Source organism: Dyella sp. 05T440 (assembly GCF_056395965.1).
Window position 1 is genome coordinate 1 of the sequence record NZ_JBFTKN010000006.1, and the last position, 56,942, is coordinate 56,942.

A 56,942-nucleotide genomic window follows, 5' to 3' on the forward strand; every position below is an offset into this window, starting at 1 on the left:
CCCCCCTGTGGGAGCGCACCCTGTGCGCGACTGGGGCTAGGCTCAGTCGCGCACAGGGTGCGCTCCCACAGGTGTTTTTCCCCGCGAGATCAGGCGTAACGCACGCCCGTGATCTCGTAGTGCTTCACACCATTGGGCGCCGTGAACTCGAAGCTGTCACCTTCGCTCTTGCCGATCAGCGCGCGCGCGATCGGTGAGGAGACGGCGATCAGGCGCTGCTTGATGTCGGCTTCCAGGTCGCCAACGATCTGATAGGTCACCGCTTCACCGCTGTCCTCGTCTTCCAGATCCACGGTGGCGCCGAACACCACGCGCGAACCGGCCGCAAGACGGCTGACGTCGATGACTTCGGCCGTCGACAGCAGCGCTTCCAAGGCCGCGATGCGGCCTTCGATGAAGCTCTGCTGCTCGCGTGCCGCGTGGTACTCCGCGTTCTCTTTCAGGTCGCCATGCGCGCGCGCCTCAGCGATGGCCGCGATGATATGCGGCCGATCGGTGGACTTCAGCTTTTCCAGCTCGCTACGAAGGCGCTCGGAGCCTGCCTTGGTAATGGGCGCACGACTCATGCTTTCAGTTCCTTGTGCAGTTCCTGCAGGCTGTGCACCGAGCCGTCGCCGTGATAATCCAGCGAATGCACCAGCGCGCGGGCGCCCGCGACCGTGGTGGAGTACGTGACGCGCTGCTGCAGGGCTTCACGTCGGATCGAGAACGAGTCGGCAATCGCCGCCTTGCCCTCGGTGGTGTTGACGATATAGACGATCTCGCCGTTCTTGATCAGGTCGACGATGTGCGGACGGCCTTCGATCACCTTGTTGATGCGCTCGCAGGCCACGCCATGCTCGGCCAGGTACTTGGCCGTGCCGTCGGTGGCGACCAGGCTGAAGCCGCGCTCCAGCACTTCGCGGGCGACCGGCAGCAGGCGATCCTTGTCGGCATCACGCACCGACACGAACACCTTGCCCTTCGGCGGCGTCTTGATGCCGGCCGCATCGTGACCGCGCGCAAAGGCGGCGCCGAAGCTGCGGCCCACGCCCATCACCTCACCGGTGGAGCGCATTTCAGGACCGAGGATCGGATCCACGTTCTGGAACTTCAGGAACGGGAAGATCGCTTCCTTCACCGAGTAGTAGCTCGGGATCACTTCGCGCGTGGTGCCCTGCTCGATCAGCGAGCGGCCGGCCATGGCGCGCGCGGCGATCTTGGCTAGCGGCACACCGGTGGCCTTGGACACGAATGGCACGGTGCGCGAGGCGCGCGGGTTCACTTCCAGGATGAACACCGTATCGCCCTGGATGGCGAACTGCGTATTCATCAGGCCGATGACCTTCAGCTCCTTCGCCATCGCGGTGACCTGGCGGCGCATTTCATCCTGCACCTCCTGGGTCAGCGAGTACGGCGGCAGCGAGCAAGAGGAGTCGCCCGAATGGACGCCGGCCTCTTCGATATGCTCCATGATGCCGCCGACCAGCACGTTGCCTTCCGCGTCGGCAATGATGTCCACGTCCACTTCGACCGCGTGATCGAGGAAGCGATCCAGCAGCACCGGCGAATCGTTGGAGACTTGCACGGCATCGCGGATGTAACGCGAAAGATCGGCATCGCTGTAGACGATTTCCATCGCGCGGCCGCCCAGCACGTAGCTCGGACGCACCACCAGCGGATAGCCGATCTCGCGTGCCGAGGCCAAGGCCTCTTCCGGCGTGCGCGCGGTGCGATTCGGCGGCTGCTTCAGGCCGATCTTCTCGATCATCTGCTGGAAGCGCTCGCGGTCTTCGGCCAAGTCGATGCTGTCCGGCGAAGTGCCGATCACCGGTACGCCAGCTGCTTCCAGCGCACGTGCAAGCTTCAGTGGCGTCTGGCCACCGTACTGCACGATCACGCCCTTGGGCTTCTCCAGATCGACGATTTCCAGCACGTCCTCGAGCGTGAGCGGCTCGAAGTACAGACGGTCGGAGGTGTCGTAGTCGGTCGAGACTGTTTCCGGGTTGCAGTTGACCATGATGGTTTCGAAACCATCCTCGCGCAGGGCGAGCGCTGCGTGCACGCAGCAGTAGTCGAACTCGATACCCTGGCCGATGCGGTTCGGGCCGCCACCAAGCACGACGATCTTGTCGCGATTGGTCGGGTTGGCTTCGCACTCTTCCTCGTAGGTCGAGTACATATAGGCCGTGGTGGTGGCGAACTCGGCGGCGCAGGAGTCCACGCGCTTGTACACCGGGCGCACGCCCAGCGTACGACGCAGATGGCGCATGGCCGCTTCATTGGTGTCGAGCAGTTCGGCCAGGCGCGCGTCGGAGAAGCCCATGCGCTTCAACTCGCGCATGCGCGCGGCGTCGAGCACGGTGATGCCCTGCGTCTGGACGTCCTTCTCGGTGAGCACGATGTCTTCGAACGCCGCCAGGAACCAGGGATCGACGCGGCTCAAACCGTACACGTCTTCCAGGGACAAGCCGGCGCGGAACGCATCGGCCAGATGGAACACGCGATCCGGACGCGGCTCGCGCAGTTCGCGCTTGAGTGCGTTGACGCCCTCTTCGGTGGTCAGGTCCAGGCCGGTCGGGTTGAGGCCGGTCTTGCCGATTTCCAGGCCACGCAGCGCCTTCTGCAGCGATTCGTGGAAGGTGCGGCCCATCGCCATCACTTCGCCGACGGACTTCATCTGCGTGGTGAGGCGCGCGTCGGCCGAGGGGAACTTCTCGAACGCGAAGCGCGGAATCTTGGTGACGACGTAATCGATGCTCGGCTCGAACGACGCCGGCGTCAGGCCGCCGGTGATGTCGTTCTTGAGTTCGTCGAGCGTGTAACCCACCGCCAGCTTCGCCGCGATCTTGGCGATCGGGAAACCGGTGGCCTTGGAAGCGAGCGCCGACGAACGCGACACGCGCGGATTCATCTCGATCACCACCACGCGGCCGTTCTCGGCATTGATGCCGAACTGCACGTTGGAGCCGCCGGTATCCACGCCGATCTTGCGCAGCACCGCGATGGAGGCATCGCGCAGGCGCTGGTATTCCTTGTCGGTGAGCGTCTGCGCCGGCGCGACCGTAATCGAGTCGCCGGTGTGCACGCCCATCGGATCGAGGTTTTCGATCGAGCACACGATGATGCAGTTGTCCGCCTTGTCGCGGACCACTTCCATCTCGAATTCTTTCCAGCCGAGCACGGATTCCTCGACCAGCACTTCGCCCACCGGCGAAAGCTCGAGGCCGCGCTTGACGATCTCTTCGAATTCTTCGCGGTTGTACGCGATACCGCCACCGGAGCCGCCCAGCGTGAAGCTGGGGCGGATGATGGTGGGATAGCCCACCTTCGTCTGCGTGATCAGCGCCTGCTCGAAGGTACGAACCACTTCGGCCTTCGGGCACTCCAGGCCGATCTCGGCCATGGCGACGCGGAACAGCTCGCGGTCTTCGGCCATGCGGATGGCTTCGCGCGACGCGCCGATCAGTTCGACGTTGTACTTCTCGAGCACGCCGTGGTCGGCCAGATCCAGTGCGCAATTGAGGCCGGTCTGGCCACCCATCGTCGGCAGCACCGCATCGGGGCGCTCCTTGGCGATGATGCGCTCCACCGTCTGCCAGTTGATCGGCTCGATGTAGACGGCGTCGGCCGTCTCCGGGTCGGTCATGATGGTGGCGGGATTGGAGTTCACCAGGATGACGCGGTAACCCTCTTCCTTCAGCGCCTTGCAGGCCTGTGCGCCGGAGTAGTCAAACTCGCAGGCCTGGCCGATGACGATCGGACCGGCGCCGATGATGAGGATGCTCTTGATATCGGTGCGCTTAGCCATTCTTGCGGGCCTCCTGCATCAGGGCGGCAAAACGATCAAACAGGTAGCTCATCTCGTGCGGGCCGGGGCTCGCTTCCGGGTGACCCTGGAAACAGAACGCCGGACGGTCGGTGAGCGTGAAGCCCTGCAGCGAACCATCGAACAGCGAGGTGTGGGTGACGCGCACGTTTGCCGGCAGCGTGGCCGGATCGACCGCGAAACCGTGGTTCTGCGAGGTGATCAGCACGCGGCCATCGTCCAGATCCTTCACCGGATGGTTCGCGCCGTGGTGGCCGAACTTCATCTTCAGCGTCTTGGCGCCCAGCGCCAGGCCCATGATCTGGTGACCCAGGCAGATGCCGAACAGCGGGATCTTCGCCTCGAGGAACTGCTTGGTGGCTTCCACGGCGTAGTCGCAGGCCGCCGGATCGCCGGGGCCGTTGGACAGGAACACGCCATCGGGCTTCATCGCCAGCACGTCGCCAGCCGGCGTCTGCGCAGGCACCACGGTGATGTCGCAACCCTGCTCGGCCAGCAGGCGCAGGATGTTGTACTTCACGCCGTAGTCGTAGGCCACGACCTTGAAGCGTTTGGACGGCTGATTGAAGGCGGTGCGATCGAGGTCGTAGACGCCCTCGTTCCACTGGTAGGACTCGCCCACGCTGACCACCTTGGCCAGGTCCATGCCGTTGAGGCCGGGGAAGGCGCGCGCCTTGGCGAGTGCGTCTTCGACGTCGATCTGCTCGCCGGCGACGATGCAGCCGTTCAAAGCGCCCTTGTCGCGCAGGATGCGGGTCAGGCGGCGCGTGTCGATGCCGGCCAGGGCCACGATGCCGTGGCGCTTGAGGTAATCGGTCAGGCTTTCAGTGCTGCGCCAGTTGCTGGCACGACGCGGCACGTCGCGCACGATCAGGCCGGCGGCGTGGACCGAAGCGGACTCTTCGTCCTCGACGTTCACGCCGGTGTTGCCGATGTGCGGATAAGTCAGGGTGACAAGCTGTTTGGCGTACGAGGGATCGGTGAGGATCTCCTGGTAGCCGGTCATGGCGGTGTTGAAAACCACCTCGCCGACAGTTTCGCCAGTCGCGCCAACGGCGTAGCCGTGGAACACGCTGCCGTCTTCGAGGGCAAGCAGAGCGGGAATAGGCATCGGAGGACCGCCTTTTAGGTGCAGCAAGGTCCGCAAGCCGCACCAAAGCAGGCTTGAGGACCTTAGTCGAGGAATGTTGCAGGGCGGGTCGCAATGATAGGTGCAAGCCCCCTTGGTGTCCACCAAAAACAGCTGAACGCCACCGGGAGAAAAGCCCTGCGGGCCCCTGTCCGGGCAGTACACTAGCGCGGTCTCACCCATGCTCGGACATCCATGAACTCAGTCGCGCTGCTCGATCCCGCCCGTCTTGACCGACCGGACACCGACATCAGGGCGGAGCCGTTCCCGTTCCTGATCGCGCACGGTCAGTTGCCGGACGAGGCGCGCGGCGACCTGGAGCGCGATTTTCCGCGCTATGCGAGCGCCGGTTTCTTCCCGTATGACGCCAGCGACTGCGGCCCCTCGATCAATGCACTGGTGAACCGCCTGAGCTCGGCCGAGTTCGCCCGCGCCATCGGCGAGCGCCTGGGGATCGAGAACCTGGGCCAGTACCCCACCCTCATCACGCTGTGCCGGTCGCTCAACAAGCGCCACGGGACCATCCATACGGACAGCAAGTCCAAGGTGGCCACGGCTCTGCTCTACCTCAACAACCTCTGGCCGGACACCAGCGACGGCTGTCTGCGCTTTCTGGGCAGTATCGACAGCATCGACAGCATGATCGCGCCGGAGCTCAAGCCGCTCTACGGCGAATTTGCGGTGTTCAAGCGCTGTGAGAATTCCTTCCACGGCCACCTGCCCTACGAGGGCGAGCGCCGCGTGATCCAGGTGGCCTGGCTCACCAGCGAAGAAGAAAAGCTGCGCAAGACCAAGCGCGGCAAATTTGCGCGCGCGTTCAAGAAGATCTTCGGCTCGCTTGATCGCAAGCTGGGCGCCGACCGCGATCGCAACGCCGCGCATCGCGACTGATCAGCGAGGGCGCACTCAGCGGTGCGCCCTGCCCCGGGTGCTTACAGCTGCGTCCCGTAGTGCCACGCGATATAGGCAGCAAACACGCCGTAGAGCAGCCCCACCGGCACCAGAGAGCGGGCATCCACGCGTCCGCGACGGAACAACTGCCACAGGTAGATGATGGCCACGCCGGTGAGCACGCCCGCCACCATCAGCGGCGCATCGAACAGCCACGGCGTGGCAAATAGCGCCAGCGAGCTGGGGATGGTCGCCTGGATCATCATGGCGCCGGAGATATTGGCCAGCGCCAGGCGCTCCTTGCCCTGACGCACCCAGATCAGCGCATTCATCGTCTCAGGCAGCTCGGTGGCCACCGGGCTCAGCACCAGCGCCACCAGATGTGGCGAGAGATTGAGCGCAATGCCGATCGCTTCGATCTGTTTGACGAAGGTATGCGACGCGAAGGCGATCACGATCAGCGCCAGCGTGGTCTGCGCGACCACCCACCAGATCGACGGATCGATCGCCTTGGGCTGGAATTTCAGCGGCTCGAGCTCTTCTTCCTCCGGTGCGGTGTCGGAAGACTTCAGCTCGCGCCACACGTACAAGCCATAGGCGGCCAGGAACAGCACACCGAGCCACGGCTTGAACGCGAATGCGACCAGGCCAAGCGTGCACTTCACCACGAAGATCGCCAGGAACCACGACTGATCGCGCGCCAGGCGTCCGTGCGCCACACGCACTTGATGGTCGGCACGCTGTAGCTTGTGGCGATTCATCCACAGCGCCACGCCGACCACCGCGTACGCGATCGTCGCCAGCACCAAGGGGCCGCCGAGCGCGGCGCCCACGCCAATGTCTTTTTGCTCGGGCGTCTTACCGAGGATCACGGCGACAAAGGTCACCGCACTCTCCGGCAACGCCGTGCCGAAGGCCGCCAGCACGGTGCCTGTAGCCGTAGCGCCCAGGTTGAGCTTCTGGCCGAACCATTCCACGCCGTTGACGAAGTACTCGCAGGCGAGATAGATCGCGCCGGCCGAGAGCAGGAACAACAGGGCAATGAACATGCTTTTTCCAGGGCCGGGCGAGCGGAAAACCATTGGCGCAGCGACGCGAGCTCGCCCGGCAGGGTGAGCGCGTCGCGGCCAAAGGTCTCGCCGGGCTGCCGGAACCAGAAGGAACCGGTGACCATCCACGCCATGAAGCCGAAGCTTCAAGTCTGTTGACGCGGATTCCTCTAGAAGCAACCGGAGGCCGGTTGCGTGGGGTGAGGATGGCTACTCCCCAATGACAACACACGGGATTTTAGAGGCCCCGCCGCCCCCAGGCAAGCGAGCGCCAGGAACGCGACGCGTTTTCGCGCCGCATCGGCTCAGCGCGAGGCCCGATCCGCCAGCATCGCATCGAGATCGTAATCGCCCGCTTCGCGACCGCTGAGCCAATGTGCAGCCTCAAGTGCGCCGCGGGCAAAGATCGAACGATCGGTGGCGCGATGGACCAGCTCCACACGTTCACCCTGTCCCATCAGCAACACTTCGTGCTCGCCGACGATATCGCCGCCGCGCACCACCGCGAAGCCGATGGTGCCCTGCTGACGCGGACCCACCCGCCCTTCGCGCGCGTACACCGCGCTCTCGCGCAGCGACGTGCCGCGTGCGGACGCTGCCGCCTCGCCCAGCGCGAGCGCCGTACCCGATGGCGCATCTTCCTTGCGGTTGTGGTGCGCCTCGATGATGTCCAGATCCCAATCCGGCAAGGCTGCAGCAGCCTGGCGCAGCAGTCGCGTAAGCACCGCCACGCCCAGGCTGAAGTTCGCCGAGCGCAGCAAGGCGATGCGGGCCGCCGAGGCGTTGAGGCGTTGCGCAAAGGTCGCGTCCAGGCCGGTGGTGCCGGTGACCAGCGCCACGCCATGCGATTCGCAATAGGTCAGCGCTTCGGCCAGACCCGCCGGGCCGCTGAAATCCACCACCACGTCCAGCGCATCGGCCGCCGGCCATTCATGCGTATAGGCCAGCGAGCCCTCGCATGCATCGACGGGCTGACCCAGCCTGGACGATTCGGGCGAGGCGATTGCAGCGACCAGCGCGAAGCGGGCATCGTCCTTCACCAAGGTCAGCAAGGCCTGTCCCATGCGGCCAGTGGCGCCATTGATGGCAAGGCGGACGGGCTGGGTCATAGATGGCTTCCTTTCTCGGGCACGACGGACATGAGAGGCGATGCTACCGCCTGCGGGCGCCCGCGTGCGTAGCCGCCGTCAACGGGGTCCCACAAAAAGCAAAGCCCCGGCGGGAGCCAGGGCTTTGTGGGCCGGCGGATCGCGTGAACTTACGAGGTGACGCGCGACCAGAACTGCTTGACGCCATCGACCCAGGTCTTGGCGCGCGGCGTGTGCTTGTCGGCCTCGCCATCGGCAAAGGTTGCCTCAAGCTGCTCGAACAGGTCGCGCTGCTGCTTGGTGAGACGCACCGGCGTTTCCACTACCACGCGGCAAATGAGATCACCGTTGCGAGTGCTGCGCACCGACTTCACGCCGCGGCCGCGCAGACGGAACATCTGGCCCGTCTGCGTTTCCGGCGGAATATTGATCGGCACTTCGCCTTCCAACGTGGGCACCAGCAACTCCGCACCCAGCGCCGCCTGCGCAAAACGGATCGGCAGCTCGCAATGCAGGTCATTGCCGTCACGCTGGAAGATGGCGTGATCGCGCACGCGCACTTCAACGTAAAGGTCACCGGCTTCGCCACCGGTCGGACCGGCTTCGCCCTGCCCGGTCAGGCGGATCCGATCGCCGTTGTCGACGCCGGCAGGAATGTTCACCGACAGCTGGCGAGTTTCTTCCAGACGGCCTTCGCCATCGCACTGCTTGCAGGGCTTCTCGATCGCCTGGCCGCTGCCGCCGCAATGCGGGCAGGCCTGCTGGATGGAGAAAATGCCGTTCTGCATGCGCACGCGGCCATGACCTGCGCAGGTCTTGCAGGTCACCGTCTTGCCGTCGGCCGAACCGCTGCCGTTGCAGTGATGGCAATTGACCTGGGTGGGAATCTCGATCTTCTTCTCGACGCCGAAGACGGCTTCTTCCAGATCGAGCTCCATGATGTAGCGCAGGTCGGAGCCGCGACGCGAACGTCCGCGTCCACCACCGCCGCCCATGCCGAAAATGTCGCCAAAGATATCGCCGAAGATGTCGCCCATGTCGCCAAAGCCACCGGCGCCGCCGCGACCGCCCATGCCGTGCTCGAACGCGGCATGGCCGTGCTGGTCATACATCGCGCGCTTCTGCGCGTCGGCCAGCACTTCGTAGGCCTCCTTGGCCTCCTTGAATTTCTCTTGCGCATGCGGATCGTCCGGACAACGGTCCGGGTGGTACTTCATCGCCAGTCGACGGAACGACTTCTTCAGTTCGACCTCGGTGACGGTACGTTCTACACCCAGGACTTCGTAGTAATCACGCTTGCTCATCGTTGCATCCGGCATGGACTGCTCTCTTACTCATGAATCGTAGGACCCATGTCTTCTCAACAAACAGCCCGCGCCTAGGTGAACTCCCGGGCGCGGGCTGCGTCAGATCGGCAGCGCCGACCGGCCAATATTACTTTTTCTCGTCCTTGACTTCAGTGAACTCGGCATCGACCACGTCGTCGTGGCCGGCCGGGCCGCCCTGCTGCTGACCGCCCGCGTGTGCGCCGGCATCCGCCTGGGCACCGCCCTGGGCCGCGGCGTACAGCGCCTGGGCGACCTGCTCGAGCTTCTCGATCTTCGAATCGATGGCCGACTTGTCGTCGCTGTCCTTGACCTTTTCCAGATCCGACAGCGCGCCTTCGATCGTGCTCAGCTGATCGGCCGGCACCTTGCCGCCGTGCTCTTTGAGCGCGCTGCGGGTGGCGTGGACCAGCTGGTCGGCCTTGTTGCGCGTGCCGACGAGTTCGTGGAACTTCTTGTCTTCTTCCTTGTTGGCCTCGGCGTCGGCCACCATGCGGTTGATCTCTTCCTCGGACAGGCCCGAACCGGCCTTGATCTCGATCTTCTGTTCCTTGCCGGTCTTCTTGTCCTTGGCCGAGACGTGCAGGATGCCGTTGGCGTCGATGTCGAAGGTGACCTCGATCTGCGGCATGCCGCGCGGTGCAGCGTCGATACCCTGCAGGTCGAACTTGCCCAGCGACTTGTTGGCGCTGGCGCGCTCGCGCTCACCCTGAAGCACGTGCACGGTCACCGCGGTCTGGTTGTCGTCGGCGGTGGAGAACACCTGCGAAGCCTTGGTCGGCACGGTGGTGTTCTTCTCGATCAGCTTGGTCATCACGCCGCCCATCGTCTCGATGCCGAGCGACAGCGGGGTGACGTCCAGCAGCAGCACGTCCTTGACGGTACCGCCGAGCACGCCGCCCTGGATCGCGGCGCCGACAGCGACGGCCTCGTCCGGGTTGACGTCCTTGCGCGGCTCCTTGCCGAAGAAGTCTTTCACCGACTCCTGCACCTTGGGCATGCGGGTCTGGCCACCGACGAGGATCACCTCGTTGATGTCGGACACGCGCAGGCCGGCGTCATTCAACGCGGTGCGGCACGGCTCGATGGTGCGCTTGACCAGGTCTTCCACCAGCGCTTCGAGCTTGGCGCGGGTCAGCTTGATGTTCAGATGCTTCGGACCGGAGGCGTCGGCCGTGATGTACGGCAGGTTCACTTCGGTCTGGTGGCTGGAAGACAGCTCGATCTTGGCGCGCTCGGCGGCGTCCTTCAGGCGCTGCAGTGCGAGCGGATCCTTGCGCAGGTCCATGCCCTGGTCTTTCTTGAATTCTTCGACGAGGTAGTCGATGACGCGCATGTCGAAGTCTTCGCCACCCAGGAAGGTGTCGCCATTGGTGGCCAGCACTTCGAACTGCTTCTCGCCGTCGACTTCGGCGATCTCGATGATGGACACGTCGAAGGTGCCGCCGCCGAGGTCGTACACGGCGATCTTGCGGTCGCCGCCCTTCTTGTCCAGACCGTAGGCCAGTGCGGCGGCGGTCGGCTCGTTGATGATGCGCTTGACGTCCAGGCCCGCAATGCGGCCGGCGTCCTTGGTGGCCTGGCGCTGGCTGTCGTTGAAGTAGGCCGGCACCGTGATCACGGCTTCGGTCACCGGCTCGCCGAGATAGTCTTCGGCGGTCTTCTTCATCTTCATGAGGACCTTGGCCGAGATCTCCTGCGGAGCCATCTTGCGGCCATCAGCCGTTTCGACCCAGGCGTCGCCGTTTTCGTGCGCCACGATGCCGTAGGGCACGATGTGCAGGTCTTTCTGCACTTCCGCGTCGGTGAACTTGCGGCCGATCAGGCGCTTCACCGCGTAGAAGGTGTTCTTGGGGTTGGTCACGCTCTGGCGCTTGGCCGGCGCGCCCACCATGACTTCGTTGTCCTTGGTGAAAGCGACGATGGACGGCGTGGTGCGATCGCCTTCCGAGTTCTCGATGACCTTGGCGGTGGTGCCGTCCATCACGGCAACGCACGAGTTGGTCGTGCCCAGGTCGATACCGATGATTTTACCCATGTTGTTTACTCCCGAATTCTTTAAGCGACCCCTCGGCCGCAACTGTTTTGTCAGATGGGGTTTGCCGCGTGGCATCTCAATGCCGACAAGACCCCGGATGCCTTGCCACCGTTGCCGACAGGGGACGCCATTCAGGCGTCCTCGACCGCCGGCGCGGGCGTCATTCCTTGGCGACCGCCACCAACGCCGGGCGCAGCAGCCTGTCGTTCAACACGTAGCCCTTCTGCAGCACGTTGACGACCGTGTTGGGGGCCGCGCCCGGGGCCTCCACCATGCTCACCGCGTGATGCCGCTCCGGATCGAGCGGCTGACCCAGCGGATCGACCTGCACCAGGCCGTTGTTCTCGGCGATCTTCAGCAGCGACTTGAGCGTGAGTGCAATGCCCTCGCGCACGCTGGCGATATCACCGCCTTCCACCTGCAGACCGCGCTCCAGGCCGTCATAGACCGGCAGCAGCTCGTTGAGCAGCTTCTCGTTGGCGAAGCGGCGAGCCTGCTCCACGTCGCGATGCAGTCGGCGACGCTGGTTCTCGATTTCCGCCTTTTCGCGCAGCACGGTGTCGCGCAGCTCCACGTTGCTGGTTTCCAGTTCGGCGATACGCGACTTCAGCGCTTCCAGTTCGGCGCTGCCCGTCTCACCCTGCTGGCCTGGCGTCTCGTTGGACACCGTTGGGTCGTTGCTTTGCATGAATCACTCCAAGCCTTATCCGTGGCCGGTGCATCGCGCACCAACCGTCAAACACTTGCGGGTAAAACCCCGCCTCCCGAGCGGGTTATAAGGTCGTAGCGACGCGATTCAAGGCGTCGCTAAGCAATCCGGCCGTGGCTTGTACCACGGGAATCACCCGTTCATAGGCCATGCGGGTGGGTCCGATGACCCCCACCGCGCCCAGCACGCGACCCTGCGCACCATAGCTGGCCGTGACCACACTGCAACCATCCAATGCGGCAAAACCCGATTCTTCGCCGATAAACAGCCTCACGCCGGGGGCCTTGGCACACACTTCCATCAGCTGCAGCAGCTCGTTTTTCTGCTGGAAGGCCTCGAACAGCTCGCGCAGGCGCTCTAAGTTCGCTAGTTCCGAATAACCCATCAAGTTGGTCTGGCCGCTGACCAGCACGTCGTCGCTTTCGGTCTGGGGCGCGAACGAGGCCGCGGCCAGTTCCACCGCGCTGGACATCAGGCGGTTGAGTTCGCCGCTGGTCTCGCGCAACTCGCGCAGCAGATGGGCGCGGATATCGTCCAGGCGCAGGCCGGCGAACTGGGTATTGAGGTAGTTGGCGGCGTGCTCCAGCTCGCGCGCGTCCAGCGGCTTGGCCAGCTGCACAATGCGGTTCTGTACCTGGTTGTCCGAGAACACCAGGATCACCAGCACGCGGGCGTCCGGCAGGGCCACGAAATCGATGTGGCGCAACGGGAAATCCGCCTGGCGCGGCACGGTGACCACGCCGGCGAACTGCGTCATGGCCGAAAGAAGCGTCGACACATTGCCCAGCAGGTCGCGGGTGGTGGTGGGGCCCGGCGGCAGCTCGCGGCGCAGGCGGGCCATCTCGTCCTGAGGCAGCGGCTGCAGTTCGATCAGGCTGTCCACGAACAGGCGCAGGCCGCGCGGCGTCGGCACGCGGCCGGCCGAGGTATGCGGCGAGGCGACCAGGCCCGCCTCTTCCAGGTCGGCCATGATGTTGCGGATGGTGGCCGGGCTGACGTCCAGGCCGGACGAACGCGAAAGCGTGCGCGAGCCGACAGGCTCGCCATCGGCGAGGTACTGGGCGATCAATGTGCGCAAGAGGCGTCGTGCGCGGGCATCGAGAGGGGCGGCTGGCATGCTGTATCGCTTCGTGAGACACACAAGAAATAAGGTCTTGCGGGAAAGTTTGCAAGAAACGGGGATGAGGGATCGGTCGCGAGGGTGCAAAAACGGATGCCGGTGATCTGCCGGACGCCGAAGTGCGCGCCCCCACTACCCGCTCCCCGGCCCCATCCCCTTACAATCCCCCGACTTCACCAAGCCGCCACCCATGCTCACCTCGCTCTACGTTCGTCATTTTGCCGTCGTCGAAGAAGCCGAGATCGCCTTCGGCCCCGGCCTTACCGTGGTCAGCGGCGAGACGGGCGCCGGCAAATCCCTGCTGGTGGACGCGCTGATGCTGCTGGCCGGCGCGCGCGCCGACAGCGGCATGGTCCGTGCCGGCAGCGACCGCGCCGAACTCACCGCCGAGTTCGACCTGACGAACCTGCCCGAAGCCCGCGCCTGGCTGAGCCGGGAGGAACTGGACGACGAAGACAGCTGCCAGCTGCGCCGCGTGATCCGCGCCGAGGGCAGCTCGCGCGCCTGGATCAACGGCCGTCCGGCCAATGCCAGCCAGCTCGGCGAGCTGGCCACGCTGCTGGTGGAAATCCACGGCCAGCACGAGCACCAGGCCCTGCTCTCGCGCGCCCATCAGATGGAGCTGCTCGACGCTTATGCGGGCAATGAAGCCCTGGTGGCGCAGGTACGTGAGCTGGCGCAGCAATGGCGCGAGCTCGGCAACCGCATCCGCAAGCTCAGTGGCGGCGACGACCGCGAGCAACGCATCGAACTGCTCAGCCACGAACTGGGCGAACTGGAAAAGTGGGCGCTGCCGCCGGACGATCTGGCCGAGCTGGAAGCCAGCCACAAACGCCTGGCCAATGCCGGCCGCCTGGCCGAAGGCGCCGGCGGCGTGGTGGAACTGCTCGATGGCGAGAGCGAATTCGCACTGCGTCGTGCGCTCGGCCGCGCCCAGCTGGAAATGAGCAAGCTCGCCGCGCTGGACGATCGCCTGGCCCCGCTGCTGGAGCTGCTGGACAACGCCTCCATCCAGCTCAGCGAAGCGGCCGATGGCCTGGGCCGTTATGCGCTCGACGTCGATCTCGATCCCAACCGCTATGCGGAAGTGGATACGCATCTCACGCGTCTGCACGAACTGTCGCGCCGCCATCGCGTAACGGTGGCCGAGTTGCACGACAAGGCCGGCACGCTGCGCATCGAATTGAGCGAACTGGAAGGCGCCGGCGACGCGTTGGAAAAACTGGCCAAGCAGCGCACGCGCCTGCAGCAGCAATACGACGAACAAGCCGGCCAGCTCAGCCAGGCACGCCAGCAGGCTGCGGAACGCCTTGGCGGCGAAGTCAGCATCCTGATGGGCGAGCTGGGCATGAGCGGTGGTCGCCTGGTGGTGGAGCTGGAAGCGACCAACGAAGGTGATCCCGATGTGCAGGGCCACGAACGTTGCGAACTGCTGGTCAGCGCCAACCCCGGCCAGCCGCCGCGCGCGCTGCGCAAGGTGGCCTCGGGCGGCGAGCTGGCGCGCATCAGCCTCGCCATCGAAGTGGCCACACTGGGCAAGGACACCGTCGGCACCATGGTGTTCGACGAAGTGGATACCGGCATCGGCGGCGCCGTCGCTGAAGTGGTGGGACAGAAGCTGCGCGCACTCGGCGCGCAACGCCAGGTGCTGTGCGTGACCCATCTGCCGCAGGTCGCTGCGCAAGGCCACGCGCATCTGCGCGTGAGCAAGGACAGCGATGGCGAGTCGACGCGTACGCGTATCGAGAAGCTCGATGCCAATGGTCGCCGCGATGAGCTGGCGCGCATGCTGGGCGGTGTGGAGATCACTCGCGAAACGCGGGCGCATGCGAAGCAGATGCTGGAGCGGGCGCAGGTTTAATCAGGTTGCGCGTACACCTGTGGGAGCGCACCCTGTGCGCGACTGCGGCACCGGGTCGTTAGCGCTCCGTAGGTTTGTCGCGCACAGGGCGCGCTCCCACAAAATCAACATGGGGCGCAGGTGCTGGAAACCCTTGTAGGAGCGCACTTGTGCGCGACCGCAGCGTCGCGTCGTTGTCGCTCCGTAGGTGGTCGCGCACAAGTGCGCTCCTACAACGAGCAAAGGCGTCGCGTCGTTGTCGCTCCGTAGGTGGTCGCGCACAAGTGCGCTCCTACAACGAGCAAAAGCGCGATGGTTTGGCGGATCAGTTCTTGCGCGGCAACAACCCGCGTTCGGCGGCCATGCGATAGAGATCCAATTCCGAACCGGCGCCGAGCTTGCCCATCAAACTGGCGCGGTGGATGTAGACGGTCTTCTGGCCGATGCCCAACTCACCGGCCACCTGCTTGGGTGCGCGACCTGCGGCCAGCAACAGGAAGACTTCACGCTCGCGTGCCGTCAATCGATGGATGGGATCGCGCGATTCGCTCGGCCGCTCGGCGCGACGCTTGCGCAGGTCGGAGCTGAGAAAACACTCTCCCTGCATCACCGCACGCAGGCCGGCGACCAGTTCTTCGGGGGCCACGCCCTTGGTGACGTAGCCGCTCGCGCCGCGGCGCAGGGCTTCGGATACGTACGGCTCGCCGTCGTGCATGCTCAGCACCACGATGCGCGTGTCCACGGCGACGCTGCGCAGATGCTCGATCAACGGCAGCCCGCTGCCATCGGGCAGCGAGAGATCGAGTGCCACGAGATGGGGACGACAGGTGCCGACCGCTTCGACCGCATCGTCGGCGCAGCGGCATTCCGCCACGACCTCCAGATCCGGTTCCAATTCGATCAGCCGCTTGAACCCCTCGCGGACAATGGCATGGTCATCGACCAGGACAATGCTGTACATGAACGCATGTATAGCAGCCTGCGGGGCGGTTGACGATCACCCTGCGCATGCGACCGGCCAAAAGCACGCCGGTGGCCGCCTGGACGCCCTCCCGACGCCATGTAACATCGACCGCATGCGACCTAAACACCCCGTGCTGCCCGGTTCCAGCCTCTTGCTCGGCATCGGCTATCTGCTGCTCTGGCTGCTGCTGTGGCCCACCGAGCAACCCTATTGGATGCTTCCCTACGGCCTGCGTTTCGGCGCACTGCTGCTGGCGCCCATGCGCATGTGGCCGTGGCTGCTCGGCGCGGAGTTTGCCGCCAGCGGGCTGATTTCCTATGTCCACCCGCAGCCGATGGGTTGGCATGGTTTCCTGCTCGGTGAATTGCCCGAGCCCCTCGTCGTCGCCATCTGCCTGTGGCTGATGCGACGCGCGAACCTGCACGCCAGCCTGCGCGATCCCGAAGACGTGGCCCGCCTGCTGCTGTCAGCGGCCTTCACCGTGGCAGCCACCACGGCGACGGATGCGGTGCTGATGGCCTTGGTCCATGCCAGCCCCACCACCGAGCTGATGATGCAGGCGCTGGGCCAAGACCTGCTGGGCAACTACGTCGGCGTGCTGCTGGTGGTGCCGCTGCTGGTGATGCTGCTGCGGGCTCGGCTCGACAAGCGCGGCCTGGGGCGCCTGTTGATGGACGGCCTGCTGGTGCTGCTGCCCTCGCTGGCCATCCTGCTGGTGCTGTCCTCGCACGCGGCACCGCAGCCGCAGTTCGCCCGCGTGCTGTCGCTGGCGCCGGTGCTGTTCTTTGCGTTCCGTCATGGCTGGCGCGGCGCCAGCCTGGCCATGCTGATTTCGAGCCTGGGCATGACGCTGGTCGATCACCTCTCCGGTCATGGCTCGCCCGGCGCACCCGGCGAACTATTCCTGGCGGTGGCCGGCACCGGCGCGCTGATGCTCGGCTCGGCGACCGATGCGCTACGCCGCAGCAGCGAGCGGGTGGCGGAGCAGAACGTCTATCTCGCCGCCGTGAACCGCCGCCTGGATCACCTCGCACGGCAGCTGCGCGACGCCGCCCGCGGCAACCTGCGTACCGAAGAAAACCAGCGCCGCCACATGGCCGCCGAGCTGCACGACGAGCTGGGCCAGAACCTCACGGCCATCCAGACGCACCTCAAGCTGGCGCAATCGCGGCTGGCGCAAGCGGGCATGGACGATATCGGCGTGTCGATCAACGCCATCCTCGGCCATATGCGTCGCGCCCTGCACCGTCTGCTGGACGATCTGCGCCCTGCCGTGCTCGACGAATTCGGCCTGTTGCGAGCGCTGGACGAAGGCCCGATCCGCGACCTGCTCAACGCCGCTGGCGTGGCCTATCGCACCGAACTGCACGGCGACCCGCGCCTGCTCGACGACGACACCCGCACCGTGGTCTATCGCCTGGTGCAGGAAAGCGCCACCAATGCCGTGAAGCACGCCCATGCCGACACCTTCCAGCTGCGCCTGCGCATCGGTGAACGCCAGGGCGTGGCGCTCGCCCTGCTGGACATCCGGGACAACGGGATTGGCCTGCCGGCCCGGATGCCCCGGGGCGGCCGTGGCATGCAGGGCATGCGCGACCGGGTGACTTCACTGGGTGGGCTGTTCCGGGTCCGGCCTGAGGCCCAGGGCGTTCATCTTCGAATATTGTTGCGCAGCAACACACAAACTGGTGACGTAGCTCGCACTTAGGATCGTTACATAGGAAATTTTCCGATACCCGAGGTGTGAAGGGTTCGTTACGCTGGATTCATCGATGTGGGGGAGCCACCATCGCAAGATGGTGAGCCATGCCAACCGTGGGGACGGTGGGCATGAAGAACGGCAGGATGCCGTTCCGCCGAAATCGGTGGCAAAACCGGGACGCGCGAGCAACTCGCCCTCCTAGGAGCCATCCGGTATCGGATAAGCCGCCGGGCGGACAGGAGTCCTCCCGCGGCTTTTTTTATGGGCGAAGCTTTTGTATCCCGCCCGCCGGAGCACGAAAAAGGCCGGCAACGCCTCCGTCACCGGCCTTCCGGACACCGCAAGCCTTGGCTTACTTGCTGCCCTTCTTGGGGCGCACGTACAGCACCAAGCTGTGATCCTCGATCACGTAGCCGTGGCGGGCGGCGATCTCGGCCTGCAGGCGCTCGATCTCCTCGCTCACGAACTCGATGACCTTTCCGCTGTCCACATCGATCATGTGGTCATGATGCTTGCCGCGGTCCAGCTCGTAGACGGCCTGCCCGCCCTCGAAGTTGTGCTTGACGACGATGCCGGCCGCCTCGAACTGGGTCAGCACCCGGTAGACGGTGGCCAGGCCGATGTCTTCCTGGTGGGCCAGCAGGCGTTTGTAGATGTCTTCGGCGGTGAGATGGTGAGCTTCCTCATCCTCGAAGATCTGCAGAATACGCATGCGGGGGTGGGTCACCTTCAGCCCGGCTTTGCGCAGTTCTTTCGTTTCCTGTTCCATAGCAAACTCCACGCACACGGCGCTACGAGGCCGTTAGTGTATCATCCGACACCTTTACGATCCGGACGCAACACGCATGCATAAGCTGATTCGCACGCTGGGTTTTGCCATGCTGGCCCTTTCGCTGGCCAGCTGCCGTCTTATCTATACCCCCGACGTGCAACAGGGCAACCTGCTCGACAAGAAAACCGTGGATCAGCTGCAGCCCGGCATGACCAAGCGCCAGGTGCTGGTGCTGATGGGTTCGCCCTCGGTCAACTCGCCCTTCAGCCAGAACGAATGGAATTACGTCTCCACCCAGCAGCACCGCGGTGGCGACATCAAGGTGCGCTCGCTCAAGCTCACCTTCAATAACGACGTGCTGGTGCGCACCGAGGGCGACTTCTTCGCCGAAGACGCGCAGAAGCTGGTCAACGACACCAAGAAGTACCACGCCAGCTACCCAGTGGACGAAACCAAGGGCGACAAGTCGACCGGCGGTGGCGACAAGGGCGGCGACGGCGGCGGCAACAACGGCGGCAACGACGGTCACTAAGACCCGCCGGCCGGCGTCAGCCCTCGTGGGCGCGGCGCCGGCGTGCTTCTTTCGGATCGATGGTGAGCGGCCGGTAGATTTCCACCCGGTCGCCCTCGCCCACCACGTGCTCCGGTCCCACCTTGCGGGAAAAAATGCCCAGTCGGGCCGGATCCACGACCAGTCCCGGAATGTCCTGGACGATGCCCGAAGCTTCGATGGCCTGCGCCACGGTACTGCCTGAGGGCAATCTCACCTTGCGCAGCCAGCGGCGCGAGGGTTCGGCAAAGACCACCTCGACGGTGACCTGCTCAGCCATAAGTGCGCTCCGCCTCGCGGCAGAAGTCGTCCACCATGCGGCTGGCCAGCCCCTGAAATCCAAGCTTGATGGCCGCACCACCAAGCTTGCCTGCGTAGTCGAAATCCAGCGCGAACGAAATCTTGCAGCCGGCATCGCCCAGCGCGATGAACTCCCATAGCCCATCCAGGCTGCGGAACGGTCCATCGACCAGGCTCATATGCAGACGGCTGGGTCGCACCGTGGTATTGCGCGTGGTAAAGCTCTGGCGAAACCCCATGTACTTGAGATCCAGGCGCGCCACCAGCACATCCTCGCCACGCTCCAGCACCTGAGCGTCGACACACCAGGGGAAGCGCTTTGGGTATGCTTCAACGTCATTGACCAGATTGAACATCTGGTCCGGCGAATATCGCACCAGGGCGCTGCGGCGGATTTCGATCACTTCAGCCTCTTCTTGAGCATCATCTTCAGTCCCTCCACGGACGGGACCATCATCAGGGCAATGAGCCCGAAGTTTAACGGACATGGCCAAGCCTAAGGACAAAGACAAAAGCTCGGGCGGCACGATTGCGCTGAACAAACGCGCACGCCACGAGTACCACATCGACCAACGCTTCGAGGCGGGACTCGAGCTGCAAGGCTGGGAAGTCAAATCGCTGCGCGCCGGCCGCATCAACTTCGGCGACAGCTATGCGGTGGTGTTGCGCAGCGAGATTTTCCTGGTCGGCTGCTCGATTCCGCCGCTGATCAGCGCATCCACGCACGTGGTGGCGAACGATCGCCGCACGCGCAAAGTGCTGCTTCATCGCGAGGAAATCGACACGCTGATCGGCGCGGTCGAGCGCAAGGGTTACACCCTCATCCCCATGGCCCTGTATTGGAAGGGCAACAAGGTCAAGGTGGAAATCGGCCTGGCCAAGGGCAAGCAGGCGCACGACAAGCGCGATGCGGAAAAGGAACGCGACTGGCAGCGCGAAAAGCAGCGCACCATGCGTTCGCACAACAAGCTAGCCTGACATTCGCCGCCACGAGCCCGGCTCGCCTTCGGAAAGTCCCACCACGTCTTTGCGCAGCGACATGTTCATGGCATCCACCGAGGTGCCAAAGCCAAAGCGCTCATAGATGCAGTGCGCGGCGCCGGTTGAGTGCAGGTTGAGCGAGTCGATGTCCTGCTCTCTTGCCGTCGCACCCACTGCGGCGAGCAAGGCAGTAGCCAGGCCCTGGCGACGATGGGTGTGCTTGACGAACATGTTCAGCACATACCAGCCCACGCCCTGGCGGAAATACGCCGATGGCAGATGCGTATACGGGTGCACCATCACGCACCCGGCCACCCGCCCTTCCACCTCGGCCAGCCAGGCCAGCAGCCTGCCCTCGGGCATGGCTTCTTCGATCCACCCGCGCAAGTGATCGGCAAAGCCCTCCGGCAGCTGCTGCTTGAGCTCTTCCTCCAGAAAGGCGCAACGCAAATCCGTCAACATACCTGCATCGTGCAGCACCGCCTGACGTATCCGGACCATGGCCGTTCCTTTGGGTGGTGAGGGGCAAACCATAGCGGCGTCGTGCCAGCTTGTAGAAATGCCTTCTGCCTACATATACTGGCTGACCAGTTACTGTTTCAGTTTCCCCGGGGGTGTCATGGCTTCGACGGGGGTAGTGAGATAGCTTGGTGCATGCCGAGGGGGCAGCTTTCCTCGTTAATCCAGCCGCAAACTTATAGTTGCCAACGACGACAACTACGCTCTGGCCGCTTAAGGCCTAGCCCCGAACCCACTTGTGCTCGTGCTCGTGGATGTAGGGTCATTATCACGAGATCGCCCGAAGCTGCCGCCTGTCGGTAAGGGCTAAATCAAGCAGGCTGGTCCTTCGATGCGCTTCGCACGCTGTGCTGTCGCGGGATGAGATCTAACGGCGAGCTAAGCATGTAGTACCGGGCGTCAAACGCCTTCGGACGCGGGTTCGACTCCCGCCACCTCCACCAATACGGAAAGGCCCGGCGAGTGATCGCCGGGCTTTTTTGTTGGCGGGCGACGTATATTCATGCCGTCCCAACCCAACGAGTCGAGGTGCATCCATGACGATGGCCACTGACCTGCGCGTGCGTACCTTGGGAAAGGTGGTCGTTTCCGCCGTCATGTTCTGCACCGCCACCCTCACCCTGATCGCGGTCACCCAGGATGGGCACCTGCCCCGACTCCTGCTATCGAACATCGGATCGATCGGCCTCTACGTCCTGCTGATGGTCTTCTGCGGCTACCTGGTCAGGACCTGCTGGAAGAGAGAAGAGGCCGTGGGCGCGGCAGACGCTTCACTGTGGCGGGTCGTTGCCACGTTCTTCAGCGCCTTGGCCTTGCTGATGTTTCTGGTGGCGCTTGCCTACTATGCGTGGGCTGGGCGGTAGGAGTTGGCGCGACTGGCACAAGGCGCCTAGTAAGAAAGGCGCCCTGCGCCCAACTCACCATGAGGAAAAGCCCAGCGAGTGATCGCCGGGCTTTTTCTTTGCGAAGAAATCATTCGATCGACGTGGACCCGCATCGCTCTTTCTTGCGCCTCTTCTTCTGACGCGGATCAGAGGGAACCCTGATTGAAAGTACCTGTCTAATCAGCCTTGTCACAACACGCGCTGACGGCATGCGCCTGTTTCGTTCCGTCATTGGCGTGGTAGGGGTGTAATGAAGCGTTCCGGGCAAGTGCGACATCGACAGCAGGGAGATAGTGCGCGCGGCCTGGCATTACTCGACAGCGAAACACGTGAAAGCCTGGGGCGCAGACGCTGGCGACAGCCGCCTCTGACGCGCCCAACCCTGGTGTTGGCGCTGACCTTGGTGTGCGTACTGCACGCCTTGTTTGCACTGGCACTGTGGTTTGAGATGCAGCCCAAGGCGCAGCACGCGGAGCGGGTGAATGTCGATAACGAGAAGGCGCTGATCGTGCGTCTGATCGATCGTCCCAAAGCGCCGCGCCCCGCGCAGCCACCGGAGCCGCCCGCGCTGCCGCAAAACCTGGCGCCGCCGCAGCCGGTGTTGGCTGCACGCGTTCCTCCGGTCACTCACGAAAAGCCTCGTCGTGACGCCATGGTGGTGCAGGATCATTCGCCTGCTCCTGCGCCGACGACTTCCGTCGCCACGCCGTCCGCCACAAGCTTGTTCGCGAAGGATGGCTCCGTGCATCTGCCATCCACAACCGATGCTGCTTCGACAACCGCAACCGCCCCCGAGCCGTCCAAGCCTGCCGACGATCGCCAGATCATGCAGCACGACACCAACCACATGCACTACAAGGCCACGCGTTTCGAAAAATACTTCCCGCCGCCGAACGAGACCGCCGGTGGTGCAGTCGGCCGTCATATCGGCGATGTGATCAAGGAAGTTGCCAAGAGCGTCTGCGATCCCACCAAGAGCAGCACCGCTACCAACCTGCTCTGCGGCTCACCTCCTCCGCCCGCTTCGTCCATGAATCGCGACGAGCGCCTGAACCTGCCGCCAGCGCCATTGGCCGACAATCCGAATCCCCCCAAGACGCCGCCTCTCTCCAGCTGTATCGACGAATACAAAGCAGGCGAACCGCTGTCGAGCGGCTGCCCCATCAACACGCCTGACCTGGCCTTCAAGGCGGAGATGCGTGAATGCATTGATTTGTATCGTGCTGGCAAGCGGCTCAAGACCTGGTGTCCGCTCGATACGCCTCAGCGCGCGGCGGCTGAGTCGTCGATGTCGACGGATTCCAATGGTTCGGTTGCACACTGACCCCCTTCTTCGAAAAATCCCGGCGAGTGATCGCCGGGATTTTTTGTTCGGGAAGAAGCAAGCTACTGAGAACAGCCCGTCCAGAAATGAATCCGACGTAATTCTCGTTTTACTGACTTTGCCACGCTGACACCGCGTCCACATCGAGGTAGGAGGGCGCCGTTGGTGCAGGCTGACCGTTAATGGTGATACTTACATAGGCCGTGTTCGGTTGAAGCGAAACGTTCCAGGAACACAGATCCTGCGCGACAGCCGCACCGCTGCAGTTGGAGCTGATCTGCTGCAGGTAGTTAACGAAGCTCCATGTTGACGGGTTGTAAGTGGGGCCCATGTCGTCTTTGATGCTGTTTCGGTTCGCATCGAATTCAGCAACTCCCAGCCCAACGTTGCGCATGCCGGACCGTATATAAGCGTTCACGAAGAGTTGGCGCCCGCCCTTGACCGGAAATTGGTTCGACACAAGCCAGACACCACCGGACGTTTGGTTCGTTGAGACGCGGGCATAGTTGTAGTTTGTCGCGGCGTTACCAGCGCCATATCCCGATTGCGTCGAGAGGGTGGCGGACACAGTTCCTCCCACGGACCACCCAACAGGGGCTCCGTTGCTCACGATTTCCATATCGGGGTTGTAGAGAAGCCCTAGAGCCGCGGCGACGCCACCCAGAACATCCCTTGGGGCATTCGGGTTGGCGCCAAAAGCAGGCGTCCGCTGTGACTGCGCGATCGCATCCCAGATCAACCAATTGAGGTAATAGGACGCCCCCGCTTCTTTTGCGTCGTTGATCATACTGAGTGTCGCCTGCTCCTGTTGGAGCGTGTCTGACGATCCGTTCGGGCTCGTGTCGCCGGTTTGGTAGCCAATTTCGCCCATCACCAACGTGGCATCCGGGAAGATGCTTCTTAGTGTTGAAGCAGCTTCTGACGGGGTATTGGACTCGTACCCTGGATACGTCTGCGGCGTCATGTAGCTATGAAAATCTATATAGTCCAGACGACGATTGCCCAGCTTAGGCCCCGCCGAAGTATTGAGTGCAGTTGCGAGGTCGGGCCCATCTGTCGCGGCGTTTAGCACCGACTCGCCCCGCTTGCCGTCGGGAACACTTGACCAGTCGTAAAGGAATGATATGTACCACCGTGCATTTGTTATCTGCGCGTCGTACTCATTCTGCAGATCGTAAAAAATGACGGAGTTCGCGTAAGGAGACGACTCGATCGCATTGACGATGGTATTCATCCAAGTGCCAGTGTCGTTGAGAAACCTGGCAAACCCGTCATTGGAATTTCCATAGGCAACCGCCCACCAAGGCATACCACTAACCGGGTCATTCGAGTCGTAGTAATTGTTCCCGAATGCGACGATGACGCTTATGTTTCTGTCAGCACAAAGTTTCAGGAAAGAAGGGAGATTTGCTGTGACTTCTGAAAGTTGGCTATTGAATTGGCCGCCTTGGCCAGCTCCTGATAACTTTAAACCGCTTACCTCAGGCCAAAAAAGTAGGCGAACCACCCCTCCCCCAAGACTGGAAATGTGATCAAGATCCGCTTGAACCGTTGGGCTTAGGCCGGGCCAATTCGCATTGTAGAGCGTGTCGTCGTCGTGGCCGTTCGGCCAATAATTGAATCCAAAGGCGCTGCCTGGTGGGGACTGGGTTGTGACGCTTGACCATGCAAGCAAGTTCGAGTGCGCTGTCCCTTCATAAAGTCGAAAGACATATATCTGGCCGGGAACGATCCAGGGTGCCGATGCGCTTCCGGACGAACCCTGAGCCATCAACGTTTCCTGGCCGCCGGGACTAGATACAAAGACTTGAGCGTTGGTTGTACCCGTAGTGCTCCAGGATATGGTGGTATTGCCCAGCACGCCTTTTTCGATGATTAGATGAGACGGGCTGGTAGATAGAGTTCCGGTAGCGGCTGCAAGAGCATTGAAACTTAGGGCAGAAAGCAAAGTGGCCTGAAAGGCGAAAGTCGTCCATTTGCGTAAATTCATTTACTATTCCTTTGTGCGATTGATGAACTGCCGTCACTACCCATTCAAGCCTAATATGGGGTTCTGAAAATGGGCGGCAGATTGCAGAATTCGATCGCCACCATGCGATCCAGCGCTGAGCCTGCCAGACCGACAAGTCATTTCCGCTCCCGCTCTGAGCCATGTGGCAAGGTGGTTGCTCAACGGCCTGCAAAACCGTCCGCGCCGGGTCGATTCCGGCCTAGGAATTCAATATAAAATGGTTAGGAGAAACCGGGATCAGGATGCATTTCTGTCGTCCGACCCAAGCGCATGCGCTGGCATCGCCGATGCCGTTGAAAGAAAAGCAGTGAACTCTGACCCGATTTTACGGACACTCGCACTCCATGCATGCCAGTGCAGTCAGCAGTCATTGAGGCTCTTGAATGTTCACCATTCACTCAAATTCATCGGATAGAAAAGTTCGATTTCTCGACCGACGCGGCGACGAGTTCGTCGTGGAGATCGAGGGACGGGGCGTGACGGCGACTCAATGGGTTTCTGCGTTCACCGACTCCAAACGGCTGGCTCAATGGATGGAGGAGCTGGCGGCCAACGAGCTGCCCTGGAGAGGCGCGAGGTCTTGGGCCACACTTGAAGGCGAGTTCCAGATTTCCGCGACCTGTACTTCCGGTGGTGCCGTAACATTCTCGGTAACGCTGAGTGGACTGCCAGGCAGTAGCGAAGAATGGCGAGTCTCGGCCGGCGTCACTTGCGAGCTTGGGCAGTTGGCGAGCCTCGCACAGACTGCGCGTCAGTTTTTTGAAGACTCTGGGGTCTAACCAGTAGACGCCTTTTTGGTCGCGCGAATCGGCTGGTTCCTCACGCGTTGCTGCAGCCCTGACGCCGCCATGGCCCGCCGCGGGCTGGCGCTATTCACTTTCTTCACCTTCCCTTCGCGAGGATCTGCGCCACGCGCCGGCCGGTCGTTGCCAGCCGCGATCTGCCCGAGGGGATAGTCCATGATGTTCGCGATCAACCATCCGCTGGTGGTGTTCGTCATCTCGTTCGTTGCCATGTGGATTGCCGCGCAGCTTGGGGCATGGTGGTCCCGGCGGCGTCCGCCGGCGGAGGCGGAGTCCAGGGACATGTTCAATGTCGTGCAAGGGGCTACGCTCACCCTGCTCGGCCTGATCATCGGTTTCAGTTTTTCGATGGCGATCAGCCGGTACGACCAGCGCAAGAATTATGAAGAGGCCGAGGCGAATGCGATCGGCACGGAATACGTTCGCCTGGATCTCCTTGCGCCCGCTGACGCCTCGAAGCTGCGCCCCTTGCTGGCGACGTATCTCCAACATCGCATCACCTTCTACGAGACCACCGACCGCAGCCAGCTACCCGCCATCACGGCGCGCAAGAACCAGTTGCAGTCGCAGCTGTGGAGTGCGGTGGTCACGCCGGCTGGCCAGACGCCTACGCCGATCACGGCCTTGGTGGTGGCGGGCATGAACGATGTGTTGAATTCGGAAGGCTATACGCAGGCCGCCTGGTGGAATCGCATACCCATCGCGGCCTGGCTGCTGTTGGCCGCCATCGCGATCGGCTGCAACCTGCTGGTGGGAGTTGGCACGGGGCGGCGATCGCCCGAGCCGTTCTTTTTATCGGTGCTGCCGCTGGTGGTCGCCATCTCGCTGATGCTGATAGCCGACATTGATAGTCCGCGCGGAGGGCTGATCCGCGTCGTTCCGCAAAACCTGGAAGCGCTGATGGCGTCCCTGCCCGCACCTTAGGCATGGATGACTGCGGCCTTCGGCAGCGATCACCACGATGCGCCCCCTGGGTGCCGCTTCATGCGCGGCACCTGCTACACGTCGTCGTTGGCGCTGACCGCCATGTTGCGCTTGTATGCATTGGCACGGGTGAGGATGGCGATGGCTTCGCGGAAAATCATCGGCACGGCAGGTGGCAATTCGCCTTGCTCGCTGGAGGCCGCGAAGTCGCCTTCCGCACCGGCGATCAGTTCGTCGATCAGGCCGGGCTCTTTCATATCCATGCGTTGAAGCAGGCTGAGGAGGATGTAGGAGCACGCATGGGCCTTGGCGTCTGCCGGTGTGAAGTCGCGAGCCATGGTCGACACCTTTGAGCGCGTGGATGGGCGGCTTTGAATGTAGCGCCGAACGGCATCGGGCGGACGATCCACCCCGCGGCGTTTTCGGGCCGGCGGACCGGGACCATGGAATTTCGCGTTAAATATCACCCACATGCAAGCGGCTGGTGCGGCGTCCTGGGCGCCTACGAAGCCATCACGGACAGCCGTTGAGACTGTGCGCGCGTAGCGGGCCACGCTCACTGGGGAGATCGGACCGTTGCAGCACGGCAGGCCGGCGCAGTTGCCGTCCTTCATGGTTCTCTTGCTTTCGGCGACACGAGCCATGCCAACACAGGCAGCACACAACGAATCCGTCAACCGGCGGTTCCGTTACATCGTCGTCACGCTCTACCTCATGGTGGTGGGGGTGATGGTGTGGCAGTTCACCTTGCAGTGGCGGGGCTATCGGATGCTCACGAGGCGCAGAAACAATTCAGCGTCGTCCAGGCTGCGCTGCACGCCATGGCGGATGTGTCGAAGGAACGGCGGCCTGCTGTTGCCGTACTCATGCTGGAGGAATCCGAAGCAGCCAAGTGGCGCGATGTGCTCGATTCTGCGCGGCGAATGACCGATCGGCAGATGGACGAATTGGGCGCAGCCCTGCGCGACCCCGACTGCGATCAGTGCGCAACGATTGCGCCAGCGTGGGATGGTGTGCGCGCTCAACTCGTGCAGGCGCGGCAGGGACTGGATGCCATGCAACATACTGCCCACTCCGACACGGAGATCGTCAACGGCTTCAACCGCATCGTCAAAGTGATCCCCCGTTTGTCGTCGATTGCGCAAACCGGTGCCACTGGCGTGATTCGTGAGAACGCCGACGTGCAAAGCTATCTGCTGGTGGCGCGGCTGTCGGGCTTGCTGAGGGAGCAAGCCGGCCTGGTTGCGCAGCAGTTTGCGCCGGCGCTGGTGAAGCATCGTCCGCTGACCGAACAGGAGGCACTGGAGATCGCTGCCAGCCTGGGCAAGATCGAGMAGCTGCGGCAATTGCTGGTGCCGAGCGTGCGGGTGCTACCGCCCGAACTGCTGCAGGACTATGCCGAACTCGAGCGCCGCTACTACGGCGACGCAGTGGCTCTGCTCAACCAACTGCGTCAGGAGGCAGCTGTTGCCTCGGGCAGCAAGTTCACGCTCATGGAACTTTCTGACCAGTATGGCCCACTGGTAGCGCCGATCGACCGGTTCCGCGACGACGCGCTGACCTTGGCCAGTGACACCATCGACAAGAGCCTGCACCGGCACCTGCTCTACCTGCTCGCCAGCGGCGTCTTGGCCGTTGCCCTCACCGCCCTCTTGGTAGTGATGATCTGGCGTTTCCGCGAAAAGGTCATCCGCCCCTTTTCGGAGGCGCAGCAGTTCATTCTCGCCGTGGCGTCGGGCGACACGGCGGCGGAAATTCCCCATGGGCATTACGGCAGCGAGGTGCAGGATCTGTTCGCCGCGCTCAACGTGCTCAAGCAGAACGATCTCAAGCGCCATCAGCTGGAACATGAGCGCAATCGCCTGATCCGCGAATTGCAGACCATGGCCGAAACCGATCCGCTCACCGGCCTGCTCAACCGCCGCGCGTTCGAGAGCCGCGCCCGCGTTCTACTGGCCGACAAACGCGGCAGCGATCCGCTGGTGGCGCTGATGATGCTGGACATCGATTTCTTCAAGCGCGTCAACGACACCTATGGCCACGAAAGCGGCGACAAGGCACTCGTGGCGCTGGCCACGCTGTGCCGGGAAACCGTGCGTGCGGACGATATCGTGGCGCGCTTCGGCGGCGAGGAGTTCGTGATACTGCTGCGCGTGCAGGCGGCGCAGCACGCTCAGGCGCTGGCAGAGAAGCTATGCCAACAGCTGCGCGTGCAGACCATCACGGCCACCGACGGCCAGCCGTTTGGCTTCACCGTCAGTATCGGTATTGCCTTTGCGCAGCGCCTGGCTGGAGCGAAGTTGCAAGTGGATGCATTGTTGCGCGAGGCCGACGCCCTGCTCTATCGCGCGAAGTCCAACGGCCGCGATCGCATCGAAACGCAGTGAGTCGGGCTCAGCGCGGCCCGGTCGATGGATCGTCCGCGTACAGCACCGCCGCCAGCAAGGGCCAACGTTTGAGTGCGGCCAGCCACACGTCCTTGGCCTGGCTGTCGTAATACCGCGCGGGATCCACGCCCTCGACGTAGCTGGCATAGGTTTCGATATCGCTGGGCTTCATCCTGGCGTGCGGATCGCGTGGCGCGGCCATTACTTGCCCTCCATCCAGACGCCGTCCGGCGTATGAATCACATAGCCGTTGGCCGTACCCATGGTGACGGTGTTTTCGTTCTCGCCCACCATGCGGGTCTGCGGCAGATCATGCGAGTACTGCTCCAATGCCGGCGCATCGGCTTTGAACGGGCTGTTCGCGACCAGGTTCGACATCAGCTGCGCAAGGGCGAGATAGCTGGTCGGCGTATCGATGGCAATCGCATGGCCCGGCGGCTCCTTCCCCGCCGGCAGGCCGATCAGTTTCACGCCCACCGGTACATCGATGATGCGCGGCGTGGGGATTTCACGCAGGCCGGAAATCTGCCCCGCATCGCCGCGCAAGGCGGCACCGTGTTCAGGCACGAAAATCACTACGGCCTTGCGACCGGAGTGGGCGATCAGGTCGGTCAGCCGATCAATATCGCCAAGCAGCCGGGTCAGGCGGATGGGATACGACTGCAGGCTGGTGAGATTGCTGTTGGGCAGGCGGTTGCCGTCGTGCATGCTCACGGTGTTGTAGTAGAGCGCCACCGGGCCGCCGCCCCTGGTCGCGCGATCCTGATACCACTTCGCGAGCGCGTCGTAATCGTCGACCAGGGACGATCCATCGAATTCCCGCATGAACGGCGGCAGGCCCTCGATCGATTGCGGCTGAATACCCGGACGGCCAATCTCGCGCTCCACGATGCCGCGGAAATCGTCGAAACGGCCGTTGTGGTTCATCAGGTACTCGACGTCATAGCCCGCCGCCGCCAGATCGGCAAACACATGGCATTCCTGGGGAGCGGCGCTATACAGCTCCTGATGTGCGTCCTGTCCACACGAGGCACGAAAAAGCCGAATCGCGGCGGGTCCGCTATAGCTCGCCGCGCTGCTGAATTTCTTGAAGACGTAGTCGAATTTGCCGAACAGCGGGTTGTCACGCATGTTGGCCACGTCCAGGTCGTCCCAGGACAGCGAGCAGATGTGGATGATGATGATGTCAAATTGCGCGGCAGGGTCGGTGCTCATCGGGAAGAACGCAACGCGCCGGCTCTTTTCCGCATGATGGAACGCAGCCAGTTGCTGGTCATAGCTGCCGGTGGAACTGTCCGTACCGGCGTTCGCCGTAACCGCGTCGGCCCGTGGATTGACCGCATAGCTCGCCCCGCCGCTGGACTTGGCTATCAAGGTGCCCATGCCCTGCCATAGCGGGAACACGACAAGCGCCAATAGCACGAACGTGGTCACGCGCACCCAGCGGTTGACGATGGCGTAGATCAACAGCACCAGTATCGGGATATAGACCATCGCCGGTCTGAACAGGCGGCGGGCCAGTTCCATCATGTAGGCGGGCGAAAACGAGGCCAGCGCGGGGATCTGCTTGAGCGCGTAACCGATCGGCGGCAGCTTCGATTCGTGGTACAGCAAGGCCGCGCCCGCCAGCACGGCCAGCACGTGCCTGGTCACGCGCTGCCAGCGCTGTTGCAGCGGCACGAGCAGCGCCAGCGCAAACAGCAGGTTGAGCCACCAGACCGGCCGGATGCTGCCTACCGCGGCCAGGTAGAGCGCGGCAATGAAATAGAGATTCCAGATGCCCATGCCTTACTCCGTTCCCGACCGGCGCGGCCGACGCATGACGGCAGTCTCGACAGCATCCAGGCAGGCATCGAACAAGCGAAGCACGCCCTGGTAACCCATCTCGATCACTTCGACAAAGCTGTGCAACGGCGCATCGGGCACCAGTTCTTCTTCCCAGCGCACCCAGGCATCCGCACGACCAAATGTGCACTGGATCAGTTGCGTCTCCTTCTCATACGACCACTCCTCGAACTTCATGCCGAGGTGTACACCGCTGTTGCGCGCCACCACCGCGGGGAAGTAGTAGTCGATATCGCCACGCGACAGCGCCACTCCCAGCGGGCTGCCGCGATCCAGTTCCATGGGCTCGGGCAGGATGATGCCCAGGCCGCCGGTCGAATAATTTTCCGTACGACAGGCGATGGTCTTGCCGTCGGGCAGTACCAGGGTTGCAGGCACGACCAGCGGCACGTGATGGGATACGCGTACTTGCCGAGCCTCTTTCGCCACGCCCACGGCAGCGCCCAGCATCGCCACGTTGAACAAAGCCCACACCATGTTCATCAGCACGGTCGCCGGCTCGTCGCGCTGGGTGGTGAAGATGCGCACGATGCCTGCCACCAGGGCGCACAAGTTGATTGCCAACAACCACACGTAGGGCTTGGAAGTGGCCCAGTCGAGATATTCCTGCTCGATCAGCCCGCCCTTGGCCGTTACGTTGAACTTGCCCTTCTTCGGATTGATGAAGGCCACCGTGGTAGGCAATACCGTGTACCAGGCCAATACCGACTCGTAGACCTCGGCCCAGAACGAATGGCGGTACTGGCCCTGGATGCGCGAGTTGGCCATGCCCGATACGAACAGGTAGGGCAACACATAAGCCATCACCGACAGCGCATCCGCAGCAAAGACGTGCAGGCCAAAGAACAGAAAGGCGCCTGGCATGCACAGGAAAATCAGCCGCGGAATGCCGTAGAAGAAATGCAGCATGGCGTTGCTGTAGCAGATGCGCTGGAAGAACGTGAGGCCTTTGCGCAACCACGGGTTATCGATGCGGAAGATCTGCGCCATGCCGCGCGCCCAGCGAATGCGTTGGCCGATATGTCCGGACAGGCTCTCCGTGGCCAAACCCGCCGCCTGCACGATGCGCAGATAGGCCGTGCGATAGCCGCGACGATGCATCTTCAGCGAGGTGTGCGCGTCCTCCGTGACCGTTTCAATGGCGATGCCGCCGACTTCCATCAGCGGCGCGCGGCGAATCACCGCGCAGGAACCGCAGAAGAAGGTGGCATTCCAGAAATCGTTGCCATCCTGGATCAGTCCGTAGAACAGGCTGCCCTCGTTGGGGATGCGCATGAAAGTGTCGTAGTTGCGCTCGAACGGATCGGGCGAAAAGAAGTGGTGCGGCGTCTGCACCATCGCGCACTTGGGGTCGGCGATGAACTCGCCCATGGTGGTCTGCAGGAAGGAGCGCGTGGGGATATGGTCGCAGTCGAAGATGGCGATGAATTCGCCGCTGGTCATGGACAGCGCGTGATTGATGTTGCCGGCCTTGGCGTAGCGATGTTCTTCACGGGTGAGGTAGCCCACCCCAACCTCGTTGGCAAAGCGATGGAATTGCTCGCGGCTGCCGTCATCGAGCAGGTAGACGCGCAGCTTGTCGTGCGGCCAGTCCATGCTCTTGGCGGCGAGCACCGCAGGACTCACCACGGAAAGCGGCTCGTTGTAGGTGGGGATATACACATCCACCGTGGGCCAGCTGTCGGTGTCGTCGGGCAGCGGCTTGGGCTGGCGGTTCAACGGCCACGCGGTCTGGATGTAGCCGAAGAACAGCACGATCCATGTATAGATTTCCGCTGCAAACAACAGATAGCCGAACAAGGCCTCGACCGGCGTGGCGAAGTTGAGCGTCTGCGTGACGCGCCACCACATGTAGCGTCCCGTCATCAGGATCGACAGCGACACCATCAGCATGGTCGGCCAGCGACCTGGGATGCGCCGCGCCAGGACCATCACCACCAGCACCGCGACAAACAGGCGGAACTGGTCGGCGATGGGCAAGGGCGTGGTCCAGAACCCCACGGCCACCATCAGGGCGAGCAGCAGGATCACCGGCTTGAGATGAGGCACGCGATCCAGTCCGGACGACCAATGGTTCACGCGCTCGCCAATGCGTGCCCACGGCACCGACGGAAGCTTTGAAGTCACCGCATGCCCTGCCCGGCCCGCGATGCCATGCACCGGCGCCAGCCAATGACCGAGGCGGCCCAGCAACATCGAACGACGACGTGCGCCGCGATGATGCCGCGCGCTGCGCAGATTGGCGGACAAGCGCACGCGACGGCGATGGGGACGGAAGAAGATTCGTTTGAGCCACGTGCCCATACCCTCGCCTTCAGCGACGGCGAGCTCGACGCGCAGTCGCCGTGCCAGTCGCTCGGCCCACCACGCAGGCCAATCGCGCTGGCCCGGCGGCGGCTGGCGAAACACCAGCCGCAGCAACCACGTACCGCGGCCTGCCTCGGCATCTACGCCAAGCTGCTGCGCCAGCGTGCGGCGCAAACGCGACAGGACCGAGGTGGCGCCCGGCATGCTCATGCCGAACCTCCCGCCGCCGTGCCAGGCTGGTAGGCGCGTCGAACCCAGCTCGACAGCCAGGTCGCCAGGCCCTGCATATCGTGCGCTGCCTGCGAATGCGGTGCGCTGTGCACGAAGCTCTCGTTGCGGGCAAGCGCGTCGGGAATGCCGCTGTCGGCATGCACGCGGTAGGTAGAAAGTGACGAGCCCAGCGTGTCGCGCAACAAGGCGAGTATGTCAGTGTGCAATTGCGAGGCCGGCGACACGCCATTGGCCACGTACACCGTTTCCTTGCCGAGTGACTTCAGTTCACTGCGCAGGCGCGGCAGCGTGGCGCAGGCCAGCGGTGCGGGTGGCAGGACCACCATCACCAGGTCGGCCGCCGCCATGGCTTGCGCGGCGTAAACGGAAGGCCAGGCCGGCGTATCGATGAGGGTCACGCCGTGGCCGGGCAGATCCACCCGCGCCAGCAGATCGCGCAACCAGGTCGGCTGCTCGTGCAGGGCCGCAGACAACGACGCAGTCGAGGCGAGTGCGGCATCGCCACGCGCGCCACCCCAGGGCAGCCAAAGCACGCCGTCGTCTGTCTGCAGCGCTGCATCGCTCCAGTCATCGTTGCTCGCAAGCACCTGCGAGTGGAGTCCACGCTGGGCCGGCGTACGCAAGCCGCAATAGAACGTGAGCACATTGCGCGGATCACATTCCACCGCCAGTACCGCGTGCCGGCGTTCCGACAGCAAGCCTGCCAGCGACGCGGTGAGCATGGTGCGTCCTGCACCACCAACGGAGGCGATGATGGCAATCGTCTTCATGCCTTCTTTCCCGCGCCGCCCTGGCGCTTGCCGAGTATGACCAGGCCTTCCAGCGGCGGCGGCAATTGGATCTTGCGCCGACGAAGCAAGGACTGGGTGCGCGACCACAAGGAGCCCAGCCGGAAACGCCAGGACAGCCACCATAGCGGCGCAGCCAGTATCAGGCCCAAGATGAAGTACCCCAGGAAGGTGCTCATGCGCGTCTCACCTCCCTGCCTTCAGCGGCAGTGATGCAGGACGTGGTGGACGGCGCATGGTGGCGGCCGCCGCGTTGATCGCCTCCACGCTGCCGAGCAAGGGAAGTCCGGACGGTGTCGCCTCGGTCATGACGCTCTCTGCCGGTGATTCGGCGACCGGTGGCGCAGGCGAGGCGATCGGTTCGGGAGGTGCGACCAGGCCGGTGTAATCGGGCGGCGGCAGTTCGGCGATTTCCTCTGCGAGACCATTGAGCGTGGAAATAATGGTTTCGCGGTCACCGCAGCGCAGCTCGCCGCGAAACAGCTCCGATAGCGGCCGCTCGAACACCTTCTCCATGGCCTCGCCAGCGTTCTCCACGTGGCAGGCAAAAAAGAACAGATACAGACTGTCGCCGCTGGCCGTGCACAGATCGCCGGTGCGACGGATGCGGCAGGCCTGCAGCGCATCGATGCCGGCCACGTCCGGCTCCAGCGGCAGCCGCAGCAAGACGTTGGGCAGGCGTATCGGGCGACTGCGCTCCACAGCCTCGCGCACCAATTGGATGAAGCGCTGCGCCGGCACGTAGCCGGTGGTGGAATCGCGCATCGCCGCCGAAAGCGCGCCGAGGTAGTCGTCCGGCACGGGGCGCGAGAACAGCTGCCCTTGCACGCCATCCACCGCGATTTCGACCTGCGCCATCGGCATGCTGCGCGCAATGATGGCGTTGGCGCCCAACGTCAGCATCAGCAACTCGTAGCGGATACTGACGTTGTCTTCGCGGATCAGGATCTTCAGTGCCTTGCCGCATTGGCGGCGTAGGTAGTTCACCTGCCTGGCCAACGAAGCGACGCTTTCGTTGATGCCGTAGTGCAGGATCACCGTGGCCGCCACCGCCCGACTGGCCGCCGATACCAACGCCTCATTGTCCGGCAACACCTGCCAACCCTTGGGCACCACCCGCTCGCGCGCCACCGTGCCCTGGGCCACCATCACCACGCTCTCATCGGGTGCGAGCATGCCGGCCACTTCGCCGCTGGCGGGATCGTCCGGCACCGCGATCAAGCGGTGATCATTGGCCGAAAAGCGCAGCGGAATGGATTCGCTGGCCGATAGTGCCCCGCGATTGTCGCGCCAGAACGCCACCTCCCAACGAAACTCGCCTTGCACATGCACCAGTTGCGCGGCACCCGCGAACTGGATCTGGAAATCCGTGAGCGGCCGGAAGTCTCCGCTCTGCTCCACCAGTGGCGGCAACATCACCAGCAGCACGGTGTGCCGCGTCTGTGCGCACCAGCCTGCCAGGGCCGCACCCTGCCGGATCAGCGCCGCCCGATCCTGCCAGGCGAAACAGGTCGCCACGCCTTCGACCAGAAACTGGCTTGCGGGCGTCGCGCATTGCGCGGACAGCGCCTGCAAGGATTCCATCAGCACGTCGCAACCGTCGCGGTTCGGCGGGATCTTCAGACTGCACACATTGGATTTGGGATGCACCGCACCCGGGTGGTCGATATCCATGCCGTGCTGGTGCAGTGCCTGCGCGACATCCTCCGCCGACCGCGTGGAAAGCACGGTCACCGGCGTGAGCAGCGCATGCGCCGCGGTCTTCCAGAACAGCGCGTCGCGTGCCGGCGAGCGACTGGCGTACACCGCGTACACCTGCCCGGTCGCCAGCGCCGACAACGACGACGGCAGGCCCTCGATGGCCAGCGACTGATTCAGTCGCAGCAACGCACGTGGCGTCGCTCGATCGGTCGATTCGTAAGGCGATGGAGGCAGGTTCGTCACGACTCTCGTCCCTAGCGGCAAGGTGATCCGGTCAGTACGTGGAATACGGTTTGACGGGGTTGGGCGGGAACGGCACGGGCAGCCGTTGCTGGTCGAAGAAGTAACGCAGGTAAATCGTGCCAAGGTTGGGCGCGTAATCGCGTGAACGATCGAGCTTGAAGCGCGTGCCGATCACCCAGTGCGGCGTGAGCCGGTATTCCAGCGCCGCTGCCACCGTATAGCTGAAGCCGCCGCCCGAACCGGTGCCGAAATACGGCGAGCCCACATCCGCGGCAGCCATGCGCGCCACCGCCTGCTGTTGGAGATCCGGGCGCGTGGGGAAGTACGGCGCCTCCTCCTCGTTGGTGGAAGAGTTCCCTACCGAGGCCTCCAACTCCCATGACCAGCGCCTGTAACGACCGGTCCAATCCAACGGGATGGAGGCCGAAAAATAGCGGCCGGGGCTGTAATAGCCGCCGTTGCCGAAGGTGTAGAAATGCTGGTTGTTGGCGTAGTGCCAGTAGTTGATCACCAGGCCGCTGGAAAACTGTTGATCGACGCCCACGTAGACCGGCACGTCGATGCCGGTCCGTACTTTGAACTCATGGTTGGTCTCGGTGTTCTCGCCGGTGAGCACGCCAAAGCCAACGGATGCGAACAGCGTCGTGCGGCCCAGATCCTGTGCGCCGCGCACGGTGAAACCGCTGCGCACCACGCCGCCCCAGGCCTCGCCGGTAACCGGATCGCGCGCTCCGGCATACGACACCAGGCTGCTGGTCACCGGACGGCGCGACACATCCAGCGTCACCGATGCATCGTAGAAATCGTGGCGATAGAGAAATCCGCCGAGGATGCTGTTGACGGTGAAACCGATCGGCGTACTGCCAATGTCGGCGCGCCAGCTGTTGCTCGCGCCGTTGAAGTCGTAGCCGGCCGCCAGCGCGACACCCTTGTCGGTCTGATCCAGGGGTCGCAGCCCGGCATTGCCAAGCGCGGCGATCTTGCCAAACTCGAAGGCAGGATCGAACCGGTCCGCCGGCAAGGTGCCAGCATTGAGCAGGACCGTGTCGGCATGGAAAAAGTAGTGCCCTGTATAGCCATCTGGAAGACGCAGGTAGACCGGAATTTCCGTGGCATCCAGGCGCGACATGCCGCTGCTGCCCGATTCATTGGACTGCAGCACACCGGTGGCCACCTGCCCTTGCCGGCGATCATCCAGACCCTGCAAGGCACGCTGCGCCGAGGTGAGTCCGTCGTCCGGGCTGGGGGTTTCGCCCTCGGCCTGCTCCTGCGTCAACGCCGTGCGGTACAGCTGGGCCGCTTCGTCGTAGTGACCTTGCGACTGTTCAATGCGACCCGACTGCAGGGTGACATCGGAGCGATCGGCATACGGCTGCCGCAAGGGATCGACCACGGCGCGCGCCTGCTCGTTGCGGCCCAGGGCGGTGTAACGACGCGCGATGGCCAGACGCGTATCGACATCGTCCGGCGGGGTATCGGCCAGCACCTCGTCGACCATGGCCAACGCGGCCTTGCGATGCCCCATGCGCTCTTCCATGCGCGCGATGGTGAGCCGCGCGTCAGCATCGCCAGGATGATCCACCAAGACTTTGCGGGCATAAGCTTGCGCGCCGCGATAATCGCGATGGGCCTCGCGTAGATCGGCCTGGGCAAGCAGCCAGCGCTTTTCCTGCTTGCTGTGTTCGGGTACGTCGTCCAGCGTGCGGTCGGCTCCCGCGAGATCGCCTGCATCGATCTGCCGCGCGGCCTTGCGCATGGACAAGCGCAGCAACTGGTCGTCGAACTGCGCCTGCTGTTCGGGCGTGACTCCGGGCCGTGATCGCGCATCGGCAATCCACCTGCGCCACTCCTCGTCACGATTGGCTGCACCAAGCAGCTCGCCATAACGCAGGCGCACGCCGACGGCGGGATCGTTAGGGTGCGCATCCAGCCAATCGCGCACCAACTTCAAGCCTTTGTCGGGCTCGCCCAGGCTGATCCACTCTCGTCCGACGCTCGCGAGCATTTGAGGATCATGGCGCACGTCCAGCGCAATCCGGTCCAGCAGCGCTCGCGCCTCCTCTTGACGACCTTGAGCTTCAAGCTGATGTACTTCGCGCAGGTCTCGTTGCGCCTTGAGGTTGGCCGCGAGTTCGCGCATGCCGTCGGAACGCTCGCTCGCTGGCACCTGGGCAAGCACGCTGCTGGCGGTGTCGATATCGTCAAGCGAATTGAGATAGAGCGCGCTGGCGTAGCGCATGTCGGGTGCGGGCGCCACGCGCAGGCCGTCTTCCATCACCGAACGACCCAAGGCGGGCAGACCCAGGTCGCGATATTGGCGGGCCAGCGTGTAGCGCAGCCAGGCATTCTTGGGCGTCAGGCGTACAGCATCTTCCAGCTTCAATACGGCTGCACCGCTTTTACCGTCGGCAATCAGCTGATCCGCTTCGATGGACAGCAGTTGCGCGCGCAGGGTGATCATGGCGTCGCTGGAACCGTTATAGCGCTGCTCCACCTGCGCGATGAGTGGCGTGAGCTCTTGCGTGCGATGCGTGGCGATCAACACCTTGGCCAACAATTCCAGCGCATCGACGTCCGGCTGCTCCGCCTCCACCATCGGGCGCAGCACTGCCTCGGCTTGAGCCCATTTCTCTTGCGCGATCAGCGAGGTCGCCAGCACCTTCTTGGCATCGCTCTGGTTGGGCTGCTGGCGCAGCGCCTCGCGGGCGAGTGTTTCGCCCTGCTCCGGGTGCCCCTGATCGTTGGCCGCACGCGCCTTGGACAGGGTGCCCCAGAACGTCGCCGTGGCCATCAGGCTGCGCCATTTGCCGGCGTTGTCCGGATCGAGCTGAAGCGCTCGCGCGAACAAGGCACGCGCTTCGTCGTGCTTGCCTTCGCGCATCTTGGCCAGGCCTTGCTCACCAACCGCTTCGCCTTGGCGAGAGGTGGAGGAGCGCACCGGTGCAGAGGACGTCGTCGACGTTTCGCTGGACGGCGCTGCACCCTTCGGCGGCGGCACGTAGCTGGCACCGCCCTTCTTGGCCAGCGCAGCGAGCGCTGCCTTGGCGCTGTCGTCGTTGGGCACTTCCTTGAGGTAGCGCTGATACCACACGTAGTACGCGGGATCATCGCTGCCGGCACTGTTGAGCGCGCGTCGCCACAGTTCCAGGGCTTGCGGACGGTTGGCATCCTGCCGCTGGTAGAGGCGATAGATGATGTCCAGGCCTTCCAGTCGCGTCGACGCGCGATCGGTCAGCATGTCTGCCAGCGTCATGGCCAGGCCCAGATCATCGGGATCCTGCCGCACACGTTCGCGCAGTTCATTCAAGGCCTTGTCGCGCTGGCCTGCCGCGGACATCGCGCGATAGTAATCGCCAGCCAGCGATCCGTTGGGCGCACCGCGCGGAAACAGCGCCTGCATCTGCTGCCACGCTTCTTGCGACTGGCCGGCGCGCATCGCCAGGCGCGCCTTCGCCAGCGCGGTCTTGTCGGTGGTCGCAAGACGATAGGCATCCGCCAATTCGAGCGTGGCCGGATGCCTGGGATAAAGCGCCTGCAGCCGCTGCAGCATCTTTGCCGCTTCAGCAGGTCGATTGGAGCTGAGCTCGATCTGCCCCATCAAGGCCAGCGCGTCCGGCTGGGCGGGATCGATCAGCAGGGCTTTCTCCACGATGCCGCGCGCCATATCCGGACGATTCTTGGCCTGCCATACGCGCGCTGAATCGAGCAGCTGTTTCATCGCCGGACTGGGTGCGCCGGCCGTGGTCTGCGCCAACGCCAGCGACGGCATGGCGCCACCGGCAACCAGCAGCGCGATGGCAGGTGCGAACAAATGATTCAGTGCGCCGCGGGACACGTCGAGGTCCAGGCAGGAACGACTGCGCCGTTCGCATCGAAGCGGTACTGGCCATCGAGATGGCCAAGACCGAACAAGGTCAGCACCTGGCTGTAATAGCCCAGCGGCGACTGCGCGGCGAGTGTGCGCGTGCGTTGCACCTGCGCTTGCGCGAGCTCGTTGCGGCCAAGAGCAGCGAGATACGGCGCCACCGCGGCGGAAAAACCGGCATTGCCTTCGTTGCTGGCTGCGACGCCGGTTTGCGTGTCCACGCGCTCAGGCGGAAAACCATGCGCGGCGACGAATTCAGCCAGCGGGCGGAACGTGTCGAGCACCGCGGCACGCTCCGGCGCATCCGGCGCCAGCAGTCCGGCCCACAGATACACACGTATCGCGTTGTACGCGCTTTCAGCCTTGCTGGCCGGATCCGCGACAAAGCCCTGGTCGCGCTTGTACATCGCCCAATCGGGGGAGAAGCCATGCGGCGCCGTGCCGGTGACCAGCCTGGTCGAACTGTCGAGGATGGCCTTCCATTCCGTTTGCTGAGGCAACGCACTCACCAGATGGCGCATCACCTGCAGCGGGACGTAACTGGGATTGAGTCGCCATACGTCGTCCTGCGGATGAAAACCCACGGGACCGGGCAATACGGTGCGGCCGAGTCCTGGCAACACCGCCGTTTCCTTCGCCACGATGGCCTGAGCCAGCACCGTACCCAACGCCGTATAGCTGCGCTCGTGCCACAGGCGCCCCGCTTCGAGCAGCGTATAGGCGATCCAGATATCGGCATCGGAGGCTGCATTGCCGTCGAGCACGCCCCAGACCTGGGCGGCATCCTTCTTTGTTTGGCGCCCCCACTGCCAGGCCGGCAGATGCCTGGTCAGATCGCCTTGCGCGAGGTTGTTCTGGGTCCAGTTGAGCACGCGATCAAACGTGGCCCGATCATTTGCCACCAGCGCGAAGAACAGCGCATACGCCTGCCCCTCGGACACGGTGACCTGTTCGGGCGTGCTTGCATCGACCACGCGGCCGTCGGCACTGAGCGTGCCCTGCTTGAAGTGCTCCCAGTCCGGCCATGTGCAGGACGCAGCCTGTACATGGCTGGAGGCGAAGGTCACGCCGACCACCAGCAGCGCGCGTAGCAGCGGAATCGAGGCGCGGCGCATGGATCACCGCTCAAGTCGATGTGCGGCGAGCCGACCCAGCGCCCAGAACACGGTGAGTGCCACGAACAGTCCCGCAAGTATGCCGGCCAGCGCCATCAAGGACGGATATCGGGAAATATGGATCCACAGCCAGGCGTACCACGGCAGATGTCCCACGTAATAGGTATCGCCTACGCTAAGGCCCACCACCACTTTCTGCCGCACCACGGTGAGGTCACCGCGTACCTCGCCGAGCTTGGTGTCGTCGCCGAGCACGTCGAGCAGATCACCCAGGCGATCGGACGCATTGGCCGCCAGCGCCACCACGCTCCGGCCCTTGGTGTACGGCGACTGGAAACCCACGAAGGCGGCGGTCGGTCCATTCACGCTCATCGCAGCGCGCGCCACCGGGCCCTGCCCTTTGGGGCGATCAGTCAGTTCACGCACGGACAAATCGTTCTCGCTGCGTTCGATCAGCATGGGCAAGCCCTTGCCCCACTTCGCCATCAGCTCCCCGGCGGTACCGGTGCCGATTACCAGCAGATCGCGGTCGCGCACCGATTCCACCGCGCCGGCAGGCACCACCGATACACGCAGGGCCGGCAGTCCGCTCCAGCGTCCCAGCTGTCCGAGCATGGTGAACAGTGCTTCCTGTTCGTGCGCGTCTGGCGCATCGGGAATCACCACGGCCGTATCGGCCATATCCGCCATGCGCGTAAACGGGAACCCGCTGGTGGCGAAGAACGCCAGGTTCGGCATCGCCGTGTAGTGCACGAACTGGCTGAAGTCGACGTTCGAATCGGGATCCACCGCCGCGCGTGCGCTGTCGGTAGCCGCGGTAACGCACAGCCCGGTCTTCTGCGAATCCATGTGGAACTGGAACTGGAACTGATTGGTACTGCCGATGCGCAGCGCCGGCACGCGGATCTCTTCCGCACCGCGCGCCTCGGAACTGGACAGCAGAGGCACGTTGAATTGCCTCTCGACGCCGGAAGGATCGGCCGGCCGCAAACGCAGCGAACGCAGCAGCTGGTCGTTGACGCCGATATTGAGCACCGAGTCGTTGTAGTTGGACGGCGCCGTATAGCGGTAATGCACGTTCAGCGGCACGCTGTGGCGCGCCCACGCGAACAGATCGGGCGGCAGCCGCATATCCACGCGGATCGGCTGCGGATTGAAGCCGGCTGCTTCGAGCTGCGCCGGATCGGTGACCAGTTCCTTGAAGCTGACCGGGCGATCCACCGGCGCCCAGTTCGGCGCATCGTACGGTCGACGCTCCGGCCCCAGATCCACCGACTTCACGATGGCCTGGTCACCGGACATGCCCACCTGGCCAAGCACCAGCGCATTGGCCGCTTCCTGCAACTCCTTGGTGTCGCGCCCGGCCAGCACCAGCAGCTTGCGACCTGACTGCGGCGGGCTGGCCGGATTGGCCATCACGATGACCGTGGGGCCTTTGATATCGCCCAGCTTCACGCCCTCAGGCATCGCGTTGGGCAGGGCGAAGGCGATGGCATGCCCATCCGTCGGCGGCGTCTGCGCCACCGGGAAGCGTGCACCGCGCCAGCCGGCCAACGCGCCGAACCATGACGACACCACGCCTGCCGCACGCAGCGTCTGCGCATCGGCATGGGCGGGCAGCAGGAAGGGAACCACCAACGACCGGTTGTCGCGGCGATCGAAGAAAGGCGCCGGCAGCAAGGCCAGGCTGTTGGGCAGCCCGATTTCCGAGGTAGTGAGCGTGAGCGTGGTATCGGGGCTGATGTCGGTCCACAACGAGGTGTGATACGGGTCCTCGCAGTGATCGAGCGAGTAGTGCGCAATCATCTGCACACCGATACGGTTGAAATCGGTGAACAGGCGCGGATCGAGCACGACATCCTTGCTCACCGTCTGCCCCGCCTGCTCCTTGTCCAAGGGCAGCGTGGCGACCACCTCGCCGTTGAGGAACACCTTGAGGTGCGAGAGCGAATAGATCAGCGACGGCGAATAGGTGTAGACCAACCGCAGTTTCGCGCCAGTCACCACCTCGTCGTTGCGCACGGCCACATTCAAGGTGCCGTTGGGGTCCTGCCCGCGCAGTTTGATGGCGCCGTAGACGCCCATCTGTTTCAACGTAAGGTCGCGGGCCACCCCGGCGGGTGCCACTTGCGCCGAGGCGTCGCTGCTGGGCGCCGAAGTCGCGGGAGCTGGCTGCGCGACGCCGTGCGCTGCGTCCTGGAGGGGCTGCGCATCGGCGCTCGCCACCATCCAGCCTCCCACCAGCAGTAAACCCCAACAAACATGACGTAGCTGCCGCATGGAATGTCGCCCTGGGTCAGTGACGGAACGTCGGAAACGGGCTGGCTGATCAGGCAATCCCCGTCCCCTGCGCTGCTGCCTCTACCAACGAACCCACACGATCCGCGGAAACTGCTGGGCCAACGCCCATGCACCCTGCCCTCTGCGGCGTCTCCACGCTCATGCCCCTGCTGACGATGGCTTGCTCCGCATGGGCGGCATCCACGATCAGGTGCTGACCAGCATTCCGTGGAGCATGTGCGCAACGCATGAAATCGGGCCCTTCGACCGGTTTCGCGCGCTGGCACAGCGGCACCTCGTCACTCGGCAGAGACGATTAAAGAAACCGGCATAAAAGAAACGTGAATAGTCACACGAAGCACAACCTGGCAGCGTCGAAGTGTGCGGCCGTGCATGAACCTGCGAATTCCCTGGCGCGGCGCAGCAGTTTCCGGTGACTACATCCGAAAGGCCGTAGCGTCGATCGCCTGGTCGATCAATGCATGCCATCCATCGCACACGACCGTATGGACGTCTTTACGTCCGATGACAAAAGGCAACCATCAGGCCACGCCGGTCTTGCCGCCATCCATGGGAATCACCGCACCCGTGACATAGCTGGCCAGCGGCGAGGCGAGGAACACGGCGACGTTGGCGATCTCGCGCGGCTCGGCCATGCGCCCCATGGGAATTTCCGCCAGCTGGTCAGCCAGCACTTCATCGATGGACCGATGACTGGCGCGCGCCAAGGCATCGAGGCCCTCCTGCAAACGCCCGGTACGTGTCGGTCCGGGATTGATCACGTTCACACGCACGCCTTTGGATGCATAGGCACTGGCATAGCCCACCGACGCGAGCATCAAGGCCGCATTGGCTGCACCACCGCCAATATGCACTGGACTGGCCTGACGCCCGCCCTGGCCCACCACATTGACGATGCTGCCGTGGCCGCGTGCCGCCATGCGACGGATCACCGGATCGATCATGTGCATATAGGTGAAGTACTTCGCCTGCATGGCGTCATGCAGCGCGTCGGCGTGCAGATCGGCGATCGGTGTGCGGCGCGCGGCGCCGGCGCAGTTCACCAGTACGTCGATCGGACCGAATTCGTTTTCGATGTATTCGGCCACCATCTGCGCGGCGACGATCTCGCGCAGGTCCGCCGCAGCAACGTCCATGCGCAGTCCTTCGCGCTCGAGGTCGTGCTGTGCGGCATGCAGGTGCGCGAGGTTGCGGGAGATACCGACCACCTTCGCGCCTTCGCGCGCAAAGGCCTGCGCACACGCCAGGCCAATGCCCTTGCTCGCGCCGGTGATCACGACGACATGCCCAGCCAGACCGACGTCCATGCAGCGTTCCTTGTACCCATAGCAACGAAGGTCATTGAAGCACGCTGCCCGCAGCGCGCGCGTGGAGGTGATGCCTGTCACCTGCGATGGCTGATGGCTGGCTCTGCCGCCGACCTGCCTCCCTGGACACCATAAGCGCCAGCTTCCGGGCCCAGGCCTGCCCCGGACCTCGTTCAGCTTTATAGGCCATCAGTCATGTTGCGAATTTTGGCTCGAGCTATTGACGCCTTCGAATATGGTGTTATAGTTCACTACAACACCGGTCCACGAGAGCACTAAAGGAGAACGCCATGAAAGCGAATAACCTGCTAGCCCTGACCGCCGCCGCCTTGTTTACTACGGTTGGCCTGGCCGCCATCAACTCCAACGTCAACAGTCTCCCCGTCAGTGAGATCAACGGCGTCAAGGTCATCGACCTGGCTCCGGTCACGGTCCGCCCGTCGGCTGAAGACCTCCGCGCCGCCGCCATGCTGGCCGACGCCAACGTCGCCACCCTGAGCACTGCCCCGCTGCTGTCCGCCGAAGCCACCTCAAACGTGGTGCTCGGGAGCCAGCTGGCCATGCCCTACTATTCTTTCGGTAGCACCAAGTTCGGCCGTATCAGCAAGGAATAACAGTATGACCATCACCTGGAACGACAGCGTCCCGATCTACCGCCAGCTCCGCGAACGCGTTGTGGCGATGATTCTGGACGGCGCCTTGAACGAGGGCGACCCGCTGCCGTCAGTACGCCAGGTTGCTGCGGATTTCCAAATCAATCCGCTCACCGTCTCCAAGGCGTATCAGGAACTGGTCGACGATCAACTGGTGGAAAAAAGGAGGGGATTGGGCATGTTCGTCATCGATGGAGCCAGGGAAGCGCTACTCAAGTCCGAACGAGAGCGCTTCCTGCGGGAGGAATGGCCCGCGCTCTTCGCCCGCCTGCAACGCCTGGGGCTGGACCTGAAGACCCTGCTGCGCGAAGCCCCCAATAGCGCGGGCAGCGAAGGGAGCCAGTCATGAACGCGGTCGTCACGGCCACTGGTCTGAACAAGAGTTACAAGAATGCGCACGCCCTGAACGACGTGAGCTTTCGCATCGAGTCCGGCCGCATCGTGGGCCTGATCGGTCCCAACGGGGCCGGCAAGACCACCGCTTTGAAGGCCATCCTCGGCCTCACCGATTTCAAGGGCGAGTTGAATGTGTTGGGCTTCGATCCACGCACGCAGCGCGACCAGCTGATGGAACAGGTGTGCTTCATCGCCGATGTGGCGGTGCTGCCGCGCTGGATCCGGGTAAGCGAGGCCATCGATTTCGTGGCCAACGTGCACCCGCGCTTCAACCGGGCCAAGTGCGAAGCCTTCCTGGCGCGCACCAAGCTCACTCCCAATCAGCGCGTGAAGCAGATGTCCAAGGGCATGATCGTGCAGCTGCACCTGGCGCTGGTGATGGCGATCGACGCCCGCCTGCTGGTGCTGGACGAGCCCACGCTCGGGCTGGACATCCTCTACCGCAAGCAGTTTTACCAGAGCCTTCTGGAAGATTATTTCGACGAGAACAAGACGATCATCGTCACCACCCACCAGGTCGAGGAGATCGAAAACATCCTCACCGACCTGATGTTCATCCGCGACGGCAAGATCGTGTTGGATACCGACATGGACACGGTTGGCGAACGATTCGCCGAAGTGATGGTGAGTGCCGACAAGGCCGCCACCGCCCGCAGCATGAAGCCGCTCGATGAGCGACAGGTGTTCGGCAAGAGCATCTTCCTGTTCGACGGCGCCGACCGCGCCACGCTGGAAAGCATGGGCGAAGTCCGTCGCCCGACGGTCAGCGACCTGTTTGTTGCCACCATGAAGGGAACCTACGCATGAAAACCTTCTACTGGTTGCTGAAGCGAGAATTCTGGGAGCACCGCGGTGGCTTCCTGTGGGCCCCGATTGTCACGGGCGGCGTCTTCCTGGTGCTCAACGTGATGGCCATCATCACCGCCGAAGTGCTCAGCGCGCGCCATGGCGTACGCATCGGCGGCAACGACATCCAGATGATGATGCAGCACGCCGATGCCGGCGACTGGAAACAGGTCGGTGCGGCGGCCGACGTGGCGATGATTTCCTCGATGGGATTCATCGGCATCGTGATGGGCATCGTGGTGCTGTTCTACTGCCTCGGCTCGCTCTATGACGACCGCCGCGACCGCAGCGTGCTGTTCTGGAAATCCCTGCCGATTTCCAACACGAGCACCGTGTTGTCCAAGGTCGTCAGCGCCGCCATCGTGGCGCCGGTCATCGCGGTCGTGGTCAGCATCATCTGCGGCCTGCTGCAGCTGTTCATCTTCGCCATCGTGCTGTCCTTCCATGGCATCAACGTGTGGCAGCTGCTGGCACTGAGTCATCCGCTGCGCGCCGTGGCTTCGCTGGTGAGCAATGTCCCGCTGTACGCACTCTGGGCCCTGCCCGCCGTGGGCTGGCTGATGCTCTGCTCGGCCGGCGCACGCAGCAAGCCCTTCCTGTGGGCGGTGGCGGTGCCGGTGGTGCTCGGTCTGCTGGTGAGCTGGTTCGGCATCATGGGCTTGTTCAATCTGTCCTCCGCATGGTTCTGGGCCAACGTCGTACAGCGCGCACTGTTGAGCGTGTTCCCGGGCTCCAACCTGGTGTTCGACAGGCACAGCGCCCTGAACATGGGCGGCATGAACGACAACGATCCTCTGGCGATACTGTCCCCCATGCACACCTACGGGCTGCTCGCCTCGCCTGACCTGTGGATTGGCGTGATTGCCGGCCTGGCCCTGATCGCCGCCGCCGTGTGGTTCCGCCGGGTTCGCGACGACAGCTGATTGACGGTCTTGTCCCGCCTGCATCTTCCGCAAGGACGCGGGGTGCAGGCGGGACAAACTTTTCCCGCCGCCCAAGCTGCGGCAGACTTCACCCCTCACACCACGGAGTGTCGCCATGTCGTTCCGCTACCTGCCCTGCGTGCTCGCCCTTGCCGTGCTGACGTCCGCTTGCAGCTCAGGCAATGATGTCCAGATCTTCGGCGGCGATACCGATGTGATCAACGGCCACATCACGCTCCATGATGGACAAGTCACCATCAAGGCGTCCGGCGCCCCCGACGCCACGGTCGATCAGAACGGGCAGTTGGCCATCGATGGCCACGAGGTGGCGATCAACGACGCGCAGCGTTCGCTGCTGCAGCGCTACAACGGCGCGGCGCGGCAAATGCGCGAACATGCGATGGAGGCGGGCAAGGCGGGCGTGGCTACTGCCACCAAGGAGCTGGGTGCCGTCACCGGCAAGATGACCGGTGCCGACACTGCCGAGCAAACCAAGCAGAAAGTCGAGGAAGCCGCTGCAACCATCAAGCAGGCCGCCGCCAAGATCTGCGAGGACGTGGCGGACATGAAAACCGCGCAGGACGCGCTGGCGACCCAGCTCGATGCATTCAAACCGTATGCCACGGCGGTAAGCGACGAGAACGTCGAGAAGTGCCGCAAGGACACCAGGCACTGACGGAACCGCCTTTGTGGGAGCGCACCCTGTGCGCGACTTGCGATGCGTCACCTAACGCACGAGCGTCGCGCACAGGATTGGCTCCCACATTGTCAGCCGCCGCTGCCACCGCCGCCGTGGATACCGCCGCGCGTGAGCGTCATCGGATCCAGCAGCTTCTGCAGTTCGCTCTTTGAGAGCCCGGTGGTTTCCAGCGCCACATCCATGATCGGCCGCTTCTCTTTGTAGGCCTTCTTGGCCGTAGCGGCGCCCTTCTCGTAGCCGATCACCGGATTGAGCGCGGTGACAAGGATGGGATTCTTGTCCAGCGCTTCCTTCACCCGCGCCGTATTCACCTTGAAACCGGCGATCGCCTTGTCCGCCAGCAGCACGCTGACGTTCGACAGAATCCCGATCGACTGCAGCAGGTTGTGCGCGATGAGGGGCAGCATCACGTTGAGCTGGAAATTGCCCGACTGACCCGCGATGGTGATCGCTGCATCGTTGCCGATCACTTGCGCGGCGACCATCGCGGTGGCCTCCGGAATCACCGGATTCACCTTGCCCGGCATGATCGACGAACCCGGCTGCAGCGCCGGCAGCTCGATCTCGCCCAGGCCGGCGAGCGGGCCGGAGTTCATCCAGCGCAAGTCGTTGGCGATCTTCATCAGCGCGACGGCCAGCGCCTTCAGCTGGCCGGACAGCTCCACGGCGGCGTCCTGCGCGGCCATACCTTCGAAATAATTGTCCGCCGCATCGAAACGCACGCCGCTCAGCTTCTTCAATTCACGCGCCACCGCGGCACCGAACTTCGGATCGGCATTGATGCCGGTGCCCACGGCCGTACCGCCGAGCGGAAGGCGGCGCATGCGCTTGAGGCTGTCTTCGATGCGTTCGATGGCGCTGCCAATTTGCGCGGCCCAGCCGGAAAGCTCCTGGCCAAAGGTCACCGGCATCGCATCCATCAGATGCGTGCGGCCGGTCTTGGGCACGTTGCGCAATTCGCGCGCACGCCGGTCGATGGTGCGCTTGAGGTGCTTGAGCGCCGGCAGCAGTTGTTCGCTGGTGGTCAGCGTGGCGCTGACATGAATCGCGGTGGGAATGACGTCATTCGAGCTTTGCCCGTAATTGACGTGGTCGTTAGGGTGAATCTTGCCGCCCGCCTTGTTGGCCAGATGGGCAATCACCTCATTCGCATTCATGTTGGTGCTGGTGCCCGAGCCGGTCTGGAACACGTCGATCGGAAACTGATCGTCGTACTCGCCCTCGGCCACGGCGAGCGCCGATTTGCGGATGGCGTGCGCCTGGTTTTTCTTCAGGTAACCCAGCAGGAAATTGGCGTCGGCAGCCGCGGCCTTGATCAGGCCCAGCGCGCGGATAAAGGAACGCGGCAAATGCATGCCGGAAATCGGAAAATTGTCGACAGCGCGCTGCGTCTGGGCACCATAAAGCGCCTTCGCCGGCACCTTCAACTCGCCCATGCTGTCGTGTTCGATGCGGAACTGGGTCATGTCCTTGCGATTCCTCTCGGGGGATTTCGGGAATATAGGTCGGGGCGTGTTAGGGCGCCGCCAAGGGGGGGGATAGCGTCCCAGCTTGTCTGTGGGAGCGCACCCTGTGCGCGACAAGCACGCAGCGGTGTACCGCTCCGTAGGTCTGTCGCGCACGCTCTTGATGTGGCTCTCCCCCCGGGGTCCCCGTATGACGCGGCGGGCGGGTGAAGGAAAGCCCAAAGGGATGACGAGCAAAAAGCGGCCTGCGACGCATTGACCACCACCCCCCCAAAAACCCCCTCCCCCTCCCCTGTTGTAAAATTCCCCCTTTCCCGCCTCCGGAACACCCCCGATGTCCTCCCATGCCCTGACCGCCCTGTCCCCCCTGGACGGCCGTTACGCCAGCAAGGTCGAAACGCTGCGCCCGATCTTCAGTGAATTCGGCCTCATGCACCGCCGCGTGCACGTGGAAATCGAATGGCTGCTGGCGTTGGCCGCGGACCCGGGCATCGTCGAGCTGCCGGCATTCACCGCCGACCAGGTGGCCAGGCTCAAGGGCATCGCGGGCGACTTCAGCGTGGACGACGGTGCGCGCATCAAGACCATCGAAGCGACCACCAACCACGACGTGAAAGCGGTGGAGTACTTCATCAAGGAACGCATCGGCAACGATGCGTCGCTGGCGCAAGCCAAGGAATTCGTGCACTTCGCCTGCACCAGCGAAGACATCAATAACCTGTCCTACGCATTGATGCTGCGCGATGCGCGCGACCAGGTGCTGCTGCCCGCGCTGGACGGCATCATCGCCCAGCTGCGCGAGCTGGCTCATGCCAATGCAGGCCTGCCGATGCTCTCGCGCACGCACGGCCAGACGGCGTCGCCCAGCACGCTGGGCAAGGAGCTGGCCAATGTGGTCGCCCGCCTGGAACGCCAGCGCAAGCAGCTGGCAGCAGTGGAAGTGCCCGGCAAGATCAACGGTGCCGTGGGCAACTACAACGCGCACGCGATCACCTATCCGGAACTGGACTGGCGCAGCTTTTCGCAGCGTTTCGTGGAAAGCCTGGGCCTCGATTACAACGCCTACACCACGCAGATCGAACCGCATGACGGCGTGGCCGAATACTGCGACGTCGTGCGCCGCGCCAACATCATCCTGATCGATCTGGCGCGCGACATCTGGGGCTATATCTCGCTGGGCTACTTCAAGCAGGCCTTGAAGGCCGGCGAAGTGGGTTCCTCGACCATGCCGCACAAGGTCAACCCGATCGACTTCGAAAACGCCGAAGGCAACTTCGGCCTCGCCAACGCCCTGCTCGGCCACTTCGCCGAAAAGCTGCCGATCAGCCGCTGGCAGCGCGACCTCACCGATTCCACCGTGCTGCGCGCGCTCGGCACGGCGTTCGGCCACACCATGGTCGCGCTCGAATCGCTGAAGAAGGGCCTGGGCAAACTTACGGTGAACGCCGACCGCCTCGGCGCAGATCTCGACGCCAGCTGGGAAGTGCTGGCCGAAGCCGTGCAGACGGTGATGCGCCGCTATGGCCTGCCCGAACCGTACGAACAGCTCAAGGCACTCACCCGCGGCCAGGGCATCACCAAGGACTCCATGCGCAGCTTCATCACCGGCCTGGACCTGCCCGCCGATGCCAAGCAGCGCTTGCTCGACCTCACGCCGGGCGGCTATATCGGACTGGCCGAGTCGCTGGCCAAGCAGATCTGATCGCGGAACGTTGTCTCTGTTTCGCCACAAGGGCCGCGCATCGCATGCGCGGCCCTTCGTTTTTTTAGGCAGCCTTGAGCAGCCCTTCCGCCTGCAGCGCCGACTGCACCTTCGGACGCGACGCCACACGCTGCTGGAAGGCGACGATCGCCGGGAAGTCCGACAGATCCAGCTTCACGTGCTGTGCCCAGTTCGTCACGGTGAACAGATACGCATCAGCCGCGGTGAACTGATCGCCGATCAGCCAGTCGTGCTTGGACAGGCGTTGTTCCAGGAAGGCATAGCGCTTGCGCAGATAGGCCTGGCGCTCGTCGCGCACGGCGTCCGGCGTGTCGGGCTTGAACAACGGCGAGTAGCTCTTGTGCAACTCGGAGTTGATGTAACCCAGCATTTCCTGCAAGCGATAACGGGCGGTGGTGCCATGGGCGGGCGCCAGGCCGGTCTCGGGCTTCAGATCCGCCAGGTACTGCACGATGGCCGGTCCCTCGGTCAGCAACTCACCGCTTTCCAACTGCAACGCCGGCACATAGCCCTTGGGGTTGATCTGCAGGAAGTCTTCGCCGCTCGCGGTGCGCTTGGCCTTGTTGTCGACCTTGATCAGTTCCACAGGAATACCCGCTTCCAGGGCAACGATATGCGGCGACAGCGAACAGGCGCCAGCGGCGTAGTAGAGCTTCATGGTGGTTCTCCTTGAGGGGACGGGATCAACGCGATCCGGGTTCGCGAAGGCCACCGATGCTAGCCATCATGGTTACTGTTGGATACCACCTAACCGCCGGTAACCTCTAAAATCCGGTAACCGCCGAGTTACCGAAGCCCCCCAAGGAGCACCCCATGGGTCTGCCGCTACGCAAGAGCAAAGTCTGCCCAGCACCCACCTGCCCTCTCAGTGAAGTGCTGGGCCTGCTGCGCGGCGCCTGGGCGCCCAACGTGATCTGGCAACTCAGCGGCGAACCACGTCGCTTCGGTGAGTTGCGCCACGACATGCCGAAAATCTCCGCACGTGTGTTGAGTGCGCGTTTGCGCGAACTGGAAACGCGAGGGCTGGTGACGCGGCGCGTGCTCGATTCGTCGCCGCCATCCGCGGAGTACTCCCTGACGACGCTGGGGCGCGAGTTGCTACCGGCCATCGATGCGTTGGCGAATGTGGGGAGGAAGTTGATTGAGGAGTGGGAGATGCATCAGCGGAAGGCGGCGGTGCGCTGAAGCCATTACCTTCGCCCGCTGAGCGCCTGTGGCGCCTTAGAACAGAGGCGCGTCATCCCGCCTCTCCGTGGGGCGGCTATCTCCTGTGGGAGCGCACCCTGTGCGCGACAGCCACGCCTGGGTGTATCGCTCCGTCGGCTCGTCGCGCACAGGGTGCGCTCCCACAGATTTCTGCCCACGCCCAAGGCTGCGGGCAGACGAACACATCTTCACTCCACCTCGTCCGACCCTTCGTTGACACCCTCGAACAGGAAGGTCGACAAGTAGCGCTCGCCGGTATCGGGCAACATCGCCAACAACACCGTCCCCTCCGGCGCATCCTTCGCCACCTGCAGGGCCGCAGCCAGCGTGGCGCCCGAGGAAATGCCGACGAAAATGCCTTCCTTCTGCGCCAGATCGCGCGCCGTATCGCGTGCCAACACATCGTCGACAGGAAGGATTTGGTCGGCGACCTCGCGATTGAGCACCGCAGGCACGAAATCCGGCGTCCAGCCCTGGATCTTGTGCGGCTGCCATTCCTTGCCCGACAGCAGCGCGGCACCGACCGGCTCGCTGGCGATGATCTTCACTTCCGGGCGCGCCACCTTCAGCACCTCGCCCACACCGGTGAGGGTGCCGCCGGTGCCCCAGCCGGTGACGAAGTAATCCAGCCGCTTGCCGGCGAAATCGCGCAGGATTTCCGGGGCCGTGGTGTTGCGGTGATAGGCGGGATTGGCCGGGTTGTCGAACTGACCGGCCAGGAACCAGCCGTGCTTGTCGGCCAGCTCCTTGGCCTTGCGCACCATGCCGCTGCCACGTTCCGCCGCGGGCGTCAGCAGCAGCTTGGCGCCATAGGCGCGCATCAGCTTGCGCCGCTCGACCGAAAAGGAATCGGACATCACCGCCACGAACGGATAGCCGCGCGCCGCGCACACGGCCGCCAGCGCCACGCCGGTATTACCTGACGTGGCTTCCACCACCGTCTGACCGGGCTTGAGCACGCCGCGTTGCTCGGCGTCGATGATGATGGCGTAAGCAAGACGATCCTTGACCGAACCGGCCGGATTGAATGCCTCCACCTTGGCGTACAGCGTCACGTGCTTGGGCGCCAGACGGTGAATGCGCACGATCGGCGTGTTGCCAATGGTGTCGAGGATGCTGTCGTAGATCATGAAGTGACTCCGGTACGCGGCATGGATGAAGGTGGCACGAGGCGCGATGGTGCACCCGTCAAGGGAAAGGTTGTGTCAAGCCGCGACCGCCTTCGACGAGTGCGGCAGCGGCGGCGCGAGGCTACCCAGCGGCCGGCTGCCGTACCATGACAGCGAGGTGGCGAGGCTGGCCACCTCGCCGATGATGAGCAGCGCCGGCGACCGTACACCGTATCGCCCCGCCTGCTCCGCCAGGTTGGCCAGCGTGCCGACGATCACCCGTTGTTCCGCTCGCGTGCCGTTTTCCACCAGGGCGAACGGCGTGCTCGCTGCGCGGCCGTGCTCGACCAGCTGCTGCGCGATCAGGTCCAGCTCGCCGGTACCCATGTAGACCGCGAGCGTCTGCCGCTCCTGTGCCAGCGCCGGCCAATCGAGCGTATCGATGGACTGCTGGCAGTGCGCCGTCACCAGCCGCACGGACTGCGCATGATCGCGATGCGTCAGCGGCACGCCGGCGTAGGCGGCACACGCCAGGGCCGCCGTGATACCTGGCACCACCTCATAGGCAATGCCGTGGCGGCGCAGGAATTCCAGCTCCTCGCCACCGCGACCGAATACGAATGGATCGCCGCCCTTCAGGCGCACCACACGGCGACCTGCAGCGGCATGTTCCAGCATCAGGGCGTGGATCTGCTCCTGCGTGGTGTGATGGTTGCCCGCCTGCTTGGCCACTTCGATGCGCTCGGCGTCGCGGCGCGCCAGGCCTAACACCTCCACGCTGACCAGGCGGTCATGCAGGATCACATCCGCCTCGTTCAATGCACGCAACCCACGCAACGTGAGCAGGCCGGGATCACCGGGGCCGGCGCCAAGCAAGACCACCGAACCGACAGGCCTGGCTTCGGTCGCATCGAGCAAACGCTCGGTCGAGGCTTCGGCCAGCCCCCATTGGCCTCGACGCAGCAGGCTTTGCACGGGCCCGCTCAACAGACGCTCGTAGAAACGACGACGCAACGCGATATCCGGCAGTCTCGCGCGGATGCGGTGACGCATCCGCGCCAACAAGGTGGCAACGGAGCCGACCACCGGATCGATCAACACTTCAAGCCGTTCGCGCAGCAACCGCGCGAGCATCGGCGCGTGTCCACCGCTGGAAATCGCAATCGTCACCGGCGCGCGGTCGATCACGGCCGGCACGTGGAAGCTCGATTGCTGCGCGTCGTCGACGACATTGACGAAAATCCGTCGGGACTCGGCCAGGGCAGCGATATGCCGATGGAGCTCGGCATCCGGAGTGGCGGCGATCACCAGCCATGCCTGGTCAAGCCAGCCATCCTCGAAACGGCCACGCACCCATCGCACCCGCCCATCGTTGGCCAAACCGAGCAGCGCAGGCGTGAGGTCGGGCGCCCCCACCGTGACCTGCGCGCCGGCCTCCAGCAATGCGGCGACCTTGCCCTCACCCACCACGCCGCCGCCCACCACCAGGACCTGGCGGCCGGACAGATCGGCGAACAATGGGTAAAGCTTCATCGAACCTCAGGCTCCATGAGATGCACGGCTGGAGCACCCAAGCTAGGCACGCGCAGATGGCCGTACAAATGATTTCTGCGGCGCCAGACATGACGGCCCGTTATAAGGCGATCGGATCTACCGGCACGACGAAGTATTGACGCAACGCAGCAACCGCTGTATAGACGTCTAATTGTGACCGCCCCGTTACGGTAATCATGGACCATCATCGCCATTGGCTGAAAACCGCCCCGACCGCCTGCCAGTGCAGCGCATCGGCGGATGAGCACGCGCGATGTATCCGCAGCGCGACACCGAGTCCCTACTCTCTCGATTGCCTGTGGAACCCCAACCATGACGCTGACCCAATTACGCTATCTCGTCGCCATCGCTGATGCCGGCCTGAACATCACCCTCGCGGCCGAGCGGGTGCATGCCACCCAGCCCGGCCTGAGCAAGTTGTTGCGCCAGCTGGAAGACGAGCTCGGCTTCCAGCTGTTCCACCGCAAGGGCCGCAGCCTGCACGCCATCACGCACGCCGGCACGCACGTGCTGGAACGTGCCCGCACCATCCTGGCGGAAGCGGCCAATATCCGTTCCATCGCGGCCAACCTGCGCAACGAATCGCGTGGCACGCTGCGCATCGCCACCACACATACGCAAGCTCGCTTCGCGCTGCCTTCGGCCGTGGCGGTGCTCAGTCGCAGCTATCCGCAGGTGAGCGTGCACTTGCAGCCGGTGAACGATTCGGACGTGATCTCCTTGCTCGAGGTCGGCCAGGTCGATCTCGCCATCGTCAGCACGGCCGCCGGCGGGCCGCCACCGAACGGCATCGCCCTGCCCGCCTACCGCTGGAACCGCAGCATCGTCGTGCCCAATGGCCATCCCCTGGCGCGACAAAAGCAGGCGCCCACGCTGGAACAGCTCGCTGCCCATCCGCTGATCAGTTACGACTCTTCATTGAAGCCCGAATCCTCATTGACCCGCGCCTTCCAAAGCGCCGGGCTCGATCCGCAGATCGTCATGACCGCCAGCGATGCCGACCTGATCAAGACCTACGTGCGCGAGGGATTGGGCATCGGCGTGCTGGCCGAAATGGCCTATCAGCCGGAACACGACACCGACCTGTGCGAACTGGGCGCGGACCAGCTGTTTGCCGCGTGCACGACGTGGATCGTCTTGCGCCGTGAGAGTGTGCTGCGCGAATACACGCTCGATTTCATCAGTGTGTTTGCGCCGCACCTGGAGCGTCGTGCGGTGAGTCGCGCGCTTGCTTCCGGGGGCACGGGGACCTCGCATTGGGCGGGGGTGCCGCATTGGCGGGAGCGGAAGGCGGCGCACAAAGCGACGGAGACGCTGGTCGAGGCGCAGTAATACGTAGATGTTGTTGGGCCACAAAAGAACAACCATGGCCCCGGCTGCGGGTGAATAGGTGCGGAGCGCTCCTTGTGGGAGAGCACCCTGTGCGCGACCAGCCTACGGAGCAGTGCACCCCAGCGCTGCGGTCGCGCACAAGTGCGCTCCTACAAAAGAACAACCACGGCCCCAGCTGCGGGTGAATAGTTGCGGATCGCTCCTTGTGGGAGC

Annotated in this window: 49 protein-coding genes, 1 other RNA gene and 1 riboswitch; of the genes, 19 read left to right on the forward strand and 31 right to left on the reverse strand. The window is 63.8% G+C overall.

Going from position 1 to position 56,942, the window contains the following annotated elements:
* Positions 1-89 precede the first annotated feature (89 nt).
* Genes greA through carA form a run of 3 tightly spaced genes read right to left on the reverse strand, consistent with a single transcriptional unit; the run spans position 90 to position 4,919 of the window.
* A complete protein-coding gene (gene greA / locus AC1DE1_RS09330; RefSeq protein WP_441604142.1) occupies positions 90-566 on the reverse strand; it encodes a transcription elongation factor GreA in 477 nt (158 codons plus the stop codon).
* On the reverse strand, positions 563-3,790 hold the full coding sequence (gene carB / locus AC1DE1_RS09335) for a carbamoyl-phosphate synthase large subunit (RefSeq protein WP_441604141.1): 3,228 nt from the start codon (positions 3,788-3,790) through the stop codon (positions 563-565). Before carB ends, greA begins: the two co-directional genes overlap by 4 nt.
* The gene (carA, locus tag AC1DE1_RS09340) at positions 3,783-4,919 is read right to left on the reverse strand and encodes a glutamine-hydrolyzing carbamoyl-phosphate synthase small subunit (RefSeq protein ID WP_477175930.1); all 1,137 of its coding nucleotides are present in this window, start codon (positions 4,917-4,919) and stop codon (positions 3,783-3,785) included. The genes carB and carA overlap by 8 nt, the downstream gene beginning before the upstream one ends.
* A 213-nt stretch (positions 4,920-5,132) precedes the next feature.
* On the opposite strand from carA, the gene AC1DE1_RS09345 reads away from it, so the two are divergent.
* Positions 5,133-5,828 carry a 2OG-Fe(II) oxygenase gene (locus AC1DE1_RS09345; RefSeq protein ID WP_441604139.1) on the forward strand — a complete coding sequence of 232 codons (696 nt, stop codon included), beginning with the start codon at positions 5,133-5,135 and terminating at the stop codon, positions 5,826-5,828.
* Positions 5,829-5,869: 41 nt separating this feature from the next.
* Here the strand turns inward: AC1DE1_RS09345 and AC1DE1_RS09350 are convergent, their stop codons facing one another.
* The 6 genes from AC1DE1_RS09350 to hrcA form a co-directional block, all read right to left on the reverse strand.
* Complete coding sequence (locus AC1DE1_RS09350) at positions 5,870-6,877, reverse strand: sodium:calcium antiporter (protein WP_477175931.1); 1,008 nt, start codon at positions 6,875-6,877, stop codon at positions 5,870-5,872.
* A gap of 101 nt (positions 6,878-6,978) precedes the next feature.
* A riboswitch (yybP-ykoY riboswitch) is annotated at positions 6,979-7,112 on the reverse strand.
* 70 nt (positions 7,113-7,182) lie between these two features.
* On the reverse strand, positions 7,183-7,986 hold the full coding sequence (gene dapB / locus AC1DE1_RS09355) for a 4-hydroxy-tetrahydrodipicolinate reductase (protein ID WP_441604137.1): 804 nt from the start codon (positions 7,984-7,986) through the stop codon (positions 7,183-7,185).
* A 149-nt stretch (positions 7,987-8,135) separates the two neighbouring features.
* Positions 8,136-9,269, reverse strand: a complete 1,134-nt coding sequence (dnaJ, locus tag AC1DE1_RS09360) for a molecular chaperone DnaJ (protein ID WP_441604136.1) — start codon at positions 9,267-9,269, stop codon at positions 8,136-8,138.
* 130 nt (positions 9,270-9,399) lie between these two features.
* Positions 9,400-11,328 carry a molecular chaperone DnaK gene (dnaK, locus tag AC1DE1_RS09365; protein WP_441604135.1) on the reverse strand — a complete coding sequence of 643 codons (1,929 nt, stop codon included), beginning with the start codon at positions 11,326-11,328 and terminating at the stop codon, positions 9,400-9,402.
* A gap of 160 nt (positions 11,329-11,488) precedes the next feature.
* On the reverse strand, positions 11,489-12,016 hold the full coding sequence (gene grpE / locus AC1DE1_RS09370; protein ID WP_441604134.1) for a nucleotide exchange factor GrpE: 528 nt from the start codon (positions 12,014-12,016) through the stop codon (positions 11,489-11,491).
* Between the two features lie 85 nt (positions 12,017-12,101).
* On the reverse strand, positions 12,102-13,154 hold the full coding sequence (gene hrcA, locus AC1DE1_RS09375) for a heat-inducible transcriptional repressor HrcA (RefSeq protein WP_441604133.1): 1,053 nt from the start codon (positions 13,152-13,154) through the stop codon (positions 12,102-12,104).
* Positions 13,155-13,347: 193 nt separating this feature from the next.
* Between hrcA and recN the strand changes: the two genes are divergently transcribed.
* Entirely contained in the window at positions 13,348-15,018 is a 1,671-nt protein-coding gene (gene recN / locus AC1DE1_RS09380; protein WP_477175932.1) for a DNA repair protein RecN, read from the forward strand.
* A gap of 304 nt (positions 15,019-15,322) precedes the next feature.
* Here the strand turns inward: recN and AC1DE1_RS09385 are convergent, their stop codons facing one another.
* Entirely contained in the window at positions 15,323-15,958 is a 636-nt protein-coding gene (locus AC1DE1_RS09385) for a response regulator transcription factor (protein ID WP_046970299.1), read from the reverse strand.
* 115 nt (positions 15,959-16,073) lie between these two features.
* On the opposite strand from AC1DE1_RS09385, the gene AC1DE1_RS09390 reads away from it, so the two are divergent.
* The gene (locus AC1DE1_RS09390; protein ID WP_477175933.1) at positions 16,074-17,669 is read left to right on the forward strand and encodes an MASE1 domain-containing sensor histidine kinase; all 1,596 of its coding nucleotides are present in this window, start codon (positions 16,074-16,076) and stop codon (positions 17,667-17,669) included.
* Positions 17,670-18,015: 346 nt separating this feature from the next.
* On the opposite strand, the gene fur is transcribed toward AC1DE1_RS09390, so the two are convergent.
* Positions 18,016-18,432: a ferric iron uptake transcriptional regulator gene (gene fur / locus AC1DE1_RS09395; RefSeq protein ID WP_109127012.1), complete on the reverse strand. Its 417-nt coding sequence runs from the start codon at positions 18,430-18,432 to the stop codon at positions 18,016-18,018.
* A gap of 76 nt (positions 18,433-18,508) precedes the next feature.
* On the opposite strand from fur, the gene AC1DE1_RS09400 reads away from it, so the two are divergent.
* Positions 18,509-18,967: an outer membrane protein assembly factor BamE gene (locus tag AC1DE1_RS09400; RefSeq protein WP_441604130.1), complete on the forward strand. Its 459-nt coding sequence runs from the start codon at positions 18,509-18,511 to the stop codon at positions 18,965-18,967.
* Between the two features lie 16 nt (positions 18,968-18,983).
* On the opposite strand, the gene AC1DE1_RS09405 is transcribed toward AC1DE1_RS09400, so the two are convergent.
* Together AC1DE1_RS09405 and AC1DE1_RS09410 are read right to left on the reverse strand one after the other, a co-directional pair.
* Positions 18,984-19,265 (reverse strand): RnfH family protein, encoded by a 282-nt coding sequence (locus AC1DE1_RS09405; RefSeq protein ID WP_477175934.1) that lies wholly within the window; start codon positions 19,263-19,265, stop codon positions 18,984-18,986.
* Positions 19,258-19,689, reverse strand: coding sequence for a type II toxin-antitoxin system RatA family toxin (locus AC1DE1_RS09410; RefSeq protein WP_477175935.1), 432 nt, complete (start codon positions 19,687-19,689; stop codon positions 19,258-19,260). The genes AC1DE1_RS09405 and AC1DE1_RS09410 overlap by 8 nt, the downstream gene beginning before the upstream one ends.
* Positions 19,690-19,771: 82 nt before the next feature.
* Here AC1DE1_RS09410 and smpB point away from each other — a divergent pair, with 82 nt between their 5' ends.
* Positions 19,772-20,263 (forward strand): SsrA-binding protein SmpB, encoded by a 492-nt coding sequence (gene smpB, locus AC1DE1_RS09415; protein ID WP_441604127.1) that lies wholly within the window; start codon positions 19,772-19,774, stop codon positions 20,261-20,263.
* Here smpB and AC1DE1_RS09420 read toward each other — a convergent pair.
* Positions 20,255-20,767, reverse strand: a complete 513-nt coding sequence (locus AC1DE1_RS09420) for a GNAT family N-acetyltransferase (protein ID WP_477175936.1) — start codon at positions 20,765-20,767, stop codon at positions 20,255-20,257. The two genes, smpB and AC1DE1_RS09420, sit on opposite strands and share 9 nt — an antisense overlap.
* 109 nt (positions 20,768-20,876) lie before the next feature.
* On the opposite strand from AC1DE1_RS09420, the gene ssrA reads away from it, so the two are divergent.
* The 3 genes from ssrA to AC1DE1_RS09435 all read left to right on the forward strand — a co-directional run bounded on the left by ssrA (position 20,877) and on the right by AC1DE1_RS09435 (position 22,993).
* Positions 20,877-21,228: a transfer-messenger RNA gene (gene ssrA / locus AC1DE1_RS09425) on the forward strand.
* A gap of 93 nt (positions 21,229-21,321) precedes the next feature.
* Complete coding sequence (locus AC1DE1_RS09430; RefSeq protein WP_477175937.1) at positions 21,322-21,648, forward strand: hypothetical protein; 327 nt, start codon at positions 21,322-21,324, stop codon at positions 21,646-21,648.
* Between the two features lie 406 nt (positions 21,649-22,054).
* Entirely contained in the window at positions 22,055-22,993 is a 939-nt protein-coding gene (locus AC1DE1_RS09435) for a hypothetical protein (RefSeq protein WP_477175938.1), read from the forward strand.
* A gap of 109 nt (positions 22,994-23,102) precedes the next feature.
* Here the strand turns inward: AC1DE1_RS09435 and AC1DE1_RS09440 are convergent, their stop codons facing one another.
* Complete coding sequence (locus tag AC1DE1_RS09440; RefSeq protein ID WP_477175939.1) at positions 23,103-24,983, reverse strand: hypothetical protein; 1,881 nt, start codon at positions 24,981-24,983, stop codon at positions 23,103-23,105.
* A gap of 404 nt (positions 24,984-25,387) precedes the next feature.
* Between AC1DE1_RS09440 and AC1DE1_RS09445 the strand changes: the two genes are divergently transcribed.
* Together AC1DE1_RS09445 and AC1DE1_RS09450 are read left to right on the forward strand one after the other, a co-directional pair.
* Positions 25,388-25,783 carry a DUF6228 family protein gene (locus AC1DE1_RS09445; protein WP_477175940.1) on the forward strand — a complete coding sequence of 132 codons (396 nt, stop codon included), beginning with the start codon at positions 25,388-25,390 and terminating at the stop codon, positions 25,781-25,783.
* A 180-nt stretch (positions 25,784-25,963) separates the two neighbouring features.
* A complete protein-coding gene (locus AC1DE1_RS09450; RefSeq protein ID WP_477175941.1) occupies positions 25,964-26,731 on the forward strand; it encodes a bestrophin-like domain in 768 nt (255 codons plus the stop codon).
* 74 nt (positions 26,732-26,805) lie between these two features.
* On the opposite strand, the gene AC1DE1_RS09455 is transcribed toward AC1DE1_RS09450, so the two are convergent.
* Both AC1DE1_RS09455 and AC1DE1_RS09460 read right to left on the reverse strand, forming a co-directional pair.
* Positions 26,806-27,345, reverse strand: a complete 540-nt coding sequence (locus AC1DE1_RS09455) for a hypothetical protein (RefSeq protein WP_477175942.1) — start codon at positions 27,343-27,345, stop codon at positions 26,806-26,808.
* A gap of 147 nt (positions 27,346-27,492) precedes the next feature.
* The gene (locus AC1DE1_RS09460) at positions 27,493-27,795 is read right to left on the reverse strand and encodes a hypothetical protein (RefSeq protein WP_477179065.1); all 303 of its coding nucleotides are present in this window, start codon (positions 27,793-27,795) and stop codon (positions 27,493-27,495) included.
* Between AC1DE1_RS09460 and AC1DE1_RS09465 the strand changes: the two genes are divergently transcribed.
* On the forward strand, positions 27,787-29,118 hold the full coding sequence (locus AC1DE1_RS09465; protein WP_477179066.1) for a GGDEF domain-containing protein: 1,332 nt from the start codon (positions 27,787-27,789) through the stop codon (positions 29,116-29,118). The two genes, AC1DE1_RS09460 and AC1DE1_RS09465, sit on opposite strands and share 9 nt — an antisense overlap.
* Positions 29,119-29,125: 7 nt before the next feature.
* Here AC1DE1_RS09465 and AC1DE1_RS09470 read toward each other — a convergent pair whose 3' ends face one another.
* From AC1DE1_RS09470 to AC1DE1_RS09515, 10 genes are all read right to left on the reverse strand, one after another.
* Entirely contained in the window at positions 29,126-29,320 is a 195-nt protein-coding gene (locus tag AC1DE1_RS09470; RefSeq protein WP_046970283.1) for a hypothetical protein, read from the reverse strand.
* Complete coding sequence (gene bcsG, locus AC1DE1_RS09475) at positions 29,320-30,903, reverse strand: cellulose biosynthesis protein BcsG (protein ID WP_477175944.1); 1,584 nt, start codon at positions 30,901-30,903, stop codon at positions 29,320-29,322. Before bcsG ends, AC1DE1_RS09470 begins: the two co-directional genes overlap by 1 nt.
* Before the next feature lie 3 nt (positions 30,904-30,906).
* Positions 30,907-33,480 (reverse strand): UDP-forming cellulose synthase catalytic subunit, encoded by a 2,574-nt coding sequence (gene bcsA / locus AC1DE1_RS09480; RefSeq protein WP_477175945.1) that lies wholly within the window; start codon positions 33,478-33,480, stop codon positions 30,907-30,909.
* A complete protein-coding gene (gene bcsQ / locus AC1DE1_RS09485) occupies positions 33,477-34,271 on the reverse strand; it encodes a cellulose biosynthesis protein BcsQ (protein ID WP_477175946.1) in 795 nt (264 codons plus the stop codon). Before bcsQ ends, bcsA begins: the two co-directional genes overlap by 4 nt.
* A complete protein-coding gene (locus AC1DE1_RS09490; RefSeq protein WP_477175947.1) occupies positions 34,268-34,468 on the reverse strand; it encodes a hypothetical protein in 201 nt (66 codons plus the stop codon). Before AC1DE1_RS09490 ends, bcsQ begins: the two co-directional genes overlap by 4 nt.
* 7 nt (positions 34,469-34,475) lie before the next feature.
* The gene (gene bcsE, locus AC1DE1_RS09495; protein WP_441604113.1) at positions 34,476-36,233 is read right to left on the reverse strand and encodes a cellulose biosynthesis protein BcsE; all 1,758 of its coding nucleotides are present in this window, start codon (positions 36,231-36,233) and stop codon (positions 34,476-34,478) included.
* 31 nt (positions 36,234-36,264) lie between these two features.
* Positions 36,265-40,068, reverse strand: a complete 3,804-nt coding sequence (locus AC1DE1_RS09500; protein WP_477175948.1) for a cellulose synthase subunit BcsC-related outer membrane protein — start codon at positions 40,066-40,068, stop codon at positions 36,265-36,267.
* A complete protein-coding gene (bcsZ, locus tag AC1DE1_RS09505) occupies positions 40,050-41,213 on the reverse strand; it encodes a cellulose synthase complex periplasmic endoglucanase BcsZ (protein WP_477175949.1) in 1,164 nt (387 codons plus the stop codon). Before bcsZ ends, AC1DE1_RS09500 begins: the two co-directional genes overlap by 19 nt.
* A gap of 3 nt (positions 41,214-41,216) precedes the next feature.
* Positions 41,217-43,493 (reverse strand): cellulose biosynthesis cyclic di-GMP-binding regulatory protein BcsB, encoded by a 2,277-nt coding sequence (bcsB, locus tag AC1DE1_RS09510; protein ID WP_477175950.1) that lies wholly within the window; start codon positions 43,491-43,493, stop codon positions 41,217-41,219.
* 542 nt (positions 43,494-44,035) lie between these two features.
* Complete coding sequence (locus AC1DE1_RS09515; protein WP_477175951.1) at positions 44,036-44,821, reverse strand: SDR family NAD(P)-dependent oxidoreductase; 786 nt, start codon at positions 44,819-44,821, stop codon at positions 44,036-44,038.
* A gap of 290 nt (positions 44,822-45,111) precedes the next feature.
* Here AC1DE1_RS09515 and AC1DE1_RS09520 point away from each other — a divergent pair, with 290 nt between their 5' ends.
* The 5 genes from AC1DE1_RS09520 to AC1DE1_RS09540 all read left to right on the forward strand — a co-directional run bounded on the left by AC1DE1_RS09520 (position 45,112) and on the right by AC1DE1_RS09540 (position 48,315).
* On the forward strand, positions 45,112-45,435 hold the full coding sequence (locus AC1DE1_RS09520; protein WP_477175952.1) for a hypothetical protein: 324 nt from the start codon (positions 45,112-45,114) through the stop codon (positions 45,433-45,435).
* Between the two features lie 4 nt (positions 45,436-45,439).
* Positions 45,440-45,823 (forward strand): GntR family transcriptional regulator, encoded by a 384-nt coding sequence (locus AC1DE1_RS09525; RefSeq protein ID WP_477175953.1) that lies wholly within the window; start codon positions 45,440-45,442, stop codon positions 45,821-45,823.
* Positions 45,820-46,677 (forward strand): ABC transporter ATP-binding protein, encoded by an 858-nt coding sequence (locus AC1DE1_RS09530; protein WP_441604106.1) that lies wholly within the window; start codon positions 45,820-45,822, stop codon positions 46,675-46,677. Before AC1DE1_RS09525 ends, AC1DE1_RS09530 begins: the two co-directional genes overlap by 4 nt.
* Positions 46,674-47,639, forward strand: coding sequence for an ABC-2 transporter permease (locus tag AC1DE1_RS09535; protein WP_477175954.1), 966 nt, complete (start codon positions 46,674-46,676; stop codon positions 47,637-47,639). The genes AC1DE1_RS09530 and AC1DE1_RS09535 overlap by 4 nt, the downstream gene beginning before the upstream one ends.
* A 115-nt stretch (positions 47,640-47,754) precedes the next feature.
* A complete protein-coding gene (locus AC1DE1_RS09540; RefSeq protein WP_441604104.1) occupies positions 47,755-48,315 on the forward strand; it encodes a DUF2884 family protein in 561 nt (186 codons plus the stop codon).
* Positions 48,316-48,407: 92 nt separating this feature from the next.
* Here the strand turns inward: AC1DE1_RS09540 and AC1DE1_RS09545 are convergent, their stop codons facing one another.
* The gene (locus AC1DE1_RS09545; RefSeq protein ID WP_441604103.1) at positions 48,408-49,805 is read right to left on the reverse strand and encodes a class II fumarate hydratase; all 1,398 of its coding nucleotides are present in this window, start codon (positions 49,803-49,805) and stop codon (positions 48,408-48,410) included.
* A 334-nt stretch (positions 49,806-50,139) separates the two neighbouring features.
* On the opposite strand from AC1DE1_RS09545, the gene purB reads away from it, so the two are divergent.
* Entirely contained in the window at positions 50,140-51,507 is a 1,368-nt protein-coding gene (gene purB / locus AC1DE1_RS09550; protein WP_477175955.1) for an adenylosuccinate lyase, read from the forward strand.
* A gap of 64 nt (positions 51,508-51,571) precedes the next feature.
* Here purB and gstA read toward each other — a convergent pair whose 3' ends face one another.
* Positions 51,572-52,186 (reverse strand): glutathione transferase GstA, encoded by a 615-nt coding sequence (gstA, locus tag AC1DE1_RS09555; protein WP_477175956.1) that lies wholly within the window; start codon positions 52,184-52,186, stop codon positions 51,572-51,574.
* Positions 52,187-52,341: 155 nt separating this feature from the next.
* Between gstA and AC1DE1_RS09560 the strand changes: the two genes are divergently transcribed.
* The gene (locus AC1DE1_RS09560; protein ID WP_477175957.1) at positions 52,342-52,713 is read left to right on the forward strand and encodes a winged helix-turn-helix transcriptional regulator; all 372 of its coding nucleotides are present in this window, start codon (positions 52,342-52,344) and stop codon (positions 52,711-52,713) included.
* Between the two features lie 209 nt (positions 52,714-52,922).
* On the opposite strand, the gene cysK is transcribed toward AC1DE1_RS09560, so the two are convergent.
* Together cysK and cysG are read right to left on the reverse strand one after the other, a co-directional pair.
* The gene (cysK, locus tag AC1DE1_RS09565) at positions 52,923-53,864 is read right to left on the reverse strand and encodes a cysteine synthase A (protein ID WP_441604099.1); all 942 of its coding nucleotides are present in this window, start codon (positions 53,862-53,864) and stop codon (positions 52,923-52,925) included.
* Positions 53,865-53,939: 75 nt separating this feature from the next.
* The gene (gene cysG / locus AC1DE1_RS09570; RefSeq protein ID WP_477175958.1) at positions 53,940-55,376 is read right to left on the reverse strand and encodes a siroheme synthase CysG; all 1,437 of its coding nucleotides are present in this window, start codon (positions 55,374-55,376) and stop codon (positions 53,940-53,942) included.
* Positions 55,377-55,709: 333 nt separating this feature from the next.
* Between cysG and AC1DE1_RS09575 the strand changes: the two genes are divergently transcribed.
* Complete coding sequence (locus tag AC1DE1_RS09575) at positions 55,710-56,729, forward strand: LysR substrate-binding domain-containing protein (RefSeq protein ID WP_477175959.1); 1,020 nt, start codon at positions 55,710-55,712, stop codon at positions 56,727-56,729.
* The last annotated feature ends 213 nt before the right edge of the window (positions 56,730-56,942 follow it).

What these genes read in the sequence shown, in the direction of transcription:
- AC1DE1_RS09575 (WP_477175959.1), top strand. Translation starts at nt 55,710, where the DNA reads ATGACGCTGACCCAATTACGCTATCTCGTCGCCATCGCTGATGCCGGC.
- AC1DE1_RS09400 (WP_441604130.1), top strand. Translation starts at nt 18,509, where the DNA reads ATGCATAAGCTGATTCGCACGCTGGGTTTTGCCATGCTGGCCCTTTCG.
- AC1DE1_RS09535 (WP_477175954.1), top strand. Translation starts at nt 46,674, where the DNA reads ATGAAAACCTTCTACTGGTTGCTGAAGCGAGAATTCTGGGAGCACCGC.
- AC1DE1_RS09420 (WP_477175936.1), bottom strand. Translation starts at nt 20,767, where the DNA reads ATGGTCCGGATACGTCAGGCGGTGCTGCACGATGCAGGTATGTTGACG.
- hrcA (WP_441604133.1), bottom strand. Translation starts at nt 13,154, where the DNA reads ATGCCAGCCGCCCCTCTCGATGCCCGCGCACGACGCCTCTTGCGCACA.
- AC1DE1_RS09445 (WP_477175940.1), top strand. Translation starts at nt 25,388, where the DNA reads ATGTTCACCATTCACTCAAATTCATCGGATAGAAAAGTTCGATTTCTC.
- dnaJ (WP_441604136.1), bottom strand. Translation starts at nt 9,269, where the DNA reads ATGAGCAAGCGTGATTACTACGAAGTCCTGGGTGTAGAACGTACCGTC.
- recN (WP_477175932.1), top strand. Translation starts at nt 13,348, where the DNA reads ATGCTCACCTCGCTCTACGTTCGTCATTTTGCCGTCGTCGAAGAAGCC.
- grpE (WP_441604134.1), bottom strand. Translation starts at nt 12,016, where the DNA reads ATGCAAAGCAACGACCCAACGGTGTCCAACGAGACGCCAGGCCAGCAG.
- bcsG (WP_477175944.1), bottom strand. Translation starts at nt 30,903, where the DNA reads ATGGGCATCTGGAATCTCTATTTCATTGCCGCGCTCTACCTGGCCGCG.
- AC1DE1_RS09560 (WP_477175957.1), top strand. Translation starts at nt 52,342, where the DNA reads ATGGGTCTGCCGCTACGCAAGAGCAAAGTCTGCCCAGCACCCACCTGC.
- bcsQ (WP_477175946.1), bottom strand. Translation starts at nt 34,271, where the DNA reads ATGAAGACGATTGCCATCATCGCCTCCGTTGGTGGTGCAGGACGCACC.
- fur (WP_109127012.1), bottom strand. Translation starts at nt 18,432, where the DNA reads ATGGAACAGGAAACGAAAGAACTGCGCAAAGCCGGGCTGAAGGTGACC.
- AC1DE1_RS09350 (WP_477175931.1), bottom strand. Translation starts at nt 6,877, where the DNA reads ATGTTCATTGCCCTGTTGTTCCTGCTCTCGGCCGGCGCGATCTATCTC.
- bcsB (WP_477175950.1), bottom strand. Translation starts at nt 43,493, where the DNA reads ATGCGGCAGCTACGTCATGTTTGTTGGGGTTTACTGCTGGTGGGAGGC.
- bcsA (WP_477175945.1), bottom strand. Translation starts at nt 33,480, where the DNA reads ATGAGCATGCCGGGCGCCACCTCGGTCCTGTCGCGTTTGCGCCGCACG.
- bcsZ (WP_477175949.1), bottom strand. Translation starts at nt 41,213, where the DNA reads ATGCGCCGCGCCTCGATTCCGCTGCTACGCGCGCTGCTGGTGGTCGGC.
- cysG (WP_477175958.1), bottom strand. Translation starts at nt 55,376, where the DNA reads ATGAAGCTTTACCCATTGTTCGCCGATCTGTCCGGCCGCCAGGTCCTG.
- cysK (WP_441604099.1), bottom strand. Translation starts at nt 53,864, where the DNA reads ATGATCTACGACAGCATCCTCGACACCATTGGCAACACGCCGATCGTG.
- dnaK (WP_441604135.1), bottom strand. Translation starts at nt 11,328, where the DNA reads ATGGGTAAAATCATCGGTATCGACCTGGGCACGACCAACTCGTGCGTT.
- AC1DE1_RS09460 (WP_477179065.1), bottom strand. Translation starts at nt 27,795, where the DNA reads ATGTTGCATGGCATCCAGTCCCTGCCGCGCCTGCACGAGTTGAGCGCG.
- AC1DE1_RS09520 (WP_477175952.1), top strand. Translation starts at nt 45,112, where the DNA reads ATGAAAGCGAATAACCTGCTAGCCCTGACCGCCGCCGCCTTGTTTACT.
- AC1DE1_RS09430 (WP_477175937.1), top strand. Translation starts at nt 21,322, where the DNA reads ATGACGATGGCCACTGACCTGCGCGTGCGTACCTTGGGAAAGGTGGTC.
- AC1DE1_RS09385 (WP_046970299.1), bottom strand. Translation starts at nt 15,958, where the DNA reads ATGTACAGCATTGTCCTGGTCGATGACCATGCCATTGTCCGCGAGGGG.
- dapB (WP_441604137.1), bottom strand. Translation starts at nt 7,986, where the DNA reads ATGACCCAGCCCGTCCGCCTTGCCATCAATGGCGCCACTGGCCGCATG.
- AC1DE1_RS09440 (WP_477175939.1), bottom strand. Translation starts at nt 24,983, where the DNA reads ATGAATTTACGCAAATGGACGACTTTCGCCTTTCAGGCCACTTTGCTT.
- AC1DE1_RS09525 (WP_477175953.1), top strand. Translation starts at nt 45,440, where the DNA reads ATGACCATCACCTGGAACGACAGCGTCCCGATCTACCGCCAGCTCCGC.
- greA (WP_441604142.1), bottom strand. Translation starts at nt 566, where the DNA reads ATGAGTCGTGCGCCCATTACCAAGGCAGGCTCCGAGCGCCTTCGTAGC.
- smpB (WP_441604127.1), top strand. Translation starts at nt 19,772, where the DNA reads ATGGCCAAGCCTAAGGACAAAGACAAAAGCTCGGGCGGCACGATTGCG.
- AC1DE1_RS09515 (WP_477175951.1), bottom strand. Translation starts at nt 44,821, where the DNA reads ATGGACGTCGGTCTGGCTGGGCATGTCGTCGTGATCACCGGCGCGAGC.
- AC1DE1_RS09450 (WP_477175941.1), top strand. Translation starts at nt 25,964, where the DNA reads ATGATGTTCGCGATCAACCATCCGCTGGTGGTGTTCGTCATCTCGTTC.
- gstA (WP_477175956.1), bottom strand. Translation starts at nt 52,186, where the DNA reads ATGAAGCTCTACTACGCCGCTGGCGCCTGTTCGCTGTCGCCGCATATC.
- AC1DE1_RS09470 (WP_046970283.1), bottom strand. Translation starts at nt 29,320, where the DNA reads ATGGCCGCGCCACGCGATCCGCACGCCAGGATGAAGCCCAGCGATATC.
- carA (WP_477175930.1), bottom strand. Translation starts at nt 4,919, where the DNA reads ATGCCTATTCCCGCTCTGCTTGCCCTCGAAGACGGCAGCGTGTTCCAC.
- AC1DE1_RS09405 (WP_477175934.1), bottom strand. Translation starts at nt 19,265, where the DNA reads ATGGCTGAGCAGGTCACCGTCGAGGTGGTCTTTGCCGAACCCTCGCGC.
- AC1DE1_RS09390 (WP_477175933.1), top strand. Translation starts at nt 16,074, where the DNA reads ATGCGACCTAAACACCCCGTGCTGCCCGGTTCCAGCCTCTTGCTCGGC.
- carB (WP_441604141.1), bottom strand. Translation starts at nt 3,790, where the DNA reads ATGGCTAAGCGCACCGATATCAAGAGCATCCTCATCATCGGCGCCGGT.
- AC1DE1_RS09530 (WP_441604106.1), top strand. Translation starts at nt 45,820, where the DNA reads ATGAACGCGGTCGTCACGGCCACTGGTCTGAACAAGAGTTACAAGAAT.
- AC1DE1_RS09455 (WP_477175942.1), bottom strand. Translation starts at nt 27,345, where the DNA reads ATGAAGGACGGCAACTGCGCCGGCCTGCCGTGCTGCAACGGTCCGATC.
- purB (WP_477175955.1), top strand. Translation starts at nt 50,140, where the DNA reads ATGTCCTCCCATGCCCTGACCGCCCTGTCCCCCCTGGACGGCCGTTAC.
- AC1DE1_RS09345 (WP_441604139.1), top strand. Translation starts at nt 5,133, where the DNA reads ATGAACTCAGTCGCGCTGCTCGATCCCGCCCGTCTTGACCGACCGGAC.
- AC1DE1_RS09540 (WP_441604104.1), top strand. Translation starts at nt 47,755, where the DNA reads ATGTCGTTCCGCTACCTGCCCTGCGTGCTCGCCCTTGCCGTGCTGACG.
- AC1DE1_RS09490 (WP_477175947.1), bottom strand. Translation starts at nt 34,468, where the DNA reads ATGAGCACCTTCCTGGGGTACTTCATCTTGGGCCTGATACTGGCTGCG.
- AC1DE1_RS09545 (WP_441604103.1), bottom strand. Translation starts at nt 49,805, where the DNA reads ATGACCCAGTTCCGCATCGAACACGACAGCATGGGCGAGTTGAAGGTG.